This window comes from Pseudarthrobacter sp. SORGH_AS 212 (assembly GCF_030818145.1).
GTDB lineage: Bacteria > Actinomycetota > Actinomycetes > Actinomycetales > Micrococcaceae > Arthrobacter.
This window is the reverse complement of the sequence record NZ_JAUTAA010000001.1, coordinates 748,114-804,139: the sequence shown is the minus strand read 5'-3', so window position 1 is coordinate 804,139 and position 56,026 is coordinate 748,114. Positions and strand designations below refer to the sequence as shown.

General features: G+C 67.3%; 55 protein-coding genes (2 of these 55 running past the window's edge). 29 read left to right on the top strand and 26 right to left on the bottom strand.

From position 1 onward, the window contains the following. Positions 1-163: the 3' end of an SDR family oxidoreductase gene (locus QE394_RS03555; protein WP_349033730.1), read on the top strand. The gene continues 515 nt to the left of window position 1, outside the view; 163 of the gene's 678 nt are visible here — the last part of the coding sequence; the start codon falls outside the window, past its left edge; its stop codon occupies positions 161-163. 407 nt (positions 164-570) lie between these two features. Then, positions 571-1,413 (top strand): alpha/beta fold hydrolase, encoded by an 843-nt coding sequence (locus tag QE394_RS03550; protein WP_349033729.1) that lies wholly within the window; start codon positions 571-573, stop codon positions 1,411-1,413. 122 nt (positions 1,414-1,535) lie between these two features. Here the strand turns inward: QE394_RS03550 and QE394_RS03545 are convergent, their stop codons facing one another. Together QE394_RS03545 and QE394_RS03540 are read right to left on the bottom strand one after the other, a co-directional pair. Further along, positions 1,536-2,339 carry an alpha/beta fold hydrolase gene (locus QE394_RS03545; protein WP_349033728.1) on the bottom strand — a complete coding sequence of 268 codons (804 nt, stop codon included), beginning with the start codon at positions 2,337-2,339 and terminating at the stop codon, positions 1,536-1,538. A gap of 87 nt (positions 2,340-2,426) precedes the next feature. Next, complete coding sequence (locus QE394_RS03540; protein WP_349033727.1) at positions 2,427-3,152, bottom strand: hemerythrin domain-containing protein; 726 nt, start codon at positions 3,150-3,152, stop codon at positions 2,427-2,429. 217 nt (positions 3,153-3,369) lie between these two features. On the opposite strand from QE394_RS03540, the gene QE394_RS03535 reads away from it, so the two are divergent. Further along, positions 3,370-4,224, top strand: coding sequence for a hypothetical protein (locus QE394_RS03535; protein ID WP_349033726.1), 855 nt, complete (start codon positions 3,370-3,372; stop codon positions 4,222-4,224). Between the two features lie 35 nt (positions 4,225-4,259). Here QE394_RS03535 and QE394_RS03530 read toward each other — a convergent pair whose 3' ends face one another. Then, positions 4,260-5,849: an alkaline phosphatase D family protein gene (locus tag QE394_RS03530; protein ID WP_349033725.1), complete on the bottom strand. Its 1,590-nt coding sequence runs from the start codon at positions 5,847-5,849 to the stop codon at positions 4,260-4,262. 87 nt (positions 5,850-5,936) lie between these two features. Further along, the gene (locus QE394_RS03525; protein ID WP_349033724.1) at positions 5,937-7,235 is read right to left on the bottom strand and encodes a GAF domain-containing protein; all 1,299 of its coding nucleotides are present in this window, start codon (positions 7,233-7,235) and stop codon (positions 5,937-5,939) included. Positions 7,236-7,399: 164 nt separating this feature from the next. Here QE394_RS03525 and QE394_RS03520 point away from each other — a divergent pair, with 164 nt between their 5' ends. The 4 genes from QE394_RS03520 to QE394_RS03505 all read left to right on the top strand — a co-directional run bounded on the left by QE394_RS03520 (position 7,400) and on the right by QE394_RS03505 (position 11,967). Beyond that, positions 7,400-9,190 (top strand): NAD(P)/FAD-dependent oxidoreductase, encoded by a 1,791-nt coding sequence (locus QE394_RS03520; protein WP_349033723.1) that lies wholly within the window; start codon positions 7,400-7,402, stop codon positions 9,188-9,190. Between the two features lie 40 nt (positions 9,191-9,230). After that, positions 9,231-10,286, top strand: coding sequence for a 2,3-butanediol dehydrogenase (locus QE394_RS03515; protein ID WP_349033722.1), 1,056 nt, complete (start codon positions 9,231-9,233; stop codon positions 10,284-10,286). Positions 10,287-10,386: 100 nt separating this feature from the next. Next, a complete protein-coding gene (locus tag QE394_RS03510; RefSeq protein ID WP_349033721.1) occupies positions 10,387-11,091 on the top strand; it encodes a hypothetical protein in 705 nt (234 codons plus the stop codon). 132 nt (positions 11,092-11,223) lie between these two features. Next, positions 11,224-11,967, top strand: a complete 744-nt coding sequence (locus QE394_RS03505; protein WP_349033720.1) for a hypothetical protein — start codon at positions 11,224-11,226, stop codon at positions 11,965-11,967. Here the strand turns inward: QE394_RS03505 and QE394_RS03500 are convergent. Next, complete coding sequence (locus tag QE394_RS03500) at positions 11,964-13,190, bottom strand: NAD(P)/FAD-dependent oxidoreductase (protein WP_349033719.1); 1,227 nt, start codon at positions 13,188-13,190, stop codon at positions 11,964-11,966. The two genes, QE394_RS03505 and QE394_RS03500, sit on opposite strands and share 4 nt — an antisense overlap. A gap of 51 nt (positions 13,191-13,241) precedes the next feature. After that, positions 13,242-13,652 (bottom strand): TfoX/Sxy family protein, encoded by a 411-nt coding sequence (locus tag QE394_RS03495; RefSeq protein WP_349035367.1) that lies wholly within the window; start codon positions 13,650-13,652, stop codon positions 13,242-13,244. Between the two features lie 253 nt (positions 13,653-13,905). Between QE394_RS03495 and QE394_RS03490 the strand changes: the two genes are divergently transcribed. The 5 genes from QE394_RS03490 to QE394_RS03470 all read left to right on the top strand — a co-directional run bounded on the left by QE394_RS03490 (position 13,906) and on the right by QE394_RS03470 (position 16,741). Next, a complete protein-coding gene (locus QE394_RS03490) occupies positions 13,906-14,373 on the top strand; it encodes a hypothetical protein (protein WP_349033718.1) in 468 nt (155 codons plus the stop codon). After that, complete coding sequence (locus QE394_RS03485) at positions 14,370-15,599, top strand: Nramp family divalent metal transporter (RefSeq protein WP_261620073.1); 1,230 nt, start codon at positions 14,370-14,372, stop codon at positions 15,597-15,599. Before QE394_RS03490 ends, QE394_RS03485 begins: the two co-directional genes overlap by 4 nt. After that, positions 15,596-16,000, top strand: a complete 405-nt coding sequence (locus QE394_RS03480) for a hypothetical protein (protein ID WP_091718804.1) — start codon at positions 15,596-15,598, stop codon at positions 15,998-16,000. Before QE394_RS03485 ends, QE394_RS03480 begins: the two co-directional genes overlap by 4 nt. Continuing rightward, positions 15,987-16,337 carry a PRC-barrel domain containing protein gene (locus tag QE394_RS03475; RefSeq protein WP_261620074.1) on the top strand — a complete coding sequence of 117 codons (351 nt, stop codon included), beginning with the start codon at positions 15,987-15,989 and terminating at the stop codon, positions 16,335-16,337. The genes QE394_RS03480 and QE394_RS03475 overlap by 14 nt, the downstream gene beginning before the upstream one ends. A 200-nt stretch (positions 16,338-16,537) precedes the next feature. Further along, positions 16,538-16,741: a cold-shock protein gene (locus tag QE394_RS03470; protein WP_009372930.1), complete on the top strand. Its 204-nt coding sequence runs from the start codon at positions 16,538-16,540 to the stop codon at positions 16,739-16,741. A 123-nt stretch (positions 16,742-16,864) separates the two neighbouring features. On the opposite strand, the gene QE394_RS03465 is transcribed toward QE394_RS03470, so the two are convergent. Continuing rightward, complete coding sequence (locus tag QE394_RS03465) at positions 16,865-18,667, bottom strand: SARP family transcriptional regulator (RefSeq protein WP_349033717.1); 1,803 nt, start codon at positions 18,665-18,667, stop codon at positions 16,865-16,867. 116 nt (positions 18,668-18,783) lie between these two features. Here QE394_RS03465 and QE394_RS03460 point away from each other — a divergent pair, with 116 nt between their 5' ends. Continuing rightward, complete coding sequence (locus QE394_RS03460; protein WP_349033716.1) at positions 18,784-18,945, top strand: hypothetical protein; 162 nt, start codon at positions 18,784-18,786, stop codon at positions 18,943-18,945. A 104-nt stretch (positions 18,946-19,049) separates the two neighbouring features. Here the strand turns inward: QE394_RS03460 and QE394_RS03455 are convergent, their stop codons facing one another. Both QE394_RS03455 and QE394_RS03450 read right to left on the bottom strand, forming a co-directional pair. Then, positions 19,050-19,535 carry a hypothetical protein gene (locus tag QE394_RS03455; RefSeq protein ID WP_349033715.1) on the bottom strand — a complete coding sequence of 162 codons (486 nt, stop codon included), beginning with the start codon at positions 19,533-19,535 and terminating at the stop codon, positions 19,050-19,052. Positions 19,536-19,540: 5 nt separating this feature from the next. Next, a complete protein-coding gene (locus QE394_RS03450) occupies positions 19,541-20,275 on the bottom strand; it encodes an FCD domain-containing protein (RefSeq protein WP_082497439.1) in 735 nt (244 codons plus the stop codon). Between the two features lie 190 nt (positions 20,276-20,465). Here QE394_RS03450 and QE394_RS03445 point away from each other — a divergent pair, with 190 nt between their 5' ends. The 3 genes from QE394_RS03445 to QE394_RS03435 all read left to right on the top strand — a co-directional run bounded on the left by QE394_RS03445 (position 20,466) and on the right by QE394_RS03435 (position 23,420). Further along, positions 20,466-21,011 carry a gluconokinase gene (locus QE394_RS03445; RefSeq protein ID WP_349033714.1) on the top strand — a complete coding sequence of 182 codons (546 nt, stop codon included), beginning with the start codon at positions 20,466-20,468 and terminating at the stop codon, positions 21,009-21,011. Between the two features lie 51 nt (positions 21,012-21,062). Next, entirely contained in the window at positions 21,063-22,466 is a 1,404-nt protein-coding gene (locus QE394_RS03440) for a GntP family permease (protein ID WP_261620081.1), read from the top strand. Between the two features lie 132 nt (positions 22,467-22,598). Further along, complete coding sequence (locus tag QE394_RS03435; RefSeq protein WP_349033713.1) at positions 22,599-23,420, top strand: SDR family NAD(P)-dependent oxidoreductase; 822 nt, start codon at positions 22,599-22,601, stop codon at positions 23,418-23,420. A 16-nt stretch (positions 23,421-23,436) separates the two neighbouring features. Here QE394_RS03435 and QE394_RS03430 read toward each other — a convergent pair whose 3' ends face one another. Beyond that, positions 23,437-24,843, bottom strand: coding sequence for a PLP-dependent aminotransferase family protein (locus QE394_RS03430; RefSeq protein ID WP_349033712.1), 1,407 nt, complete (start codon positions 24,841-24,843; stop codon positions 23,437-23,439). Between QE394_RS03430 and QE394_RS03425 the strand changes: the two genes are divergently transcribed. Together QE394_RS03425 and QE394_RS03420 are read left to right on the top strand one after the other, a co-directional pair. Beyond that, positions 24,842-25,795, top strand: coding sequence for a DMT family transporter (locus tag QE394_RS03425; protein ID WP_349033711.1), 954 nt, complete (start codon positions 24,842-24,844; stop codon positions 25,793-25,795). The two genes, QE394_RS03430 and QE394_RS03425, sit on opposite strands and share 2 nt — an antisense overlap. Before the next feature lie 31 nt (positions 25,796-25,826). Further along, positions 25,827-26,465 carry an FMN-binding negative transcriptional regulator gene (locus tag QE394_RS03420; RefSeq protein ID WP_349033710.1) on the top strand — a complete coding sequence of 213 codons (639 nt, stop codon included), beginning with the start codon at positions 25,827-25,829 and terminating at the stop codon, positions 26,463-26,465. Here QE394_RS03420 and rlmC read toward each other — a convergent pair. Next, on the bottom strand, positions 26,462-27,589 hold the full coding sequence (rlmC, locus tag QE394_RS03415) for a 23S rRNA (uracil(747)-C(5))-methyltransferase RlmC (protein WP_349033709.1): 1,128 nt from the start codon (positions 27,587-27,589) through the stop codon (positions 26,462-26,464). The genes QE394_RS03420 and rlmC overlap by 4 nt on opposite strands. A 397-nt stretch (positions 27,590-27,986) precedes the next feature. Between rlmC and QE394_RS03410 the strand changes: the two genes are divergently transcribed. Together QE394_RS03410 and QE394_RS03405 are read left to right on the top strand one after the other, a co-directional pair. Continuing rightward, positions 27,987-29,423 carry an amino acid permease gene (locus QE394_RS03410; protein WP_349035366.1) on the top strand — a complete coding sequence of 479 codons (1,437 nt, stop codon included), beginning with the start codon at positions 27,987-27,989 and terminating at the stop codon, positions 29,421-29,423. A gap of 187 nt (positions 29,424-29,610) precedes the next feature. After that, positions 29,611-30,390 carry an IclR family transcriptional regulator C-terminal domain-containing protein gene (locus tag QE394_RS03405; protein ID WP_349033708.1) on the top strand — a complete coding sequence of 260 codons (780 nt, stop codon included), beginning with the start codon at positions 29,611-29,613 and terminating at the stop codon, positions 30,388-30,390. Here the strand turns inward: QE394_RS03405 and QE394_RS03400 are convergent. After that, complete coding sequence (locus QE394_RS03400; RefSeq protein ID WP_349033707.1) at positions 30,387-31,154, bottom strand: IclR family transcriptional regulator; 768 nt, start codon at positions 31,152-31,154, stop codon at positions 30,387-30,389. The two genes, QE394_RS03405 and QE394_RS03400, sit on opposite strands and share 4 nt — an antisense overlap. A gap of 90 nt (positions 31,155-31,244) precedes the next feature. On the opposite strand from QE394_RS03400, the gene mmuM reads away from it, so the two are divergent. After that, entirely contained in the window at positions 31,245-32,189 is a 945-nt protein-coding gene (gene mmuM / locus QE394_RS03395) for a homocysteine S-methyltransferase (protein WP_056082394.1), read from the top strand. Between the two features lie 77 nt (positions 32,190-32,266). Here mmuM and QE394_RS03390 read toward each other — a convergent pair whose 3' ends face one another. Then, positions 32,267-32,818, bottom strand: a complete 552-nt coding sequence (locus QE394_RS03390) for a dihydrofolate reductase family protein (protein WP_349033706.1) — start codon at positions 32,816-32,818, stop codon at positions 32,267-32,269. 236 nt (positions 32,819-33,054) lie between these two features. Here QE394_RS03390 and QE394_RS03385 point away from each other — a divergent pair, with 236 nt between their 5' ends. After that, positions 33,055-33,618 carry a hypothetical protein gene (locus QE394_RS03385; RefSeq protein WP_235501544.1) on the top strand — a complete coding sequence of 188 codons (564 nt, stop codon included), beginning with the start codon at positions 33,055-33,057 and terminating at the stop codon, positions 33,616-33,618. A gap of 39 nt (positions 33,619-33,657) precedes the next feature. Here QE394_RS03385 and QE394_RS03380 read toward each other — a convergent pair whose 3' ends face one another. Together QE394_RS03380 and QE394_RS03375 are read right to left on the bottom strand one after the other, a co-directional pair. Further along, positions 33,658-35,850 carry an EAL domain-containing protein gene (locus QE394_RS03380; protein WP_056082158.1) on the bottom strand — a complete coding sequence of 731 codons (2,193 nt, stop codon included), beginning with the start codon at positions 35,848-35,850 and terminating at the stop codon, positions 33,658-33,660. A gap of 155 nt (positions 35,851-36,005) precedes the next feature. After that, positions 36,006-36,275, bottom strand: coding sequence for a GlsB/YeaQ/YmgE family stress response membrane protein (locus QE394_RS03375; protein WP_056082154.1), 270 nt, complete (start codon positions 36,273-36,275; stop codon positions 36,006-36,008). A gap of 220 nt (positions 36,276-36,495) precedes the next feature. On the opposite strand from QE394_RS03375, the gene QE394_RS03370 reads away from it, so the two are divergent. Further along, positions 36,496-37,362 (top strand): HAD family hydrolase, encoded by an 867-nt coding sequence (locus QE394_RS03370; protein WP_056082151.1) that lies wholly within the window; start codon positions 36,496-36,498, stop codon positions 37,360-37,362. Positions 37,363-37,390: 28 nt separating this feature from the next. On the opposite strand, the gene QE394_RS03365 is transcribed toward QE394_RS03370, so the two are convergent. Continuing rightward, on the bottom strand, positions 37,391-38,788 hold the full coding sequence (locus tag QE394_RS03365; protein WP_349033705.1) for a UDP-glucose/GDP-mannose dehydrogenase family protein: 1,398 nt from the start codon (positions 38,786-38,788) through the stop codon (positions 37,391-37,393). Next, positions 38,785-39,942 carry a glycosyltransferase family 1 protein gene (locus QE394_RS03360; protein WP_349033704.1) on the bottom strand — a complete coding sequence of 386 codons (1,158 nt, stop codon included), beginning with the start codon at positions 39,940-39,942 and terminating at the stop codon, positions 38,785-38,787. Before QE394_RS03360 ends, QE394_RS03365 begins: the two co-directional genes overlap by 4 nt. A 267-nt stretch (positions 39,943-40,209) precedes the next feature. On the opposite strand from QE394_RS03360, the gene QE394_RS03355 reads away from it, so the two are divergent. Then, positions 40,210-40,686 carry a PRC-barrel domain-containing protein gene (locus tag QE394_RS03355; protein ID WP_349033703.1) on the top strand — a complete coding sequence of 159 codons (477 nt, stop codon included), beginning with the start codon at positions 40,210-40,212 and terminating at the stop codon, positions 40,684-40,686. A 195-nt stretch (positions 40,687-40,881) separates the two neighbouring features. Then, the gene (locus QE394_RS03350) at positions 40,882-42,195 is read left to right on the top strand and encodes a DUF6350 family protein (RefSeq protein WP_349035365.1); all 1,314 of its coding nucleotides are present in this window, start codon (positions 40,882-40,884) and stop codon (positions 42,193-42,195) included. A 49-nt stretch (positions 42,196-42,244) separates the two neighbouring features. On the opposite strand, the gene QE394_RS03345 is transcribed toward QE394_RS03350, so the two are convergent. Further along, positions 42,245-42,676: a hypothetical protein gene (locus QE394_RS03345; protein ID WP_349033702.1), complete on the bottom strand. Its 432-nt coding sequence runs from the start codon at positions 42,674-42,676 to the stop codon at positions 42,245-42,247. 39 nt (positions 42,677-42,715) lie between these two features. Here QE394_RS03345 and purN point away from each other — a divergent pair, with 39 nt between their 5' ends. After that, on the top strand, positions 42,716-43,282 hold the full coding sequence (gene purN, locus QE394_RS03340) for a phosphoribosylglycinamide formyltransferase (RefSeq protein ID WP_349033701.1): 567 nt from the start codon (positions 42,716-42,718) through the stop codon (positions 43,280-43,282). Between the two features lie 472 nt (positions 43,283-43,754). Beyond that, positions 43,755-44,366: a hypothetical protein gene (locus QE394_RS03335; protein WP_349033700.1), complete on the top strand. Its 612-nt coding sequence runs from the start codon at positions 43,755-43,757 to the stop codon at positions 44,364-44,366. Between the two features lie 44 nt (positions 44,367-44,410). On the opposite strand, the gene QE394_RS03330 is transcribed toward QE394_RS03335, so the two are convergent. Both QE394_RS03330 and QE394_RS03325 read right to left on the bottom strand, forming a co-directional pair. After that, the gene (locus tag QE394_RS03330; protein WP_349033699.1) at positions 44,411-45,577 is read right to left on the bottom strand and encodes an exodeoxyribonuclease VII large subunit; all 1,167 of its coding nucleotides are present in this window, start codon (positions 45,575-45,577) and stop codon (positions 44,411-44,413) included. 475 nt (positions 45,578-46,052) lie between these two features. Beyond that, positions 46,053-47,405, bottom strand: a complete 1,353-nt coding sequence (locus QE394_RS03325) for an MFS transporter (RefSeq protein ID WP_056082135.1) — start codon at positions 47,403-47,405, stop codon at positions 46,053-46,055. A gap of 141 nt (positions 47,406-47,546) precedes the next feature. On the opposite strand from QE394_RS03325, the gene purH reads away from it, so the two are divergent. Then, a complete protein-coding gene (purH, locus tag QE394_RS03320) occupies positions 47,547-49,232 on the top strand; it encodes a bifunctional phosphoribosylaminoimidazolecarboxamide formyltransferase/IMP cyclohydrolase (protein WP_056082132.1) in 1,686 nt (561 codons plus the stop codon). A gap of 134 nt (positions 49,233-49,366) precedes the next feature. Here the strand turns inward: purH and QE394_RS03315 are convergent, their stop codons facing one another. Beyond that, entirely contained in the window at positions 49,367-49,540 is a 174-nt protein-coding gene (locus QE394_RS03315; RefSeq protein WP_200937854.1) for a hypothetical protein, read from the bottom strand. Next, positions 49,524-50,489, bottom strand: a complete 966-nt coding sequence (locus QE394_RS03310) for a hypothetical protein (RefSeq protein ID WP_261621159.1) — start codon at positions 50,487-50,489, stop codon at positions 49,524-49,526. Before QE394_RS03310 ends, QE394_RS03315 begins: the two co-directional genes overlap by 17 nt. A gap of 333 nt (positions 50,490-50,822) precedes the next feature. On the opposite strand from QE394_RS03310, the gene QE394_RS03305 reads away from it, so the two are divergent. Beyond that, a complete protein-coding gene (locus QE394_RS03305) occupies positions 50,823-53,042 on the top strand; it encodes an NADP-dependent isocitrate dehydrogenase (RefSeq protein WP_261621158.1) in 2,220 nt (739 codons plus the stop codon). A 140-nt stretch (positions 53,043-53,182) separates the two neighbouring features. Here QE394_RS03305 and QE394_RS03300 read toward each other — a convergent pair whose 3' ends face one another. The 4 genes from QE394_RS03300 to QE394_RS03285 form a co-directional block, all read right to left on the bottom strand. Beyond that, positions 53,183-53,665 (bottom strand): hypothetical protein, encoded by a 483-nt coding sequence (locus QE394_RS03300; protein ID WP_349033698.1) that lies wholly within the window; start codon positions 53,663-53,665, stop codon positions 53,183-53,185. Next, positions 53,662-54,852 (bottom strand): serine/threonine-protein kinase, encoded by a 1,191-nt coding sequence (locus QE394_RS03295; protein ID WP_349033697.1) that lies wholly within the window; start codon positions 54,850-54,852, stop codon positions 53,662-53,664. The genes QE394_RS03300 and QE394_RS03295 overlap by 4 nt, the downstream gene beginning before the upstream one ends. 300 nt (positions 54,853-55,152) lie before the next feature. After that, on the bottom strand, positions 55,153-55,614 hold the full coding sequence (locus QE394_RS03290; protein ID WP_349033696.1) for a hypothetical protein: 462 nt from the start codon (positions 55,612-55,614) through the stop codon (positions 55,153-55,155). Continuing rightward, positions 55,514-56,026, bottom strand: partial view of a hypothetical protein gene (locus tag QE394_RS03285; protein ID WP_349033695.1) — the 3' end only. 570 nt of this gene lie beyond the right edge of the window; the window shows 513 of its 1,083 coding nt (coding positions 571-1,083); its start codon lies off the right edge, out of view — the gene reads right to left on this strand; it ends in the stop codon at positions 55,514-55,516. Before QE394_RS03285 ends, QE394_RS03290 begins: the two co-directional genes overlap by 101 nt.

Below are 56,026 nucleotides of genomic sequence, written 5' to 3'. Positions count from 1 at the left end.
GCTGAACGACCCCGGCCGCGCCGCAACCCCGGTCAAGCTGCCCGCACTCGGCGCCCTGGTGGACCCGGACGACGTCGCCGCCCTGGCCGCATTCCTGCTGGGCCCGCACGGGAAGTCCATCACGGGCCAGAACTACGTGATCTGCGGCGGCGCCTCCCTCTGAACGGACGCGGTGGTTGAGCCTGTCGAAACCCGCCCTGTCTGTTGGTTGAGCTTGTCAAAACCCGCCCAAATCGCTGGAACAGTGCGGGGACGCTGTAGCGGCGGTCCAGCGTCTCCGCACTGTTCCGGCGTCCCGGAAGCCAGGGGCGGGTTACCTGCACGTTTGTGCAACTGCCCCTGGGCGGGCGTCCACGTGTGAGCGCGACGGAAAGTACCTACCCACCAGTAACAACACTCTGCCGGGCCTCTCTCGGGGAGATGACAGCACACCAGCGGGTAAGCCGCACATTCGTGCAGTTTTGCTGCCTCCGGGCCGTGGCGCTGCCAGCATGGAAACCGGCCCGGCGCCTGATGACCCCCAACACCAGGCGCCGGGCTTCCCGAAGACAGACGAACAAAGAGGTTTCCATGTCCTTCCTATCCCGGGCCTTGTCCGTTGCCGCAGCAGCGCTCCTTGCCACATCCCTGATGGCGGTTCCCGCCCAGGCCGTCGAACTCTCCCCGCCGGGCGCCAATGACTGGTCCTGCAAACCGTCGGCGGAGCACCCCTACCCGGTCATCCTGGTGCCGGGCACGTTCGAAAGCATGGCGAAGAACTGGTCCACCATGTCGCCGTACCTCAAGAGCCAGGGGTACTGCGTGTTCGCCCTCAACTACGGCGCCACCAACGGCGTGTACGCCACCGCTCCCGTGGCCGAGTCCGCCAAGCAGCTTGCCCCATTCGTGGATTCCGTCCGCGCCGCCACCGGCGCCAAGCGGGTGGACCTGGTGGGCCACAGCCAGGGCGGCATGATGCCCCGGTACTACATGGGCTTGCTGGGCGGCGCCAAGTATGTCCACCACCTGGTGGGTATCGCGCCGTCCAACCACGGCACCAAGGGCCTGATCGTCCCGCCGCCGGACATGCTGCCCACGCCGGACTACACCCTTGCCGGGTGTGCTGCCTGCGCGGACCAGCAGGCCGGTTCCGCTTTCATCCAGCAGCTCTATTCGATCGGCGACACCGTGGCCGGCCCGTCGTACACCGTCATCTCCACGAAGTACGACGAGGTGGTGATCCCCTATAACAGCCAGTACCTGAACGGGAGCGCGCGCCAGGTCACCAATCTCACCATCCAGGACAAGTGCCCGGCCGACGTCTTCGAGCACGACCAGACGCCCAACGATCCCGTGGTGCATCAGTGGGTGGGCAACGCCCTGGGCCGCGCGTCCGGTCCCGCGGACCCCGCGTTCCAGCCGGTCTGCCTCTAGGCGCGGCGACGCAGGTCAAGGACGTACGACGGCGGGTGGCCGGCTGCGTGGGCCGGTCACCCGCCGTCGTTCTCCCGCACCCATTTAGGGAAGCGGACAGTGCCGTCTAGGCGACGCCCTGGTCAGGAAGCCCGGGACTCCAGGGCCCCATGCTGCCCGGCGGGGCGGCCCTCCGCCACAGCCCAGTGCCGGTGCAGGGACTCCGCCAGCCGCTCCGGCTCGATCCGGTGCGGCGGGTCGAAGTGGTGGCGCCGGGGAAACACTTCGAGGTGGAAGTCCGGGAAGAAGACCCGGGCCAGCCGGGCGGCCACGTCGCCCTGGTCATCGGGATGGCTGAGCCCGCCCACGGCGTAGTAGACGGGTTTGCTGAACGCAGCGAGCCGCGACCGGTCCAGGTCGTAGTCCCTGAACGTGCGCAGGAAGGCACGGATCCCGGCGGGCCGCTTGGCCATCCACGGCGGCGGGGGACCGGCCTCCGCAGGCGGCAGGACGACGTCGGGCCTCACCTGGAGCCGAATGAACCCGGCCATGAAATCGTCCGGTGGAAGCGCCTCGAGTTCGTCGTACCGCCGGCGGTGCTCCGTGTAGGAGTGGCTCCAGTCCCAGCTTCCCGCCCACGCCGGCTCCAGCACGGAAAGGCTCTGCAGCCGTCCGGGATGTTTCCCAGCGAATGCCAGCGCCACCGCACCGCCGCCCGAATAGCCCACCAGGTGGAAGGTCTGCCAGCCCCGGGCATCGGCCTCACGCAGGACGCCGTCCACCTCTGTGTCCAGGGTCCATCCGGCGGGTGGCTGGTCCTCCCGGTACAGCTCAAGTTCCTTGGCAACGGCACTTACGTCCGGTCCCAGCGCTTCGATCAGGCGGGCATAGGCCAGGTCCGCGGGGAGCACTGCGCCGGGCAACAGGATGACCCGAATCGGTTCCATGGAAGAACTGTACGCCCGCACCGGACCCGCGCAATGGGGCTATCCAGCCGGAACCTCAACCCCTGCGGCCCCGCGCTGAACCATCGGCTACAGGGTCTCGGGGATGGGGCGCCCCGGGAAGAGCGTGGCGTACTGCTTCCGGTACATCCGGCGGCCCACCAGCTTGTACGCGAGCCGGACCGGCGCCGGGATTTCCCGGAACAGCTCAACCCTGTCCGCCGGTGGGTTTGTGGCCAGCACCATGCCGAGGTAGGAGACCATGAACTTCTTGTCGAATTTGTCGATCCCGTGCTGTCCTACCGCCGCGGCTTCCTTCTCGGTCATCACCCGGTCCACCACCGGCATGACCTCGGTGACCTCGCGGCGCAGGTGTACGTCCAGCACCGCTTTCAGGTCCTCATACAGCGCGGCGAGTTCCGAGGCGTCCTGCTGGTCCGCCGTCCCCATCCAGCGCAGCCGCACCGGCTCAATCCGTTCCAGCCGTTGGGTGACCTGCCGGTGGTGCTCCAGCATCTGCGCGATATGCAGGACACAGCCGGGGGCGCGCTGCTCCAGCGGCGGGTACATGAGGAGGTCCTCGCCCTCGTGGTGCACGTGGAGGACCATGTCGAAGTTTCCCAGCACTTCCCCCACGTACGCGGCACGCCCAGTATCGCCCGCCGTCACGGAGCGGACCAGGCCGGGCGCCTCCGCATAGGCCCACAGGAAGAAGCGGTGGATGCGCCGCATGGCCGCGGTCCCGGTACACAGGACCGGCCCGGGCGGCAGGGGAGCGGCGGTCTCACCGGGCTGCATGGTGAAGAAGTCGGTCACGGGAGGGCCCCTACTCGTCGCGAGACCAGGCCTCTCCCCGCGAGCATCGTATCCCCGCACCGGGCCCTGAACAATGGCTTGCGGAATGATGCGAGGCGGCGTGCGCGGCAGCAAAGCAGGACGTACGACGGCGGGACGCGCCGCCGTCGTCGTTCCCGCCTAAGTGAGGGGCCGCTTCCCCTACCCAGCCTGCCTGCGCGGGCGCAAGATAGCCCCTATGACAAAGAAGCTGACAGGTGTGTTCCTGGTCCTCCTGGGGCTGTTTGCCACGGGAACGGCGGCGGTGGCGGCACCTCCGCCATCAGGAAGTACTGACCCGGTGGGCAACGACGTGTCCTGGCCACAGTGCGGCAAGACCCTTCCCTCCGGGCCGGCGTTCGCGATCGTCGGGGTGACCGGCGGGCTGGCCAACAACACGAATCCCTGCCTGGCCGAGCAACTCGCGTGGGCGGGCAAATCCTCAACCGGGGGATCCAGCCAGCCCAAGGTTGCCTTGTACGTGAACACCGCCAACCCCGGACACGAGGGCTCCTGGTGGCCATCGTCCAACACCTACGCCAACGTCAGCGTCTCCAACCCGTACGGAACCTGCGGTTCCGGCGGGGCAGCAGCAGGGCCGGTGGACCTTCCTTGCTCCTATATGTACGGCTACGCCAAGGCATACGACGATGCCACCATCCGGGGCGTCACCGACCCCGGCACCTATTTCTGGTGGCTGGATGTGGAGACCGGCAACAGCTGGCAGGCAGGCACCCAGGATGCGACCGCCCTGAACCGCGCCACGCTCGAAGGCATGGCCACCTACTTCAAGGGCATCACCGCCGGCAGGAAGGGCCCCGACGGCAAACCGGCCGGCGTCGGCATCTACTCCACCGGCAGCCAGTGGGGAACCATCGCCGGGACGGTGCCGCCGGGCAGCCCGCTGGCCAGCCTGCCCAGCTGGCTCGCAGGTGCCAAGACCCTGCGGGGCGCGAAATCGAACTGCTCGCTGCCCGGCCTGACCTCCGGAAGTTCCGTCGCGGTGACCCAGTACGTAGCGGCCGGACTCGACTATGACTATGCCTGCAGGTAGGCCGCGCTGATGCCCCGCGGCCTACCCGCGGAAGGTCAGCCCCGCGCCTGAAGCCCCGGCACGCCGTCGCGGATCTCGAAGGAGGCCTTCGTCGAAACCGGTGCGCCCGGCGTCGTGACGTGGTCCAGGACCCTGAAGTCCGCGGTCATCGAGTCCTTGGTGATGCGGGTGTTCACGTAGCCGCGGTTGTCGTTGTAGAACTTCAGGTGCGGGTTCCAGGCCATGGTGGGATCGGCGGTGGAGCCGGTGCCGTTGCCCGTGGAGGTGATGGACGTGCACACCAGCTCGGAGCCCACCACCGGGGAGGCCGGGTCCTTGTAGTCCACCTTGAGGTCGTTGGCCCAGTTGCGGTGCACATCGCCGGTGAGGACCACGGCGTTGCGGACGTTCGCGTCCACCCAGCCCTGGGTGATGCGGCGCCGGGAGGACACATAGCCGTCCCAGCCGTCCATGGATACATCGTCCACGTCCAGGGCCTGGGCCCTGTCGCGCTCGGCGAAGAAGACCTGCTGGCCCAGGACGTCCCACCGCTGGGTGGAGTTCGTGAAGCCGTCCAGCAGCCACTTCTCCTGCTCGGCGCCGGTGATGGTGCGGTCCTCCGCCAGGCGCCCGGCCACGTTCTTCTTCCATCCGTCGCCGGCCAGCTGGTCATCGCGGTACTGGCGGGTGTCCATCATGTGGAAGTTGGCCAGCTGTCCCCACTGGATCCTGCGGTAGATCTTCATGTCCGGCCCGGCCGGCAACGAGGACGGGCGCAGCGGCATGTTCTCGTAGTACGCCTGGAACGCGGCCGCGCGGCGCTGCCGGAAGTGCTCGGTGGTGTCGTTGAGCTGGCCCGCGTCGCTGTTCTCCGGCACCTCGTCGGCCCAGTTGTTATCCACTTCGTGGTCATCCCAGACCACTGCCCACGGTGCGATGGCGTGCGCGGCCTGCAGGTCGGCGTCGGCCTTGTACTGCGCGTGGCGCTGCCGGTACGTCTCCAGCGCGACGGTCTCGGGACCTTCATGATCGCGCGGGTTGCCGCCGCCGATCACGTAGCTGCCCTTCTTGTACTCGTAGAGGTAATCGCCCAGGTGCAGCACCAGGTCCGGGTGGTCCTCGGCGAGCCGCTTATAAGCGGTGAAGTAGCCGTGCTCGTACTGCGCGCAGCTGGCGAACGCCATGGCCAGCGCGGCGGGCGTCTCATGCAGCGCGGGGGCGGTGAGGGTGCGGCCCACCGGGCTCAGGTGCCTGCCGGTACGGAACCGGTAGAAGTATTCGCGGCCAGCTTTCAGGCCGCGCAGCTCCACGTGCACCGAGTGCGCGGTTTCAATCCGGGCGTGCTCGACGCCGCGGGCTACTACCCGGCGCATGCCTTCGTCCTCCGCCACTTCCCACTGCACCGCAACGTTGCGGGCGGGCATGCCGCCCAGGCCGTCCTCGGCCACGGAGTTCAGCGCAAGGCGGGTCCAGAGGACGAAGCCGTCCGGCCACGGCTCGCCCGATGCGATGCCGAGCAGGAACGGGTTGGTGCGGAGGCCGGCGTCGTCAGCGGTGGAAACCGCGACGGCGGCACCCGGCAGGGCGGCAACGATGCCTGCGCCCAGGCCGGCGGAGATCAGGGTTCTGCGGGAAATATTGTCCATGCCCTCGAAACTAGGGAGGCCGGTTGGACAGGTTCCGTGGGGGATGTGAATGGCGGGTTAACTGCGTGACAAGATCAGTCGACCTGCCTACTGAACGGGCGAGCCGGTGGCCGCAAGGAAGGCCAGGTACCCTGGATCGCCACGTCCCACGATCCTGCCCAGCGCCTCGACAGCCAACGGATCAGATGCCCCCATGTCCGTGGAAAGCCAACGCACCAGCAAGGAGGCATCCCCGCTGGCCCGCACGGCCGATCCCACGGCGAGGTCCAGCTGGTCCCGCAGCAGCTGCACGGCCAGGGTGCCGGACCGGCTGAGCAGGGGAGCGGTGTACGCCTCCAGCGCTTCGGCCACCCGGCCACCACGCAGCAGCCGCAGCACCCGCCCCGAGTCGGAGCGCCCGGCCAGGCCTGACGCCAGCCGGTAGGGGTTGGATTCCACGGCGCCGCCCAGCAGCGACCGGACCCGGAACATTTCTGTCCGGACAGCCTGCGGGGTGCCGGCGTCCCCGTGCAGTTCGTAGGCCAGTTCCTCCGCGGACCAGCCCTGCGACCGGGAGTCCAGCAGCGCAAGGATTTCGGCCCGGCGGAGGGTGAGGGAGGTTCGGCTCCCATCGTCGAACACCGCCACAGCTTTGTCACCGAGCAGTTCAAGGGATGCCACGACGGCGGCCGGCCGGGCATCAGGAGGCGCTGACCGCCGGGCCGCGCGGACGGGAGCCGACGCACCCGGCGAGGCCCCGCCGTCGGGGGTTCCCAAAAGCGATTCCGCCACCCGGACCGCGCACCGCACCATCCGCAGCGTGTCCGCACTGATCGTGTCCAGGGGGCCGGAGACATCCAGGACGCCCAGCAGCTCACCGGTGGCAGGGTCCGTGATGGGAGCGGCCGTGCAGGCCCACTCGTGGTGGGTGCGCACCAGGTGCTCGGCGGAAAACAGCTGCACGGCGCCGCCGGTCACCAGTGCCTCGCTGATGGCATTTGTGCCGATACCGGCCTCCGACCAGTCCGCTCCCTCCAGGAACTCCAGGTGGTCGGCGCGCCGCAGGACCGCAGGGCTGCCCACCCGCCACAGAATCTCACCGCCGGCGTCGGTGAGGACCAGCAGATGGCGCCCGTCCCGCGAGTCGTCCGCCAGGAGCTCGTGCAGCGCCGGCATCACCCGCTGCAGCCGGTGCGCGCGCCGCAGTTCCAGCACCTCGGACACATCGTGCAGGTGCCGCGGGCTGTGCTGGTCCGGGCTGATGCCCAGCGCCATGGACCGGTGCCAGGAGTCCACCAGGCTGGCAGGGATTTCGGGGCGCGGCACACCGGAGATGACCAGCTCATGCGCGCGCCGCAGCGTCCGCGCATACCGTGCCGGGTCCGAAAACCTCTGACCGTAGTCCACCGTGTCCTCCTCGCCGCCGGCGTCCTTGCCAGTCCGGTAGGCGTGTAACGCACCTGTTACCCCCGCCGCGTTCCACTAGTGATGCAGCTCACGCCCGCCTCAGCATATCGCAGGCACCCCGGCGGGACGGGGCGGCCAGAGTGCACCAACACAAAGGAGTGGAGATGACCGAAACACCCACCGCTGCCGCCAAGGCCTGGCTCGCCGGCCTGGATGAGGCGCTGCAGCGGCGCGACGTGGACGCAGCGCTTGGGCTCTTCGAGGATGACAGCTACTGGCGGGACTTCGTGGCATTCACCTGGAACCTCAAAACCCTCGAGGGAAAGGCGGACATCCGGCGAATGCTGGAGTCCACACTGGACCGCGTGCAGCCCACTAACTGGGCGCTCGCCGAGGACGCCACCGGCGACGCGGACACCGCGGAGGCCTGGATCACGTTCGAAACCGGTGACGCCCGCGGCTACGGCCACCTCCGGCTCCGGAACGGCAAATGCTGGACGCTGCTGACCACCATGCAGGAGCTGAAGGGCTTCGAGGAAAAGAAGGGTCCGCGGCGTGAGCAGGGCGTGGCCCACGAAATTGTCCGCGGCCGGCGGTCCTGGAAGGAACTCAAGGAAGAACAGGAAGCCCGGCTCGGCTACGAGGAGCAGCCCTACTGCGTGATCATCGGCGGCGGCCAGGGCGGGATCGGCCTCGCCGCCAGGCTGAAGCGCCTGGGCGTGCCCACCATCATCATCGAAAAGAACCAGAACCCGGGCGACTCCTGGCGGAACCGCTACAAGTCCCTGCACCTGCACGACCCCGTCTGGTACGACCACCTGCCCTACCTGAAGTTCCCGGACGACTGGCCCGTCTTCGCCGCCAAGGACAAGATCGGCGACTGGCTGGAGCACTACACCCGCATCATGGAGCTCAACTACTGGTCCGGCACCGAGTGCGTGGGGGCAGCGTACGACGACGGCACGCAGGAATGGAAGGTCAGCGTCCTTCGCAACGGCGAACCAGTAACGCTCCGGCCGAAGCAGCTGATCTTTGCCTTGGGCGTCTCCGGCTACCCGAACATCCCGACCTTCGACGGCGCCGAAAGTTTCCTGGGCGAGCAGCGCCACTCCTCCCAGCACCCCGGAGGCGGGGACTGGACGGGCAAGAAAGCCGTGGTGATCGGCTCCAACAACTCCGCCCACGACATCTGCGCCGACCTGTGGGAGCACGGCGCCGACGTCACCATGGTGCAGCGGTCCTCCACCCACATCGCCCGCAGCGAGTCCCTGATGGACCTGGCCCTGGGAGACCTGTACTCGGAGCGGGCGCTCGCGGCAGGGGTGACAACCGAGAAGGCCGACCTGCTCTTTGCCTCGCTGCCCATGCGGATCCTGCCGGAGGCGCAGGTGCCGGTTTACCAGGAAATGGCATCCCGGGATGCGGAGTTCTACTCGCAGCTGGAGGCCGCCGGGTTCGACCTGGACTTCGGCGTGGACGGGTCCGGCCTGTTCGTGAAGTACCTGCGGCGCGGTTCCGGCTACTACATCGACGTCGGCGCCTCCCAGCTGATCATCGACGGCCGGGTGAAGCTGAAAACCGGGCAGGTCACCAAGATCACCGGCAACGCGGTGGTGATGGACGACGGCACCGAGCTGGAAGCCGACCTGATTGTCTACGCCACGGGCTACGGCTCCATGAACGGCTGGCTGGCGGACCTGGTCTCGCCCGAAATCGCGGACCAGGTAGGAAAATGCTGGGGATACGGCTCAGACACGCCAAAAGACCCTGGTCCGTGGGAGGGGGAGCTGCGCAATATGTGGAAGCCAACCAACGTGCCGCAGCTCTGGATCCACGGCGGCAACCTGCACCAGAGCCGGCACTACTCCGCCTACCTGGCGCTGCAGCTGAAGGCCCGCATGGAAGGACTGGACACGCCCGTCTACGAACTGCAGCCCAGCCACCACACCCGCTGAGCCGTCGGTTGAACCCGCCGAAATCCATGAAAGGACCATCATGAAGGCAGCACGTTTCCACGCCCGCAAGGACATCCGCATCGAGGACGTCCCGGAGCCGGAACTCCGGGCAGGGGCGGTGAAGATCGACGTCGCGTGGTGCGGCATCTGCGGCACCGACCTGCACGAGTACCTGGAAGGGCCCATCTTCTGCCCGGCACCGGGCCACCCGCACCCGCTGTCCCACGAGGAATCCCCGGTGACCCTGGGGCACGAATTCTCCGGGACTGTCTCCGACGTCGGCGAAGGCGTGGAGGGGCTGGCAGTGGGTGACAACGTCGTCGTCGAACCCTATTTCGTGGACGGTGACTGCGACATGTGCCGGGCGGGCAGCTACCACCTGTGCCGGCAGATGGGCTTCATCGGGCTGTCCGGCGGCGGTGGCGGGCTGAGCGAGAAAATCGTGGTGGACCAGCGGTGGGTGCACCCCATCGGCGACATTCCGCTGGACGAGGCGGCGCTGATCGAGCCGCTGTCCGTGGCCCACCACGCCGTGGCGCGCAGCGGCGTAAAGGAAGGCGATGTTGCGCTGGTGGGCGGGTCCGGTCCCATCGGCCTGCTGACGGCGGCCGTCCTCAAAGGCATGGGCGTCACCACGATCATCAGCGAACTCACCCAGGCCCGCAAGGAGAAGGCCACTTCCAGCGGGGTAGCAGACCATGTGCTGGACCCCAGCAAGAAGGACGTGCCAGCCCGGGTGCGGGAGCTCACCGGGGGGACCGGGGCTGACGTCGCATTCGAATGCGCGGGCGTGAACGCGGTGCTGGACACCATGCTCGACGCCGTCCGGCCCGGCGCGGTGGTGGTCAATGTGTCCATCTGGGGCGCGCCCGCCACCATCGATATGCAGAAGCTGGTGCTCAAGGAGATCGACCTCCGCGGCACCATCGCCTACGTCCGGGACCACCCGGCCGTCATCAAAATGGTGCAGGAAGGCAAGGTGGACCTCAAGCCGTTCATCACTGGCCGGATCGCGCTGGAGGACCTGGTGGAACAGGGCTTCGACACCCTCATCAACCACAAGGACACGGCGGTAAAGGTGCTGGTGCACCCTTAGTAGAGTATGCCGCCGGACTTTAGTCCCTGTTGTGGAGTAACCCTCCGGCGTAGCTTGAATGTGGGTCCCGCACCCGCGGGCCCACATTCAAGGGGGCATCATGAGCAGGCCCAGGCATCCGGTTCTTGGCATTCTGGGGCTCAGCGGCCTGCTGGTGCTCACAGGCTGCTTCGGCCCTCCCGCCCCGACGCCCACGGGCAGTTCCGCCGCCCCCGCCCCCACCGCGAGTGCTTCCGGCACCACAGGTCCAAGCACGACGGCGACGCCCACCACTGCGCCCGCCACAACTGCGCCGGCCGGCACCGCGGCCGCGCCCACCACCGGCGCCGCCGCGCCGCCGTCGTCCGCCCCTGCCAGCCCTCCTGCGACGGAGGAACCGCAACCCACCGGGCTGCCGGAACAAACGGGACCGCTGACGGTGTACTACATCGGCGCCGGATACGGCGGTCCCGGCCCCACGACTGGGTGCGGTGACAGCGTGGTTCCCATCACCACGGCACCTGTCCGGTTCACGGATCAGGTGCGGCCGAGCATCGAGGCATTGCTCGCCAACAAGAACTACACGCTCGGCGAATCGGGTTACGTGAATGCCCTGTACCAGTCGAACCTGACGTATGTGGCCGGTGAACTGACCGGCAGCACCATCACCATCTGGCTGACCGGGCAGTTCATGCTGGGCGGCGTGTGCGACATCCCCCGCGCCAAGGCCCAGCTGGAATACACGGCAATGGCCGCCTCCGGGGCTACCAGCGCGCAGGTGTTCGTCAACGGCCGCCCCCTCGACGAGGTGTTGAGCCTGAAGTAGGCGGCCTGGGGGTTTCGACAGGCTCAACCACCGTGCGCCGGGGCTTTGTGCCCTACCTGCCGTTCGCGTCCGCAGCCTAGCCTGAAGGCAGCAGCGGCACCCTGCCGCCTGCCAGCACCCGGGAGGCCCACGGTGAAATCGGCCAACGCGAGCATCATCGCCGGCATCGTCCTGATGATGCTCGGTGTCCTGCTGATGCTGGACCGGGTTGGCGTCCTCGAAAGCGGTGCGATCGTTGCGCCGCTGGTGTTCGCCGCCGCCGGTGCCCTGTTCCTGTCGGTCTTCGTCCGACGCCGGGAACACTGGTGGGCGGCCATCCCCGGTTCCGTCTTCCTTGGCCTCGCCGCGGTGATCACCTCCGCCGAGCTGACGGGCAGCGGCGCGTCCGCGGGTTTCCTGTTCCTCTTCATGGGTGCCGGCTTCGCCGCCGTCTACGCCCGCGTCCCGGCCAACTGGTGGGCCATCATCCCGGCAGGCGTGATGCTGACACTGGCCGTGATTGTGGCCCTGCCGCCGGCGTTCCAGGGCACGCTAATTGCCGCTGTGCTGTTCCTGGGCCTGGCGGCCACCTTCGGCGTGCTGGCCCTGGTTCCGGTCCGCCCCGCCGATGGCACCGGCACGGGCACTTCAGGGGGTGGCCACCTCAGATGGCCGCTGATCCCGGCGGGGGTCCTCGCGGTACTCGGCGTGATCATGGCCATCCGGTCTTCGGAGCTCCTGATCCCTCTGGACTTTGCCGTTCCTGCCGTGATGATCGCGGCCGGGACTGCGCTGGTGGTGTACGCGTTCCTGGCCCGGACCGGCAAGCACAGCAAGGTCCGCGGCCCCGGCCAGCCGCCAAGCGGGCTGACCGGGCCGCGAGGCAAACCCGGCTAGTTGGAACGCGACGCCAGGTGTTCCGCCACGTATTCGGCGTCCGGGCCCACGCCGGGCAGGGTCGCCGAGATGTGCTTGGTCAGCCAGGGGAGGCCGACGGCGTACAGGCCCGGATGCTCCGCCACGCCGCGCAGGTGGCGGGGGTAGTTCCACTCATCCAGGATGGCAAGGGACGGGTCCAGGATGCTGAAATCCAACCCATAGCCGGTGCACCAGACCACTGACGTGATGCCCTCCGCCGCCAGGTCCAGCCGGGCGCCGCACTCGGACGGCAGCCAATCATCCGGATCCGGGATTTCGGGTGGCGGGGCGTCGATGCCGGCAGCTTTGATGTACGCGTCTGACAGGCGGCCCAGCCGCTGGCCGAACCCGGCCTCCACCAGCGTGAGGCGCTCGGCGAGGTCGTCCGTGAAGACGGGACCGCCGTCGTGCATCCCCTCGAAGCGGCCGTGCAGGCGGACGCCCCTGCGGCCCAGGGAGCGCAGGCGGATGCTGCGGCCGCCGCCGTTGCCGGACAGCAGCGGATTGCACATGAACCGGCCGGCGGGGGACGGGAGCTGGTCCACCTGCAGGGCGTTGATGCCGTACTCCGGCCCGTGCACGTTCACCTGCATGATCCAGTGGAAGACGTCCTTGCCGCGGTACCGCCGGGGCGCCTCCGGGCAGGACGAGACGGACAGGTGCACCGTGCGGCCGGCGTCCAGCAGGTCCTCGGTGATCTGCCCGCCGGACTGCCCGGTCCCCACCACCAGCACCGCACCGTCCGGCAGCTGGGCGGAATTGCGGTAGTCGTGGCTGTGCAGCTGCAGCACGTCCGCGGAGATTCCGACGGCGGCTGGCGGGATCCGCGGCCGCTGAAACGCGCCGCTGGCCAGGACGACGTTGCGGGCAGCCCACGCGCCACGGTCTGTTTCCACCGTGAACCCGCCATCCGCGGGGGAGATCCGGGTGACAGCGGTATCCAGCTCCACCGGCGCCGCGATGTCCTCCGCGTAGCCCCGGAACCAGCCGATGGTGGCGTCCCGCGGCTGGAACCCGTCCGGCTCGGACCCGGAATAGGCCTTGCCGGGCAGGTCAAGGGAGAAGTTGGGGGTGTTCAGGTAGAAGGAATCCCACCGGTCCTGCCATGCCCCGCCCAGCGCCGGCCGCCGCTCCAGCAGCCGGTGCTCCCACCCCGTGCTGGCTGAGCCAGTAGCTGGTGGCCAGGCCGGCCTGCCCGGCACCCACTATGACTGTGTTGGTTTCCTGCCGGGAGGCTGCGGGGGAGGACATGGCTACTTCGCGGCTGCCCGCGGGGTGCCTGATCGTGGCGCCCTGGCCTTCGGCTCCTTTGGCTGCTTGGGCGGCAGCGTGGCGATGTAGGCCAGGGCTTTTTCGGCCCAGGCCCTGGCGCGGGTGTCGTCGCCGTCGCCCTCTTCGTTCCAGACCTCCGGCAGGCCGGTGTACCCGCCCATCGGCCGTTCTGCGGGGCCAAACGGTACGGTCCGCTCGGAGGATTCCAGGATGGCCCGGTCCGCGTCGGAGAGTTTCACGCCGATGGTGGATCCGAACAGGCCCGCGAACATGTTGCCGTTGATGAACGCGCCCAGGTTGCCGAACATCGGCTTCACCACCACCTCGGGACGGTCCGGCACCACACGCCGGAACCGTTCCTTGTCCTGCTCGGACGCCTTGGGCATGTCCATGGATGTCATCTCCCGGGGAAGTGGACTGGATCTGGATGCAGGATATGCCTATTCGCTGTTGCGGTCGAGGGTCCGCCGGCGGTCGCCGGACCTGGCCGCGGCCGGTTGCCGGGTTTGCCCACGCCCGCAGAAAATCCGCCCCTGAACAGGTCAAATAATTAGCGGCGGTGCTATACCTAACCTAGGGCAACTAATTTTGATGCGGTCCGGGGAGCTGCGGGAACCCGGGATGTGCCGGGGTTGGGAGGCAAGGGTGCCGGATACGCCAGCCACCTCGCCGCGCCGGTTCCTGACCCTCGGCCTCGCCGCTTTCGCCATCTGCTTCCTTGCAGGCTGCAGCGGTGGCATCAGTGAATCTGTTTCCACCGCCGCGAAGGACAGTTCGTCCGCCGTGGCCACCGCCCGCCTGGCCCTCAAACAGGACATGGACGGCAAGCTGACCCGCGCCGCCACCGCCACCACACTGGATGACGCCCAAAAGGAGGTTGAAACCAGCCGCAGCACCGTGCAGAAACTCTCGCCCGCCACCCCGGCGGACCGCGATACCCAGCGGCAGGCACTCGACGTCCTGGACCGGTGTGCGGCCGGCTTCTTCACGGCACGCGCCGCCGTATCCGCGGACGACGGCGGGGCGGCGCCTTCCACGGCAGACGGTGACCGGGCGCTCGCCGCCGCGCAGGACGCCCTGGAGCAGCTCAGCCATAAGGTGGGGTCACGGTGAAGCGGCTGCTCGGCGTCGCGCTCGGCGTCCTCACCGCCATAGGCGGCTTCGTGGACATTGGGGACCTGGTGACCAACGCCGTGGTGGGCTCGCGCTTTGGCTTGTCCCTGGTGTGGGTGGTGGGCGTTGGGGTGCTGGGGATCTGCCTGTTCGCCAATATGTCCGGGCGTGTGGCGGCGGCGTCCGGCCGGGCAACCTTCGAGGTGATCCGTGAGCGGCTGGGGCCGCGGGCCGGGCTCGCCAACCTGTCGGCGTCGTTCCTGATCAACCTCATGACCGTCACGGCTGAGATCGGCGGCGTGGCCCTGGCGCTGCAACTGGCCAGCAGCGTGCACTACCTGCTCTGGATTCCGGTGGCGGCCGTGGCCGTATGGCTGGTGATCTGGCGGGTGAAGTTCTCCATCATGGAAAACGTCACCGGCCTGCTGGGGCTGACCCTGATCGTGTTTGCGGTGGCGCTGTTCCTGCTCAAGCCGGACTGGGGTGTCCTCGCCGGGCAGGCCCTGGCGCCGGCCGTGCCGGCGGAAGAAACCGCGCCCACGTACTGGTACTTCGCCATCGCCCTGTTCGGCGCGGCCATGACCCCCTATGAGGTGTTCTTCTTTTCCTCCGGCGCTGTGGAGGAAGGGTGGACGGTGAAGGACCTGGTCCAGTCCCGGATCAATGTCCTGGTTGGCTTCCCGCTCGGCGGCCTGCTGTCCGTGGCCATCGCCGGGTGCGCCGCCGTAGTCCTGCTTCCGGCCGGTATCTCCGTCACCTCGCTGTCCCAGGTGATCCTTCCCGTGGCCGAAGGCGCCGGAAAGCTCGGACTGGCTTTCGTCCTGGTGGGCGTGGTGGCCGCGACCTTCGGCGCCGCGCTGGAGACCACGCTCTCCAGCGGCTACACCCTGGCCCAGTTCTTCGGCTGGTCCTGGGGCAAGTTCCGAAGGCCGGCCCAGGCAGCCCGATTCCACCTGGCCATGATCATCTGCATGCTGGTGGGCATTGGCGTGCTGGCCACCGGGGTGGATCCGGTGCTGGTGACGGAATATTCCGTGGTGTTTTCAGCCATCGCACTGCCGCTGACGTACCTGCCCATCCTCATCGTCTCCAACGATCCGCAGTACATGGGTAAACACGTCAACGGGCGAGCCGTGAATGTTCTTGCCATGGTTTACCTGGTGATCATCCTGGTGGCCTCCGTGGCTGCCATACCCCTGATGATCGTGACGGGAGCAGGAGCATGACATCCCCGGGCCTGGTCCCGTTGCCGCCCGTGCCGGGCCGGATCCTGGACGCGCAGCTGCACCTTTTGGACCGGCAGGTGCTGGATCACGACGGCGTCCCGGTCACCACCGTGGACGACCTCGAGCTGAGCGGGCCGGACATCGGCGCGGAGATTCCGCAGGGCACCCCGGCGCCGGTGCTCGACGCCCTGCTGACCGGGCCGGTGCTGGGCACCCGCATCTTCGGCGGCAGGCCGCCGCAGTCCCGGCTGATCCGGATCCCCTGGAAGGATGTGGCGGACGTCGGCGTGGTGGTGCGGCTCGGCGTCGGCGGCGAGGGGCTGGACGCCAGCTGGGTGGAGCGGTGGGTGCGTGACAGGATCATCGCCCGCATCCCGGGAGGCCGCCATGATCCTCGGTGACCTGCTGGGCATACCGGTCCTGGACTCCGACGGCGGCCGGTTGGGGAAGGCAGCCGATGTCCGCTTCGTGCTGGACGGCGCCCCGCACCAGCTGATGTCCGAGGCGCGGATGCTGGGGATCGTGGTCAGCCCGCACAGCGCGGCGTCCTTCCTGGGCTACGAGCGGACCAACCTCACGCAACCCTGGCCGCTGGCGTACCTGCTGCAGTGGCGGCACCGGGGCTCCTTCCTGGTGCTGTGGGAAGACATCGCGCTGATAAGGAAGGACGCTGTGCGGCTCCGGCCCGGTTTCACCCGCTACAGCCCTGCGCTGGAGGACCTTGACCAGCGGCATTAGGGAGGTTGCCGCTGCCGTGGTTAGGCTGCGCCGGAAACTCCTGTAGTGTGGTACATGTTGTTGTGTTTATGCAGTTGGTAGTTCAGGCAGTACGCACGGTCGAAAGTCCGTGTTCTTCTGAAGTAGCGGTTTTTGAACACCCCACGCCGGAGGGCCCGAAAGTCGGGACGTTCCCTCCACCTTCACGAAGGACAAAAATAATGGCTACTGGTACCGTCAAATGGTTTAACGCTGAAAAGGGCTTCGGCTTCATCTCCCCGGACGACTCCTCACAGGACGTTTTCGCGCACTACTCCGCGATCAACTCCAACGGCTTCCGCTCCCTCGAAGAGAACCAGAAGGTTTCCTTCGACACCGAGCAGGGCCCCAAGGGTCCTCAGGCTACCAACATCCAGGCTCTCTAATTTCCTAGAGTTCCGGGACCGTTAGGTTTCATAAAGCAGGGCTTGCCTTCGGGCAAGCCCTGCTTTTGCTTAACCTGGGTGTGCCACCTCAGCTTCCGGCGTCCCGGTCAGCAACGGCCGGCATCAGCCCGGGTGCCGCTCCGCCAGGAACCCCGTCAGGGCAGGGTTGTCGATTTCCCTGGCCAGCCAGGGGACGGCCTCCGCGGCGGTTTCGTCCCCGAGCAGGGCACGGTGGGACTGGCCGCGCACCACGAACTCCCGCATCCCGCTGCGGCTGGCCAACTCGCCCAGCCGGTCCACGAAGCCGGCGGCGCGGGGTGACCGGATGGCGATGGCGACTTCCGCGGCCGTGTCCAGCAGCCGGGCCGAATACCAGAGGTACCAGGGTTTTGGCTCCAAGCCGCGGTCGATCCAGTGTTCAGCAGCTGCGAGGTCGCCGTGCCGGGCGAACAGGCGTGCTTCGGCCCCGGCCGCCAGGGCCATGTAACAGTGGTCGCCAGCCAGTTCCGCCATTACCCAGGCCCGGTCGATAAATGCGGCCGCTTGCTCCATCTCCCCGGCGGCAAGGTACGTTTCGCCGCGGACCCCCGCGACGAACGGCTCGAACGCCGTCCAGTGCTCCTCCGCGATCCAGGCCAGCGCCCGGTCCAGGACAGCCCCCGCAAGGTCCAGTTCGCCGCGAAGCAGGTGCACCCGTCCCAAGAGGGCTGCGCTGAAAGCCTGCTGCCGCCGATTGCCCACCGCTTCGGCAAGCTTCCCGGACTCCTTAAGGGCCGCTTCAGCTGCACCGTACCGTGCAGTATCTGAAGCCAGCATGCCCTGGATGGCCAGGATCCGGGCCTGTTCATCGGGAAAACCGTCCGCCGCCTGCATGGCCTTGTCCAGCCAGCCGGCGGCCCGGTCCGGCACACCCCGCTGCACGGACAGGTAGCCCAGCTCGCGGTACGCCGCAGCGGCGGTCCGGGAGGCGCCGTCGGGCCCTTCCGCCTGGAGCGCCCGGTGCAGGAGGTCAGCCACCTCGGCGCCCCGGCCGCCCGCCTGGTGGATCAGCGCCCCAGACAGCGTCACCAGCGACTCGGCCACCAAATGGCTGTTGCCCGTATGCTGCGCAAGACTGACCGCAAGCCGCAGCTGCTCCAGCCCACGGTCCACGGATCCGGCCCATAGCGACGCCCCGCCGGCATCCAGGTAGGACCGTACGGTTGCCGCAGTGGCCGGGGTGCCGGGATCGGGCTCCGGATCCGCGTCGAACAGCGCACGGCGGACCTCCGCCGGCAGCGGCAGTCCGAGCTCCTGCCGGTACAGGTTGCCGCAGTGGACGGCGTGCGCACGGGCCTTGCGGTACTCGCCCGCGGCAATGAGCGCCTTCACCAGGACGGCGTTGCAGTCCGCATGGAAGGGATCCCGCTCCAGGGCCAGGGTTGCCAGTTCCGCAGCCTCGCCCGCGGCGCCCGATGCCAGCGCCGCCAATGCAGCCTCGTACAGCAGCGACTGGACCACGTTGTCCAGGCGGTAGCGCTGGTCCGCCAGCCAGGAATCGAACACCGGGGAATCCGCGAAGGCCAGGCCCTCCAGCAACTGCCCGGTGAAGCGGCGCGGGTCCGTGCCCGGACCGGTGGCCGGGTCCATCGCGTCCAGTGCATCGCAGCGCCACGGCGGCAGCAGGTCCAGCCGCAGGGGATCGCCCGCCACGGTCACGCCGTCAAGGGCCCGCCGCAGCTCCGACAGGTTCCAGCGCAACGCCCCCAGCGGGTCCGCCGCATCCGGAAACAGCAGGGCAGCAGTGCGGGACCGGCCGGTGCCATCGGCCTGCAGCGCAAGGTAGGCCAGCAACGCCCAGGCCTTGCGGCCCCGGGGTTGCGGGGGAGTGGTGCCGGGGGACTCGATCGCGGGCGGACCGAGGAGCCGAATCCAGTTCTCGGCCATAGGGCTCATAGTACGCCGCGGGGTTGGCGGCGTCAGCGGCCGTCACACGGTTGCTCACACGCCTGCCGAACACACTGAAATCGCCCCATCCGCACACTCACCAGAAAGCACCAACCATGGAACTGCTCGGCCTCCTGCTTCTCGTTCTTTGGATTCTCATCGCAACCATCTGCACCATCCTGGCTGACGGCCGTGGACACACCCCGGACATCCGCTCCGGATCGCCATGGTCGGCAGGAAACCTCCCCAGCGAGCCCTACGCATCACTGCGCATGTAGGCCACGCTCACGTCATCAGGGCTCACACCAGTAGGGCCCACCTCCAGGACGTACGACGGCGGGACCCGGCACGGTTGCCGGGCCCCGCCGTCGCTGGTCCGGAGTCAGGGAACGCGGAGTTGAATGGGCGATGCCCTCATCGGCCCGCCGCACTGCTCCGAGCCGCCCACCCGTGTCCACGTCAGCTCGACGTTCTGCGAGGCCAGCACCGTTCCGTCTACCGTCAGGGCACTGACCGTGGCGTTCCGGGGAGCGCGCATGTCCACGTTGACCTCCCAAACCGCATTGTCGGCTTTCGTGGCGAAGTACGGCGCAGAGGTGACAGGGGCGGGTGCCTCCGTGTCGGGCGAAAACGTGGGCTCGATGGTGCGCGACGGGGCCGGGGCGCCCAATTCCGGTGCAAGCCGGGAGCACGTGTATTCGTCGCACAGCCGAACCTCGCCGACGCCGGCAACGTTCCCCTCAAGGGCCACGGTCACGGTATTGCTGTAGCCAATGGTGGAGCATGAATACGTCATGCAGCCGGTCAGGGGGAGTACCCCCGCCATGGCCGCAGCGAGTGTTCCCAGGATCCCCCAACCCGTTTTCATGGGTCTCAACGTAGCCCCATGGCCTCGCGGACCTCATCGAGGATGTGGTGCATGGCGCGCTCAGCGGTAGCGGTATCGCCGCCCGCCACGGCAGCTGCCACATCCTCATGCGCCTGCAGGGCCTCGTTGCGGGGCTTGAACGGCATGAGCCCCTGCTGGGTGCGGCTGGTCAGGACCTCCGCCACCATGCCTTCGAGTGCCCGGAACATTTCGTTGCCGCAGCTGCGCAGCAGGAGCTGGTGGAATTCGATGTCCACCGCCAGGAAATTCTGCAGGTCGCCGGCCTCACCCAGCCGCCGGAGGTCGCCGGCAAGGGCCAGGAGTTGGGCGCGTTCGTCGGCACTGGCCCGCCGCGCTGCGCCGGCGGCGGCTATGGGCTCGACGGCGATGCGCAGCTCCGTCAGGCTGCTGTACTGGACCTCGCGGCGGTCCGAGGCGAGTCGCCACCGCACCAGCTTGGGATCGAAGACATTCCAGTGCTGACGCTCCTGCACCACGATCCCCACCCGGCGCCGCGAGTACACCAGGTTCATGGACTCGAGCACCTTCATGGTGTCCCGGGCAACCGTCCGCGAAATCCTGTACTCCTGCTGCAGCCCTTCCAGGGTGAGCCGGCTGCCCGGCGGAAGCTTGGCGGACGCTATGGCTATGCCCACCGCCTCGAGGACGCGCTCATGCATTGCTACGGATGTCCCGCCGTCGTGCGCGTCATCCGTCTCTTCAACTGTCGCCGTTGACATTCCTGCCGCCTCTCTCCGCGCCGCAGCGCACCTCCAGAATAGCGGTGAAACGCGCAAAGGTATGACTTGTGACACTGAAAGATAGTATTTATAGCTCTGAAAGGTGATACCTTATGGCGTAGCCCACGCCAACTGGGCACCGCAGGGAGCTTCTTCGAAAGCCAACGACGTCTTCTCCGGAGGTACAAACATGCAGTATCCACCCACGCACCTCGTGGTGATGGGCGTTGCCGGGTCCGGCAAATCCACCCTCGCCGCAGCCCTTTCCCGCACGCTGGGATGGGCCTGCGCCGAGGCGGACGAGTTCCACCCGGCCGCCAACATCGCCAAGATGAGCCAGGGCATTCCCCTCCAGGACGACGACCGCTGGCCCTGGCTTGGCGAGATCCGGGACTGGATGACCGGCAAGTCCCGGGACGGCCTGAGCACCGTCCTCACCTGCTCGGCCCTGAAGCAGAGCTACCGCCGGCTCCTGTCCCAAGCCGGGGGCCGCGTGGTCTTCCTGCACCTCGACGGCGGAGCAGACCTGATCGGCCAGCGCATGCAGGGCCGCGAAGGCCACTTCATGCCGCCGACCTTGCTGCCCAGCCAGCTGGCCACGCTGGAGCCCCTGAGCCAGGACGAGCTCGACGCCGGCAGCCTCCGCCTCGACATCTCGCGCTCACCGGAGGAGCTGGTCGCCGCCGTCGTCCAAGCCCTTGGCCTCGACGCGGACCAGGCGCCCCGCGCTTCCTAAGCACCCCCGCAAAAAAATCCCCCACCAGAAGTACTGTTTCAAAGGAGAACCATGACCATCGAAGGATGGACCCAAACGCTGGGAGCAGGCCCCCTGCTGCTCATCGCCGCAGCAGCGATCCTCGTCCTGCTGTTCCTGATCATCAAGCTGCGCGTGCACGCCCTGATCGCCCTGATCCTCGTCAGCCTGGCCACGGCGTTTGCCACCGGCATCCCCGCCAACCAGGTGGTTCCCGTCCTGGTCAACGGCTTTGGCACCACTCTGGGAACGGTAGCGCTTCTCGTGGGTCTCGGCGCCATGCTGGGACGCATCGTCGAAACCAGCGGCGGCGCCAAGGTCCTGGCCGACTACCTGATCGGCATCTTCGGCGAAAAGCGCGCCCCCTTCGCGCTGGGCCTCGCCTCCCTGATCTTCGGCTTCCCCATCTTCTTCGACGCCGGCCTCGTGGTCATGCTGCCTGTGGTCTTCGCTGTGGCCCACCGCCTGGGCGGCGGCGTACTCCGCTACGGCCTGCCTGCCGCCGGTGCGTTCTCCGTGATGCACATCTTCCTGCCGCCGCACCCGGGCCCGGTTTCCGCTGCCGCGTTCTTCGAAGCCAACATCGGCCTGGTGACCATCGCCGGCCTGATCGTCGCCATCCCCACCTGGTACGTCACCACCTACCTCTACGGCCTGTACACCGGCAAGAAGCTGGTCCTGCCGGTGCCGGAAATCCTGGGCCACGCCTCCGCCGAAGCAGAGTCCCACCCGCCGCGCTTCCGCACCATTATCGGCCTGCTGCTCCTGCCGCTGGTCCTGATCTTCGTCAACACCGGCCTGAACACCCTGGCCTCCTCCGGCGTACTGGCCGAGGGCACCAAGGACCAGCAGTGGTTCCAGGTCCTGCGCACCCTCGGTGAAACCCCGGTGGCCCTGTTGATCGCCGTGCTCGTGGCCCTGTTCGTCCTCGGCGCCCGCCGCGGCAAGGACGCCGGTGCGCTGGAGAAGCTGCTGGAGTCCTCGCTCGGGCCCGTATGCTCCGTCATCCTGATCACCGGTGCCGGCGGTATGTTCGGCGGCGTGCTGCGCACCTCCGGCATTGGCAAGGCCCTGGCCGATGTCCTGGGCGGCCTGGGCATCCCGCTCATCCTGGCCGGCTTCCTGATCTCCGCCATTCTCCGCATCGCGCAGGGTTCCGCCACCGTGGCACTCACCACCACAGCAGGCCTGATCGCTCCGGCCGTGGCAGCCGGCGGGCTGAACGGCATGCAGGTGGCCGCCATGGTCATCGCCGTGGCCGCCGGCTCAGTGGTGGTCTCGCACGTGAACGACTCCGGCTTCTGGCTGGTGGGCCGCTTCTTCGGCATGGACGTCAAAACCACGCTGAAGACCTGGACCGTGATGGAAACCTTGATCGGTGTCATGGGCTTCGCCATCGCCGCGGCCATCTTCCTGGTGGCCGGGCTGGCGGGTTAGCGAACGCCCAACTTTCGCGGCGGCGGGGCGGCTGGTGGGAACACCGGCCGTCCCGCCGTCGTTGTTCCTCCTATGTGCGCCCGTTCGATCCGCAAAGGACAGGGCGCCGCCGCTCCGAGCAAAGGACACCCCTTGACCCAACGCACCATTGTGATTACCGGCGCCAGCGACGGCATCGGCGCAGCAGCCGCCCGGACCCTGGCGAAGGGAGGCGACCGGGTGGTGGTCGTGGGGCGTTCCGCCGAGAAGACCCGTGCGCTGGCCAAGGAGATCAACGCCGACTACTTTGTTGCCGACTTCGCCGACCTCGCACAGGTCCGCACCCTCGCGGCGCAGCTGAAGTCCGACTACCCGCGCATCGACGTCCTGGCCAACAACGCCGGCGGCATCATGGGCAAGCGCACCCTGACCGTGGACGGCAACGAAGCCACGTTCCAGATCAACCACCTGGCACCGTTCCTGCTCACCACACTGCTGCTGGACACCCTGGCGGCCAGCAACGCCAAGGTCATCAATACCTCCAGCGCCGCCAACGGCTTCGGCAAGCTGGACCTCTTCGACCTCACCTCCGAGCACAGCTACTCCGTCAACCGCGCTTACGGCACCGGCAAGCTCGCCAACATCCTCTTCACGTCCGAGCTGCACCGCCGCTTCCACGAGCGCGGAATTACGACGGCGGCCTTCCACCCGGGCGTGGTGCGCACCAACTTCGCGGCGGAGTCGGCAAGTCCGATGCGGCACGCGTACAAGACCATCCTGAACCGGTTCATGCTCACCCCGGACCAGGGCGCCGACACCATGCTGTGGCTCATCAACGGCACCGCCGGCACCGACTGGATCTCCGGCGCCTACTACGCCAAGCGTGCGCTGGCCAAGGCCAACAAGCAGGCCTACGACGCCGTCCTGGCCCGCGAGCTGTGGGACAAGAGCGAGGAACTGGTCAAGCCCGCCTAAACACCGTTTCGGCGGCTCAGTGTTGCCGCGCCAGGGCCTCGCCGATCACTTTGGCACCTTGGGGATACGCCGCCGGGTTCGGGCCGGAGTAGTTGAGCCGGACGAACGGGCCGGCGGGCTCCGCCGGGAACCAATCCGTTCCGGCGGCGATGATGACGCCGTTGTCCTCGCAGTCGCGGGTGAGCCGGGGCAGGTCCGTGCCGTCGGGCATCCGCAGCCACAGGTTCAGCCCGCCCTTGGGCAGCAGCTCAATGTGGGCGTCCGGCACGTGCTCGCGGATGCTGGTCACCAGCAGGTCCCGGCGGGACTGCAGCTGCTGGCGCAGGCTCCGCAGGTGGGTCTGCCAGCCCGGCTGCGTCACCACATCCAGGGCCGCGGCCTGCAGCAGCCCGCTGACGTACATCGACTCCGCCGCCCGGTGCGCCAGGATCCGCTCCCGGGCCGGGCCCCGCGCAACAACCGCGGCAATCCGCACCGACGTGGACACGCTCTTGGTCAGCGACCGGACGTAGATGACATGCCCGGAATCGTCCTGCGTCGCCAGCGGCACCGGTGTTGAGGTGATGCCGAAGTCATGGGCCCAGTCATCCTCGATGACGAACGCCCCGTGTGCGCGCACCACCTCCAGGACTTCGCCGCCCCGCGCGGGTGCCCACTGTGCACCGCTGGGGTTGGCGTAGTTGGGCTGCGCGTAGAACGCCCGCGCCCCGGTCTCCTCGAATGCCCTGGCCAGTCCCACCGGGTCCGGCCCGTCCGGTCCGCTGGGTACCGGCACCACCCGCACGCCCGTCTGGGCGGCAGCCAGGATGGCACCCCAATACGTGGGCGACTCCATCAGCAGCGGCTGCCCGGCCCCCACCAGCGCCCGGAAGATCGAGCTCAGACCGCTCTGGCTTCCCGGCAGCACGATCACGTCGCTCGGCGTTGGGGGAGTGATGCCCACCGGCGTCGCCGCCCCGAGCTCCTGGGCAAACCACTGCTGGAGCTCCGGCATCCCGGCGGCCGGCGGGCGGGACAACGCGGCGTCACCGCGGGCTGCCCGGGCCAGCGCAGCACGCACCAGGCGTTCCGGCAGCAGCTCACGGTCCGGGTAGCCCGAGTGGAACCAGATGGCGTCGTTGGGAGCCGTGCGCATGGTGGACGACGACGGCAGCGCGGCCGACGGCGAGCCCAGCGCCGCGGTCTGCCAGCCGTAGTCCGCGGGACGCGCCGTCCGGACTGCCCGCACGAAGGTTCCCACGCCGGGACGGCTTTCGATCAGCCCCTGCGCCGTCAACGCCTGCAACGCCTTCTGCACCGTCACCGGGCTGGCCTGGTACTCCGCCACCAGCGAGCGCGTGGACGGGAGTTTCGCGCCGGGCGCGGCGGCGGTGATCCACGTCCTGAGTGCCAAGACGATGCGCGAACTGCTATCGTTGCTCATGAGAGAACATAGTAGCGCTACTGTCCTGCCGGAGCCAGTGATACTGCCAGTCCGGCACAACGGGACCGCCCCGGCCGGGACGTCCAACGGCATCTGGTGGGGACTCCTTGGGGTCGCGGCCTTCTCTTTCACTGTGCCGTTGACCCGGATGGCTGTGGCGGGGCTGTCCCCGCTGTTCATCGGTTCCGGCCGTGCCGTCGTCGCCGGAGTCCTCGCAGCCGCAGCCCTGGCACTCACCCGGCAGCGGCTTCCGCAACCACGCACCTGGGCGAGGCTGGCGGTGGTGGCCGGGGGCGTCGTCGTCGGCTTCCCGTTGCTGACGTCCTACGCGCTCACCGCCGTTCCGGCCGGGCACGGTGCCGTGGTGATCGCCCTCCTCCCGGCCGCCACGGCTACGGCCGCCATCCTGCGGACCCGGGAGCGTCCCCGGGCAGCCTTCTGGGCAGTCATGGCGCTCGGGTCGCTGGCCGCCCTCGCCTTCGCGTTCCTGCAATCGGGCGGGATCGGCCACCTGCACTGGGCGGACCTCCTGCTGCTCGGCGCCGTGGTGTGCGCCGCCGTGGGGTATGCCGAGGGTGGCCTGCTGGCCCGCGAACTGGGCTCCTGGCAGACCATCGCCTGGGCGCTGGTCCTCGCATTCCCGCCCATGCTGGCACTCGCCGTGTTCGACCTCGCCCGCCAGCCGCCGTCGGCCACGCCCGCCCAGTGGGCAGCGTTCGCTTACCTTGCGGTGGTCAGCATGTTCCTCGGCTTCTTCGCCTGGTACCGCGGCCTGGCCATCGGCCCCATGGCGCAGGTCAGCCAGATCCAGCTCCTCCAGCCCGTGCTGAGCATCTGCTGGGCGGCGCTCCTGCTGGGCGAAGCCATTACCTGGACCACCGTGATCGGCGGCCTGGCCGTCATCCTCTGCGCCGGCGCCGCCGTCCGCGTCCGGCTCAAGCCCAAAGCCTGACCTGCCTCCTACAACCCGAAAGGACATCCCCATGTACATTCCCGCCCACTTCGCCGCCGGCCCCGACGCCGTCCGGCACCTGCTCGCCACCCCCGGAGCGGGCAACCTCATCACCATGACCGACGGCGGGCTGCTGGCTACGCTGCTGCCCTTTGTCTACGAGCCGAACGTGGGTGAGCACGGTGCCCTGCACGCGCACGTCGCCCGGAACAACCCGCAGGCCTCCGCGGCTGTTGCCGGTGAGGCGCTGGCGATCATCCAGGGCCCCGACGCCTACATTTCGCCGTCCTGGTACGCGTCCAAAGCCGAGCACGGGCGGGTGGTGCCCACCTGGAACTACAGCACCGCGCACGTGTACGGCCAGCTGGTTGTCCATGACGACGCCGGCTGGCTGGCACGGCACGTCCGCCGCCTGACGGACCGGCACGAGGGGGAACGTGAGCATCCGTGGAGCGTCGGGGACGCCCCTGAAAAGTTCATCGCCGCGCAGCTGCGCGCCATCGTGGGCATCGAGCTGCTGATCACCCGGATCGAGGCGAAGGAGAAACTGAGCCAGAACCGGTCCGCCGCCGACGCCGCCGGTGTGGTGGCCGGGCTGCGGTCCAGCGGGCAGGAAGCCAGCGCGGCCGCCGTCGAACGCGTCCTGGCCCAGCGAACTCCGGAAAGCTAGGCGGCCCGCTCCAGCAGGACCATCACTTCGTAGTGCGTGGTCTGCGGGAACATGTCCAGGACCCGGGCCCGCCGTGCCGTGAACGAGGGGAGGGCGGCCAGGTCACGGGCCAGGGACTGGGCATTGCAGCTGGAGTAGACCACGTGCCGGACGTCGGAGGATTCCAGCCAGCCGCACAGCTCCTTGCCGATGCCCCGGCGCGGAGGGTTTACGATGACCAGCTCCGGCGCTTGCGGGGCGGCAAGAGCGAAGGCGGTGGCGTCCCCGGCCTCGAACTCCATGCCCTGCAGCCCTGCTTCGTCGCTGCTGAGCCGGGCCGAGACGATGGCCTCGCTGCTGGTTTCGATGCCGGTCACCGTGCGGGACGGATCGGCCACGTGCAGGGCGAACCCGCCCACGCCGCAGTACAGGTCCCACACTGACGCCGGCGCCAGGTCGCTGACCCATTCGCGCCCCTGCCGGTACAGCGCCGCGGCCATCGCGCTGTTGGTCTGGAAGAAGCTCTGCGGGCGCAGGTGCAGGTTGATGTCGTTCACCCGCATGTTCAGCGTGGACTGCTCCGTCAGCAGAATCTCCCGGTCGCCCTCCAGCACCGCCTTGTGCTCGGGGTGCAGGTTGATGGACACCACCTTCACCTGCGGCAGGGCGTCCAGCAGCTCCGGAAGGTGCTTCCGGATGCGCGGCACCAGCTGCTCCGAACGGAGGACCAGGCGCAGCATGATCTCGCCGTCCGGGGACTCGGTGACGATCAGGTGCTTGAGTTCGCCGCTCCGGTTGGGCACGTCATAGGGCGTCAGGCGGTTGCTGCGGATGAAGGCGGCCACCACGGGAAAGACTGCGCGGAGCCCAGGGGAGCAGACGCCGCATTTGCGCAGGTCGATGCCGTGGCCGTCGGCGTCCAGGATGCCGATGGTGGGGTTCTGGGCCGTCCCGCTGACCACCATTTTGGCCTTGTTGCGGAACGCTGATTCCTGGCTGGCCACGGGCTCCAGCCACTCCAGCGAGGCGTGGCCGGAGAGGAGCGTCTGGCAGTGGGCCTGCTTGCCGGCCAGCTGCTCGCCGTAGGGCGTGCCCATGAGGGTGCAGGAGCGGCAGCGGGCGGCATCAAAGTAGGAACAGCGCATGGCCCTCCAATTTTACCTGCTGCCTTTGGGGGCGCCCGACGCCGGCACCTGGGGGAGCGCCGGCGTCGTCCGTTCCGTGGGTGGGCGCCCACGCCCGTCCCGGGGCACGTTGGGGCCCCGGCCGGGTGGCTGAACCTGTGCTGCCCGGCGCGTCCGGGTCAATGTGCCCCGCGGCGGTGCGTGCCGGCTGCCAGTCCGGTCCGCAACTGTAACAGCGTGCAATATAAGCAAGCTGCCATGCCTTTAATGACCCTAAATTCGGCAAGCATGCTACTTTCGGCTCTGTCGGCGTTCACTTCTTCGGTTCCCCCGTGTTCGTGTGAAGCGCACCTGCGAGGCACGTAAAACCCTGGCCGCCGCCACTATCTGCACCGATCACCCGCACCTGGAGAAACCCGTGGAACCCTCATTGCCTACGCTCGACACCAGGCCGGACCCGGCGCAGCCGGTCACCTCCGGACTCCGCCGCTCCATGGGGCCACGGCACCTGGTGATGATCGCCATGGGCGGCGTCATCGGCTCGGGCCTGTTCCTCAGCTCCGGCTACACCATCTCCCAGGCAGGCCCGCTGGGCGCGGTGATCGCCTACCTCACAGGGGCGTTCGTGGTGTATCTGGTGATGGCCTGCCTCGGCGAACTGGCCATCGCCTACCCCGTGTCCGGGGCGTTCCATATCTACGCGGCCCGCTCCATCGGACCCGCCACCGGCTTTGCCACCGCCTGGCTGTACTGGCTCTGCTGGGCCGTGGCCATCGGCTCCGAATTCACGGCGTCCGGCCTGCTCATGCAGCGGTGGTTCCCGGACGTGGAGGTGTGGGTCTGGTGCCTGGTGTTCGCGGCCATCCTCTTTGGCTTCAACGCGGTGTCCGCCCGGTTCTTCGGCGAGTCCGAGTTCTGGTTTGCCATCATCAAGGTAGCAGCCATAATCGGACTCATCGTCCTGGGCGGCGCGGCCCTGTTCGGCTTCCGTCCGCTCGGCGGCGGCGGGGACGGGCACCCGTTCCTGTTCGAAAACTTCGCCACCGAGTCCGGCCTGTTCCCCAACGGCTTCACCGGTGTCCTGGTCACCGTGCTTGCCGTCTTCTACGCCTTCTCCGGCTCCGAGCTGATCGGCGTTGCCGCCGGCGAAACCAAGGACCCGGCCACGGCCATCCCCAAGGCCATGCGCACCACGGTCATCCGCCTGCTCATCTTCTTCGTCGGCGCCATTGCCGTCATCGCGGCCACCATCCCGTACACCGAGGTGGGGCTCGATGAGAGCCCGTTCGTCACCGTCTTCTCCGCCATCGGCATCCCGTTCGCGGCCGACATCATGAACTTCGTCATCATCACCGCCCTCCTGTCGGCCGGCAACAGCGGCCTGTTCTCCTGCGCCCGCATGCTTTACTCGCTCGCCGATGAAGGCCATGCACCGCGTGCCCTCAAGAAGCTGACCCGCCGCGGCATCCCCCTGGCTGCGCTCTCCCTAAGCATGGTGGGTGGCCTGGCATCCCTGATCAGCAGCGTGGTGGCACCGGAGACGGTCTACCTGGTCCTCGTGTCTGTGGCCGGCTTCGCGGTGGTGGGCGTCTGGATGTCCATCACGGCCTCGCACTTCTTCCACCGCCGCGCCTTCATCCGGGGCGGCGGTGATACCTCCGCCCTCGCCTACAGGGCACCGCTGTTCCCGCTGGTCCCCATCCTGGCGTTCACCCTGTGCGTCGTTTCGCTGATCGGCATCGCACTGGATCCCGCCCAGGCACCCGCCCTGTACTTCGGTGTTCCGTTCGTGGCCGGCTGCTACCTCTACTTCCACCTTCGGCACGGCCGCAAACCGGTTCCGGCACGGCGCTAAGCCGGGCACGGACGACGACGGCTGTACGGCAGGGGCGCCCGGCACCTTGGCTGCCGCGCGCCGTCGTCGTTCGCGGCCCGGGTGCCATGGCCGCCTGCGGTGACCATGCGGGGGACCCGGCCGGGTGTCGCGCCGCAAGGGCCGTGGAAGAATGGGGCGCGTGACCGGCGGGAGGGGCAGGGAAAGCGTGGATTCATCCGCTGAGGCGTCGTCAATGGCGCAGGGGCTCCGGATTGTCCGGCTGGTGGTGGACCGGGAGAAATCCGGGCGGCCACTCCTGGGTGTATCCCAGCTCGCCGCTGCGTTGTCGATGGACCAGAGCAGGGTTTCGCGGCTGGCCCAGGAACTCTGCGGCCTCGGACTGCTCGAACGCCCGGAGCGCGGGCCGTTCCGCGCCGGGCCGGAATACTTCAGCCTGGCCGCGGCACTCAATACCGGCTGGGTGCTGGCCGCCCGGACGGAGCTGGAATCCCTGGTTTCCGCGCTGGGCCTGCGTGCCAGGCTCTCTGTCCGTGACGGCTACCGTGCCATCCTGCTCCGGAACTCCAGCAACGACTCCGTACCCGGCAGCTTCGTCCACCCCGGCATGGTCAGTCCGGTGTGGTGCACGGGTGCCGGCCGCGCCCTGCTGTGGGACCTGGACCGGCCGGCCCTCGAGAGGCTGCTGCAGGACGTGAACTTCATTGGCATCGGCGGTCCGGGCGCGGCGCACACCATCGACGATGTCTGGGAGCTCATGGTCCGGGACCGCCCTGCAGGGGCGGTTGCCGCCGTCGAGGAATTCGAGCATGACGTTGTTGAGCTGGCCGTGCCCGTGCGGGACGGGTCAGGAGAAGTGCGGGCCTCGCTGAGTGTGCTCGGCGGTCCCGGCCTGGTGGAGCGGCGTGACGCGGCGGACGCCCTGGCCGCCGCCGCGGAAAGGCTCGGAGCGGCGGGAGGGCCCGGCGCTGCGGTCGTGCCCCACTAGTCCCGCGGCCGGTACCCCAATCCCGCTTCGAGCCGCAGCCCCTGCTGGAGCAGCGCTGCGGCGCAGGCCTCCCGGCGGGGTTCCAGCCGGTCCCTGATCCCCACGATCTGCAGGGCTGCCACCACCTCGCCATTAAAATCGCGCACGGGGACGGCCAGGGAGTACAGCCCCGGTTCTGCCTCCTGGTCCACTATTGAATAGCCCCGCCGGCGCGCCGCTTCCAGCCGGGCCAGGAAGTCTTCCACGCTGCGCGGAGTGTTGGGCCCGTGCCGGACAAAGTCGACGGCCGCGAAAACGGTGCGGATCTCCGCTTCGGAGGCCTCCCATAGCATTGCCTGCCCGGCGTCGCTGCAGTACGCGGGGTAGGGCCGGCCCAGCCAGGAGCCCACCAGGTTGCTGCTGGCCGGAACACTTTCGCCGATCGTCACGGTGCTGCTTCCGTGCAGGATGCCCAGGAAGCAGGCTTCATCAGTTTCGCCGGCCAGGGTGTCCAGGGCAGTGGCACCGTCGGATTCCAGCCGGCGGGCCGTCAGTTGCTGGGCGTCGGTGAAGACCTCCCAGTCCAGCGCATACGTGCGGTGGACGGTGCGGGCCAGGAAGCCCTCCTGCTCCGCACTGCGCAGGTACCGTGAGACCTGGCTGCGGTCCTTGCCCAGGCCTGCGGCGATCTCAGCCACGGTCCCGCCCGGATGTTCGGCCGCGTGGCGGGATCCCACAGCCAGCAGGGCCATGATTCCGCGGCCCATGCTGGAGGATCTCGACATGGCTCCGAGTGTAGTTGGGCTGCAGTGCCGTCGCGGTCCCGGGAACGTAATACCCGGCATCGGCATATCTGGATGCGTATAGTGACCAACATGCCTGCCATCCCCACGCTGTCCGCCCTGCTCGACGCCGGGGAATCCCTGACCTCCGACGGCGCACTGGCCACGGAACTCGAGGTGCGCGGCTGCAACCTGGACGATCCGCTGTGGTCGGCCAAGGTCCTGCTGGAACAGCCGGGCCTGATCCGGGACGTGCACCGGGACTACTTCGCGGCTGGCGCAAGGATCGCCACCACCGCGAGCTACCAGGCAACACCGCAGGGATTCGCCGGCCGCGGAATGACGGAGCAGGAGGCGCTGGACCTCGTGGCCCTGTCCGTCCAGCTGGCGGGCGAGGCGCGGCGTGACCATCTGGCTCACCACCCCGAGGCCGGGCCCCTGTTCATCGCTGGATCCGTGGGACCCTACGGTGCCTACCTTGCCGACGGCTCGGAGTACCGCGGCGACTACGCCCTGACGCCCGCCGAATTCCGGACCTTCCACCGTCCCCGCCTCGAAGCCCTGGCCGATGCCGGCGCGGACGTCCTGGCCTGCGAAACCCTGCCCTCCTTTGCCGAAGCACAGGCCCTTGCGGAACTGACGCGTGACCTCGGCGTCGAATCCTGGTTCTCCTTCTCCCTCCGCGACGCCGGGCACATCAGCGATGGCACGCCCCTGGCCGCCGTCGCGGAACTGCTTAACGCGGAGTCCCACGTGGCCGCCGTCGGGGTCAACTGCGTGCCGCTGGCGCTGGTTGCCCCGGCGCTCACTTCCCTCCGCGGCGGCACCGGCAAACCGCTCGTGGCCTATCCGAATTCGGGGGAGACCTACGACCCGGGCACCAAAACCTGGGACGCAGCACCCGCAGCCGCCACGGCCCCCGCAGCGCTTGCCGACGGCGTCCCCGCCTGGCAGGCCCTCGGCGCCCGGATCATCGGCGGCTGCTGCAGGACAACGCCTACTGACATCTCCGCCGTCGCGGGGCACATCCACCGCTAAGTCCGGGGCGAATGCCCGCCGTCCCCGGCGTGTCCGGGTCAATGTGCCCCGGCATGGGGCCCATTGGCGCAGGCAGCCTAGTCTCCGCGGAGCCCGTAGGTGCTGAGCACGTTGCCCTTGCTGGTGCGTTTCTCATCCAGCAAGACCAGCCGGGTGAGGGGATCGCCGTCTTCGAACAGCCGCCTGCCGCTGCCCGCCACCACGGGGTGGGTCATGAGCTGCAGCGAATCCAGCAGCCCTGCGAACAGCAGTTGCCGCGTCACGGAGATGTTGCCGCACACGGCAATCTCACCGCCGTCGGTCTCCTTGAGCTTCGCCACGAACTCCTCCAGCGGTGCGTCCATCAGCCGGGAGTTCTGCCACTCCAGCGGCTCGCTCAGCGTCCTGGACGCCACATACTTCTCCACCGGGTTGATGAACGCGGCGAAGTCCTGGTCCGCTGACGCGTTGGGCCAGTAGGACGCCCACTCCTCGTAGCTCTTCCGGCCCAGCACCACCGTGTCCACAGAGTTCATCATGGTGGTGAGCCCCTCGCCGAGCTCAGCGTCGAAGCTGTCGAACTGGAACTTGAACGGATCCGAAACCACTCCGTCAATGGAGTGGAACAGTCCGGCCGTAACTTTGCGCATGCGGGTCCTCCCGGGTTCGTTGGGTCAAGGAACAACCTATGCGCCGGGCGGTTCCGGCGGAAGACCAAATGCCGCCAGGGCACGTCGGATTGCCGCCAAAAACGGGGACGACGGCGGCACTCCAGTTACGTTCATCACTCGCCGTGGCGTCTTGCCGGGATTCGGCCGAAACGGGCCCCATACTTAGGGTGATGCGGCCACTTTCCGCAGCCCCGGCCAGGCAAGGAGGAAGTGCATTGGAAACCCTGAAGAAGATTGTACGGAACCAGTACTTTCCCGCCGGAGCTGTCCTCGCGGCGGTCATCTGCTTCTGGCTGGTGGGGATCCTTGGCGGGCTGTCCCTCCTGCACAACAATCAGCCGCCGCTGACCACCCTCACCTGGATGCTCTTCGTATACACCGCCGCGGTGCTCACACCGCTGGCGGGCCTGCTGGCCGCCGTGGACCTTATCCGCCGCTGGCGCCGCAACCGCGCCGCAATGGCAAACCCCGCTGATGCGTTCGTCCCGGCTGAAAACGCTGTCGACGAGTACGGCGTCATCGAGTACGCCCTTGACGAGGAATCAGCCGGGCAGGCCCGGGTCGAGCGGACTGCCACTCAGGCCGTTGCCGTGGAATCCAGCGCCGCGGAACCGGCTGCCGGGTCATCCGCCCAGGACCCTGCACCGTACGACCACGCCCAGTCCACCGCACCCGAAGCGCGCGGGCAGCAGGGCCCGGCCGCTCCGCCGCGGCCCCCAGGCCAACCCCTCGGCTCGGGAAAGAAGCCCAGGCAGCCCGGCGGCAGGCAGGCCGCCTAGCAGCCGGACGGCCCGGCGTTGTACTTGCGCAGCCGCGAGCTAGCGTTGGTGCAGCGCGCCGAGCACCTCTTCGGCCTGGCGCAGCGCGTCCCCAAGACGCGCGGCCGGCTCCGGCAGCGAGAACAGGTAGCCCTGCAGCGCATCGCAGTCGAGCGCCGTAAGGTAGTCCGCCTGTGAAGCCGTCTCGATTCCCTCCGCGGTGACGGTCAGCCCCAGGCTGTGCGCCATGTTGATCATGGAGCTGAGGATGGGCAGGCGTTCGCTGCCGGTCCGCACCATGGACACAAAGGTCTTGTCGATCTTCACGGCGTCCACCGGCAGGTCCTGCAACCGCCCCAACGAGGAATAGCCGGTGCCGAAGTCGTCCAGGGCAACCCGGGCGCCCGCATCCCGCAGCGTGCTGAGCTGCCTGATCAGGTCGCAGTCGGCATGGAAGAACACGCTTTCGGTGACTTCCAGCACCAGCTGGCGGGCGGCCACGCCGCTGGCCTCCGCGAGACCCAGCACCTTCGCGGCAAAGTCGTGTTCCTGCAGCTGCACGCCTGACACGTTCACCGCCAGCGACCTCGCCGGGTCCCCGCCCAGCCAGTCCGCCAGCTGCGCCATGGCCTGGGCCATCACCTCCAGGCCGATGTCCCTGATCAGCCCCGTGCGTTCGGCCAGGGGAATGAAGTCCGACGGCGGCACCCGCCCGGCGCCGCGGTCCCACCGGGCGAGGGCCTCGAACTGGACCACCTGCCCGCTGCGGTGCGACACGATGGGCTGGAAATCCACTGAGATCTCCCCGCCCTGCAGGGCGAACTGCAGTCCGCGTTCCATGTCGGTCCGTTGCACCAGGGCAGCCATCATGTCCGGATGGAACCGCAGGAAGCGGTTCTTCCCGGCGGCCTTCGCCGCGTACATGGCGATGTCCGCCTGGCGCAGCAGCTCGGACGGGCCAACCTCGTCCCGCCCCCGCGATGCCACTCCGAGGCTCAGGCTGGGGCGAAGCGCGCGGCCGCTGATGGTGACGGGGACGTGCAGGCAGCGGACAATGCACGCCGCGATTTCATCCACGTTGGGGCAGGCCGTCAGGAGCACCACGAACTCGTCGCCGCCCAGCCGTGCCACCACGTCCGCGGCCGGAACGCAGCCGCGCAGCCTGCGGGAGACCTCGATCAGCATGTCATCCCCGGCCTGGTGGCCGAGGAGGTCATTGACCTCCTTGAAATCGTCCAGGTCCAGAAGCAGCACATCAACGGACTTGAGCCGGGGTTCCTGCAGAGACCCGGCCAGGGCGTCGTTGAACACGGCCCTGTTGGCCAGGCCGGTCAGCGGGTCCTGGAAGGCCATGACGCGCAGCTTTTCCGCCTGCTCCGCCAGGTCAAGCATGGCCTGGTGCGCTTGTTCCTGGGCCTTGCGGCGGGGAGTGACATCCCGGAAGCTCCACACCCGGCCCACAACATCCTCGCCCACCTTGTGGGGGCGCGAATAGCGTTCGAAAGTGCGGCCGTCCTTGAAGTCCAGAACGTCGTAGCTCTCGGCGGTGGTGTTGCCCTGGACTTCCATGAGCCTGGCCAGGAACGCGCCGGGGTCGGTGAGCTGGCCGGTAATGCGCTGCATTACCGGGTCCCCGCTTTCACCTTCCATGAGTTTGCGGGGAATGTCCCACATGGTGAGGAACTGGTCGTTGTAGCCGGCCACGGTGCCGTTGGAGCCCATCACCAGGATGCCGTCCGCCGTGGACTCCAGGGTAGACGCCAGCAGGGACATCGCATCGCGAAGGTCCGCATTCGTGGCCTGCCGGTGCGAAGTACCCCGGACCGAGAGGAGGACCTGCGCCCCGGCCGGGACGCCGCCGTCGGGCGTGGTGTCCGTGGCATCGGCGGCGCCGGCCGCTGCGTTCCCGGGCAGCTGCCCGGGCCCGGCGGGAAAGAGGGACCCGGCCACTTCCGCGGAGAAGCTGGTGCCGTCGGCATGGACCCAGGCCACCTCCCGCGGGTGCGCGGTGGACCGGGCCAGGATCTGGCGGAAGAGCCTGTCCACCTCGGGGTGGGAGCGGTCAGCCAGGAGCGTCCGGTAATCCAGGCCGGTGAGGAACCTGCGGTCCAGTCCAAAGAGCTTTGTTGCTGCCCCGTTGGCCAGGGTGATGGTGCCATCTGCCGCGAGGGCCAGGAAGGCATCCGGGCTGGCGTCAAGCATCGCCTCGAACGTCCGGACTGCCATCGTGCTTTCGTGGCCGGATTCAGCCATACCACCACCCCCCTCGCACATCATAAGGTGCGAACTGCCGGTAATGGGGGCTAGGTTCACTACGGAATGGGCACGAATACCGGTACAGAACCGGAACGCAGAAACGCCGCCCCGCTGCCGGGACGGCGTCTCTGCGCTTGTGGATGGAGGGGCTGCTAGGCCCGGTGCCCGCTGCGGTTCATGACTGCGCCGTAGATCAGCAGCACCACGATGGATCCGAGGATGGCAAGCAGCCAGGTGCGGATATCGAAGAACTCGGCCAGGCCGCCGCCGAAGATCAGCGACCCGATCCAACCGCCGAGGATTGCGCCGACTACGCCGAGGACCATGGTCACCAGCCAGCCTCCGCCCTGACGGCCCGGCAGGATCGCCTTTGCAATGGCGCCCGCAATCAGGCCCAAGATGAGAAATCCGAGAATGCCCATGCTGTCACTCCTTATTAGTAAGTTGTGCCGTGCCCCCATCTCCGGTTCCCTAATTCAATCAGCGTGCTTACTTCGCTGCAAGGCTTTCAATATCACAGGATGACTATCAGTTTTTCCGGCAAACACCCGCCTGACCAGCCCTCTTGGCCTGGCGGGGCGCCATATTACGGGCCTTCGATAGGATGAATTGTCCCGGTTAGCACTTCCCTAGGAGCCCGGCATGGCCAGCCAGCAAACAGACCGTCCGCGCGCCATCTTCCTCGACATTGACGGAACATATGCGGACCACGGCCTGGCCCCGGCAGCCCACGTCGAGGCGGTGCAGGAAGTGCGCCGCCGCGGCCACCTGGTGTTCGTGTGCACCGGGCGTCCGCTGTCCATGGTGCCGGCCCACATCCTGGAGGCAGGGTTCGACGGCGTGATCACCGGCGCGGGTGCCCGGGTGGAAATGAACGGGGAGGTACTCAAGGACACCCGGTTCGAACCCGGCGTGGCGGCCCTTATCGTGGACACCCTGGACGCCAACGACGTCGCCTACATCCTGGAGGCTCCCGAAGCCTTGCGCGGCCGCACCGGAGTGGGTGAGCGGCTCCGGCGGGTCCTCACTCCCGTCTTTGCCGGCCGTTCCCGGCACGACGGCGTCCTCAGTACCGACGTGGATCCCGTGGACGACATCCTGGGGCCGGTCCAGTACAGCGACGACCTTCGCGGGGCGTCCTTCGCCAAGATTTCCTGCTTCGATTCCCCGGTACCGCTGACCCGCCTCATGGGTGGCCTCGGCCCGCAGGTGGGGCTCATCCCCAGTTCCCTGTCCGCCCTCGGCGACTCAGCCGGGGAGATCTTCATGGCCGGAACCCACAAGGCCGTGGGTATCCGGGTGGTGGAGGAACGCCTGGGCCTGCACCGGGAGGACATCGTGGCCATCGGCGACAGCGCGAACGACATCGAGATGCTCGAGTATGCCGGGGTGGGCATCGCGGTGGAGGACGGACATCCAGGCGTGCTGGCCGTCGCCGACCGGCTCACACCCGGCCCGGCCGGCAACGGCGTGGCGCTCGCCTTCGCCGGCCTGGGCCTCCTGGACTGACTGGCCTCCTGGACTGAACGCCGTCCGGTCAGCGGCGGGCTGCGGTTGCGACTTCGGCAGCAGCCCCACCCGCATCACTGGATGAAGCCGGGCACGTGCCAAGGCCGCGCACCACCCAGCCTTCCGCCTGCCATGCCGCGGCGTCCAGTGCGTTGCGCGCATCCAGCAGCACCCGCCGCCGTACCAGGCTGCCTGCAACGGCCGGGGACAGCCGGCGGTACTCATCCCACTCGGTGAGGAGCAGCACCAGTTCTGCTTCTTCCAGGGCCCGGGTTGCGTTGGCCTCGAACCGCAGCCGGGGGTAACGACGCCACGCGTTGTTCACGGCCTTGGGGTCCGTGACGGTCATATGAGCTCCGGCCGCTGCGAGGCGGTCTGCCACGTCCAGGGCGGGGGAGTCGCGGATATCGTCCGTGTCCGGTTTGAAGGAGGCGCCCAGCACGGTGATGGTCCGGCCGGCCACGGTACCGCCGCACAGGTCCGCCGCCAGGTCCACCGTGCGCTGCCGCTGGCCAAGATTGACCAAGTCCACCAGCTGCATCCAGTCCGCCACGGCATCCACGCCGTGGCTTGTGGCCTGTGCCCGGAAACTGCGGATGTCCTTGGGCAGGCAGCCGCCGCCGAAGCCCAGCCCGGCATGCAGGTAACGGCTGCCAATCCGCGGATCCAGCCCCATTGCCTCGCTGAGTTCCGCCACGTCCGCGCCGGACGCATCGCACAGCTCCGACACCGCGTTGATGAAGCTGATCTTGGTGGCCAGGTACGCGTTGGACGCGGACTTGATGAGTTCTGCCGTGGCGCAACTGCAGACCTGCCGGGGAATGCCTGCGCGCAGCAGCGGCTCGTAGACCGCATCCAGGGCTGCCGCCACCCCCACGGGCGCGCCGGTGGACCGGTTGAACGCCGCGGCTTTCCCGCCGTCCACGCCGTACACCAGGCGGTCCGGCACCAGCGAGTCCTTGACGGCTGTGCCCTGGCGGAGGAACTCCGGGTTCCAGCCCAGCAGGACATCGGGACGACGCCCCAGCACCCCGCGCAGCATGTCCACGGTGCCCACCGGCACCGTGGATTTACCCACGACGACGGCGCCCGCGGCCAGGTGCGGCAGCAGGGCCCGGGTGGCGGAGACCAGGTAGGAGAGGTCGGCGGCATCGGAGGCCTTGTCCTGCGGGGTGCCCACGCACAGGAAGTGCACCTGGGCGCCGGCGGCATCCGCGATGTCGGTGGAGAACCGGAGCCGTCCGGTGGCGCTGCCGTCCTGCAGCAGCTCGTCAAGGCCCGGTTCGTGGAAGGGGGCTGCACCGCGGGCCAGCTGTTCCACTTTCGCGTGGTCCACGTCGATGCCAACAACTGAGTGGCCCATCGAGGCAAGGGTGGCCGCGTGCACGGCGCCCAGGTAGCCGCAGCCGATCACCGAAATTTTCATAGAGCTGCTCCCTTGGCTTTGTACGAACCGGACAAAACCGGCTGTTCTGCGATGACATCGGTGTAGTGGCAGATCAGTTCCGAGCACAGGGCCGGCCACGTGCGGGCCTGTACCGAGGCGTGAGCCGCGGCGGCGAACGCCCGGCGCTTGGCGTCGTCGCCCATCAGGTCCAGGACGTGGCCGCGCATGGCGGACAGGTCACCGGGCTCGTAGAGCCAGCCGGTCCGGGAGTTCTCCACCAGGTCCAGCGGTCCGCCGCGTCCCGTGGCCACCACCGGCACCCTCGATGCCATGGCTTCCTGGATGGTCTGGCAGAAGGTTTCGAACTCGCCCGGATGGACGAAGAGGTCAAAGGACGCCACCGCGCGGGCCAGGTCATCGCCGCCCAGAAACCCGGTAAAGACGGCTCCCGGGAGGGTTTCCTGCAGGGCCGCCCGCTGCGGTCCGTCACCTACGATCACCAGGGTGGTGTCAGGCATTCCGGCCAGGGCTGCGAGGTCCTCCACCTGTTTTTCCACGGCCAGCCTGCCCACGTAGCCGATGATCCGGTGGCCCGCCGGGGCCACAGATGCCCGCCACCCGTCGTCGCGCTTGTCCGGCGAGAACCTGGCCGTGTCCACCCCGCGGCGCCACATCCGCACCCGGGGAATGCCGCGTCCGCGCAACTGGTTCAGCGCGAACGTGGAAGGCACCAGGGTCCTGGAAGCAAGCAGGTGGATATTCTCCACGCGGTTCCAGGCCCAGTTCTCCAGGAAGGGGACGCCGTACCGGGCCGCGTAGCCGGGAACCTCTGTCTGGTAAACCGCGACGGCGGGGATGCCAAGCTGGGCGGCCGCCTGGGCTGCCCGCCAGCCGAGGACGAACGGCGAGGCCAGGTGGACGACGTCCGGTGCGTAGTCGGCAAGGATTCGCTTGACCCGGTACACACCGCCCATCGCCACCCGGACATTCGCGTACCCCGCAAGCGGGACCGCCGGAAGCCGGTGGATCTCGGCGCCCTTGACATGGTCCTCCGCACCGCCGTCGTGCGCTGACGGCGCAATGACCAGGACATCGTCGCCCCGCTCCTGCAGATAGTCCAGCACCCGCAGGATGGAGTGCGTGACCCCGTTCATCAGCGGCAGGAATGATTCAGCAACAATTGCGATCCTCACCCCTCCACGGTGGGTGCCGGCCCTGACGCGGCGGGGATGAAGGCATGGCCCGGAGGGAAAGGTTCGGTGAACAGCGGGGAGCATCAACGCGGGTCTTGGCAAAAATTATAAGTAGACTTCCCATTTGATGCTAAGCATGCTTACTGTAGTGCGGTGGCCAGCGGTGCGCCTCAAGCAGACGGGGCTGGAGCCGGAGGCAGGGGAAACCCCGTGCCGGGTCCTCTGCCGCTGGCCCAACCCAGCGCAACGATTATCCAAGGAGAAGCCATGCTCAACCGGGACAACATTGAGGCCGTGCTCCACAAAGGCGGCAACGTCATCGGAGCCGACGGCGACAAGATCGGCTCGATTGGCCAGCTGTACGCAGACGACGACACGGGTGAGCCCACCTGGGTTACCGTCAAGACGGGCCTCTTCGGCACCTCGCAGTCCTTCATCCCCGTAGAGGGTGCGCGTACCCAGGACGACGACCTGGTGGTGCCTTACACCAAGGACCACGTCAAGGACGCTCCGCGTGTCGACGTCGACGGCCACCTCACGCCCGAGGAAGAGGACCGGCTCTACACGCACTACGACCGTGGCGCCAGGACGTACTCCGACTCGCAGGATGATGTGCAGGCTGACGTCGACCTGCAGGGCGACGCCGACCTCAACGCGGGCACACCCACTGCGGGAATCGACGGTGCAGACCGCGACCCCGCAAGCCGGTCCCGCCTGAGGAAGTACGGGCAGGACGGCGCGTAACCACTGGACGCAGACGACGCCGGGCGCCTTCAGGGCGCCCGGCGTTTGAGCGCCCGTTGCGTGTGCTTGCCGCTCCGATGTGCCAGTGGTCCGGCGCATAGGGGCGTGCCGTCACCGCCGGCCCCGGCATAACGAAGCCCCTGATGGCCTGTCGCGTCCGGGCGGCAGGTGCCCGGCGTGACACCATGGATCACGATGAAACTGCGCGCTGACCAGACCGGAGACCGTGGCCTTCCCATGCCCTTGTGGCTGCAGGGAGCTATAGAAACAGCCCAGGCGGCGATCATTTCCGCGCTGGCCGTGCTGGTTCCCATCATTGCCGTCTGGGCAACGGCCGGCTTCCAGGACGACGGGTTTGAGACGCTGGCCCGGCTTGCCGGCCAGTCGTGGCTGCTGGTGCACGGTGTTCCGCTGGAACTGGCAGCTGCCGGATCCACCGCCGCATCCCACACCGGCTCAGGCCTGCTGACGCTGGTTCCCCTCGGCCTGACACTGATCCCGTTCCTGCTCGCCTGGCGGGCCGGCCGACGCCTGGCCCGGGCCTCCTACACGGACCAGCTGTGGCAGGCACTGCTGGGATCATGGGTGGTCTACTCGGCGTTCGGTGTGGCCGCCGGTTTCGTCTGCCGCACCCCGGACGTCGGCATCAACCTCGGTTACGCCATGGTGGTGCCGCTGATTCCATTCGCCCTGGGCATGGTCATCGGCGCCCGCCGCGAAGCCGGATCGTGGAGCCGGCTGATCGGTGTGGACGCCGTCGACTGGATCTCGCGGACCAGCCAGCATTCACGGTGGGCAGGGTCCTACCTCGCCTCGGTGGTGAAGGCCGGGTTTGTGGCTGTTGCCGCTGCCCTGGCACTGGCCGCCGTACTGCTGGCCGTGGACCTGTTCGTCCACTGGAACCTGGTGCTGGCCGTCTATGAAGCGCTCGACGCCGGTGCCGCCGGCGGTGCGGCCCTCACCGTCGCCCAGCTCGGCTACCTTCCCAACCTGGTGGTCTTCGCCCTCGCCTGGGCCTCGGGTTCCGGCTTCGCTATGGGAGTCGGTTCCCAAGTGGGCCCGCTGGGGACCGCCGTTGGGCCCCTGCCATCCATCCCGGTTCTGGCCGCCATTCCTGCCGGGGCCCTGGACTACGCCTTCGTGGCCCTCCTGATTCCGGTCATCGCGGGCGTGCTGGCCGGATGGTGGTTCCTCCGGGAAGGCGAGAACCACTTTGACGAGTGGCTCTCCATCAAGGTCCACGCCCGCTGGTTCACTGCTACGGTGTCCACCCTGGTCCTGGGAGTATTGGCCGGGGCCGCGGCGGGACTGCTGGCCATGGGGCTGGCCTGGCTAGCCCGGGGCTCGGCCGGCATCGGTCGGCTGACCGACATCGGACCGGACCCTCTGTGGATGGGTGTCTGGTTGGCCGCGGAGGTGGGTGCCGGCGTCGTGATCGGTTACGCTGCCGGGCCGTGGCTGGAACGTGAACGGGCCGTGGCGGATGACGACGCGGAACTGGTCCACTAGCTTCGAAGGCCGGGACCCTTAGGTCCTTAACCTGTCAGCAAAGGCGCTGCTACGGCGCCTGGCGGGGGAGTGATCCCTCCAGCTGCACCTGGCACGTCCGTTGTGCCTGGTCTGTGAGCGCCCGGTTCACGCAGGCCTGGTACTCCGCTGCCTGGTTGAAGAACAGTGCCGAGGCCAGGGTCAGCAGCACCATGCCGGCGGTCACCATCAGGCCGCAGATGGTAGCGAACAGAATCAGCCGGGACTCTTTTGAACGGAACCACCTGATCAACAGGACGATGCCGAGGGCCAATGCGGCAGCTGTCAGGATTCCCGTCAGCCAGAGATAGCGGACATCCAGCTGGTAGACGAAGAATGACCCCAGCACGGACACGATGAACATCCGGAACAGAGTGTGGGTCTTGGCCCTTGAGGCTTTTGCAGCCTCGCTGAGCGGCGGTTTTGTCCGCTGGGGCCCGGCCGGTTCCGGTGTGGAGTTCATGTTTTCCAGCCTACGCGAGCCTGCCCATAAGCTAGACGCATGCGCATCGTAGTCCTCGTTTCCGGTACCGGCTCCAACCTCCAGGCTGTCATTGACGCGGTCAAAGCGGGGGAGCTGGACGTGGACATCGCCGCCGTCGGAGCGGACCGGCCCGGCACCTACGGCGTGGAGCGTTCGGCCGCAGCCGGGATACCCACCTTCGTGGTGGACTTCAAGGAGTACCCGGACCGGGTCCAGTGGAACGCCGCATTGACCAGGGAGGTGGCCGCATTCCAGCCGGACGTGGTGGTGTCCTCCGGCTTCATGCGGATCGTCAGCCCGGAATTCATCGACGCTTTCGGCGGCAAGTACCTCAACACCCACCCGGCCCTGCTTCCGGCGTTCCCCGGTGCCCACGGTGTCCGTGACGCGATGGCCTACGGGGTCAAGGTCACCGGCTGCACGGTGCACTGGGCTGACGCCGGCGTGGACACCGGACCCATCATCGCCCAGGAGGCGGTGGCCATCGAGGACGCCGACACCGAGGAGACCCTGCACGAGCGCATCAAGGTGGTGGAGCGCCGGCTGCTGGTGTCCACCCTGGCCAGCCTCGCCGCTGCCTCCTAACCCTTCCCAACTAACTGGCAGTTGTTGTCGTTTTGGGCCTTCAGAACGACAACAACTGCCAGTCAGTTGGCAGTAGGCGCCTTAGCCTGTGGATAACCCGATCCGTTGGTGAAGGTTTTGCGATTATGTTGCCGTGAAGACCCCTCGCCCGCTGCCAACGCCACTTGCCTATCTGCCATTCACTTTCCAGGACGCGGTCGACGCCGGCGTGAGCCTCAGGCGGTTGCGTCATGTCGCGCTGAACTCGCCCAGCCGCGGTATCCGGGTTCCGAACGATGACATGCTTCCCGGTCCGGGCACAAGTCCTGGACCCGAAGTCGTCGTGCCGTACGCGAGAATCACAACATTTTCGGCTGCGTCCCACGCAACGGCGTTTGCCTTTTGGCGGTTTCCTGGGTTTCTGCCCGGGGAAAGCTCCCTGATACACATTTCCAGGCCTGACACGATGGCGATTCCACGCCGTAGGGGCGTTGTGGGTCACGTAGGGCAGTTCTTCGAGGACGAGATCGTTTGCGTTGACGGGTTACTGGTGACGAGCAGGTCCCGAACATGGCTGGACAATGCCCGGCGGATGAGCGTTGACGAGATCACGGTTGTGGCAGACCACCTCATCCGCGTACCTCGGCCGGTCTTTGAGGCCAGAACGGATCCGTACTACACCCTTGAGGATCTGGCCGAGATGCTGGACCGGCACAAGGGCACACCGGGCATCCGGAAAGCCCGCTTGGCGTTGGACCAGGCTCGGGTGGGTGCTGACTCTGCGCCGGAGACGCGGCTGAGGCTGGCACTGGAGTGCGCAGGGCTTCCTGTGCCGCAGTTGAACGTGCCCACGGAACTGCGTTCCGCCGTCGTACGCCAACCTGACCTGAGCTACCCGGAACAGAAAGTGGCCGTGGAATACGACGGGGACGTGCATTCGACTTCGGAACAGATCGTCCGTGATATCTCTCGAGAGGAGGATTTTATCCGTGGAGGCTGGGTTCTCGTCCGGGTCTCCAAGCGTCACATGACAAACGGCGCTGGGGCAGCCGTCTCGAAGGTGCGGAGAGCACTGATCGGCCAAGGCTGGTCACCCGGCTCGTGAGTCGAGTTTCCTACTGAAGCCTCATGGCTGGTCCCGTTGGGAGTCTAAAGAGGCGTATGGTGTCGAAGCCGCCGGAGCTTACGAACGGTCCGGACTCTCTTCATCGCGAAGCGCCACGAATCCACGTCTCTCGGTGGCTTCTTCATAGGTGATGTGGATGCCAGCCCGGCGGAATTCCTTGCCCGCCGCTGCCAAACAAGCAGCCAAACGCCGGTAGCGATGATTGTCAGGCGGTAGAGCCAACCTTGCAGCGAATCTGGACTCAGTTGAAGATTAGCCAGGAGTTGGTTATTGAATACCACCATCGCAGTGACCGCCATGAGAACCGCTACCGAGGCTGTGCGTGAAATGAACTTGACCCGCATCTCGGCCGTGTCCAGCAGGTCTTGTGTGTGGACTTTGAATGCATTGTGCTGTCGGGAATTGGCTTCCGATACCCGTTGTTGCACAGTCTCATAGTTGGCCTGAAGAACTCCAATGCGGGCCTCAAAGGAGGCCAGCTTGGCTTCCTCAGCAGCCTGGTCTTCCGCCTGGATCCTTCGCTCAGCCGTGTGACGCATCGCCCTTGTCTGCTGCCGGCGATGGAAGGCTAATTCGTTTGCGATCGCCTCTGCCGCGGCCGTGGGTGTCGTGAATGACAATGAGGCAGCCCGGTCAGCCACGGAAACATCTGCGTCATGCCCCACGGCCGTGGCGACGGGTACGGAGGACCTCTGAATGGCAAGCCCGAGGTCTGCTCGTTGGTAGCCCCGTAGCCACCTCCAGTGACCGCCACCCCGAACCAGCAGCACCAGATCCAGGTCCAGTTCCTCTGCTTCCCGGAGATGTGCCTGAAAATCCTCCATCTTGGCGTCGACACTCCACGAAAGGGTTCTGTAGAAGACCTCGGGTGAGGAGCCACCACTATGGGAGAGCCGACGCTCCAGATCTCCAACTCCTTGCGCGTTGGCAGGTCCAACGACCATGACGCGTTCCGGTTTGCAGTCAATGTTCTTGAACGCGTTCTCCGGATTGTCGTGTACGAACGTCCTGGCAAGGCGACTTCCGGGAACGCCGGCGGCCCGGAGCGAGGCGATCGCCCTATTATCTTCAAGATAGAGTGCGCCGCGGCGGACGAAGCCAGGTTCAATCGCTGTGACCCTCATGCCGACCGTTCCTTCGGCGTTAAGCCATAGTGAGCCTTTTAACGTCAATACCATGCCGCTGGTCATGGCCTTATCTAACGATGAGTTTCGTGTGCATAGCTGCGCGTCGATTTTGGGAACCATGTCTCCCCAGACAACGCATGGGAGGAGCTCCACTCCTTTCGGGGACACCGATACTAGATCAAAATTCCACCTCAGGCCGATCTTCCGTGGTGCCATGCACTCACCGCGGACTGTGATTTCGGTTTGTCGAACGCGGCTTCCAACCCAGCTGCGGACTGCACTGACTGAACTTCGAGACGAAGTCGTAGCCTCTGGTTGTTGGTTAAAATACACACGGCCTCCCCATCCGATACCCGAAACGCTTTTCCGCCCTTCGTTGTGGAGCCTAGCCGCGACCTCAGACACGGGCGAGTCAACTTTCCAGGGCCGCCATTCAACTGGCTCGCAGTTGTTGTCGTTATCCGGCCTCAAAACGACAACAACTGCGAGTCAGTTGGGTGGGTGAGGCTGGGGGTGAGGGTAAGGGCCGGCTGCGGGGTCAGTCGAGGCGGCGCTGGCGGGTTTCGGGGGAGAAGAAGGCCATCCACAGCACTGCCAGCAGCACCAGGCCGCCGGCCAGGGCGAAGGACGTAGCCAGGCCCAGCTCAGGCCAGAAGTAGTTGGCGAAAATCAGCGGACCGAAACCGGCGCCCAGACGCGAGAACGTGGATGCCCAGCCAAAGCCGGTGCCGCGCAGCTCAGTGGGGTAAAGTTCCGACACGTAGGCGTACAGCACCGGGATGGCCACCTGCACCACGAACCCGAACACCAGCAGCCAGAACACCGCTGCAGACGGGATGTCCACCACGAACGCCACGATCACCAGGGTCAGTGCGGACAGCGGACCGGTGATCGCCAGGATCCATTTGCGGCCCACGCGTTCCACCAGCAAGGCGGCAACGATGACGCCCAGGAGTCCGACGGCGGCCATTGACGCCGTGGTGACGAACGCCTTGTATTCGGCGAAGCCTGCGCCAATGAGGATCCGTGGCATCCACGTCAGTGACAGGTAGTAGACCAGCAGGATGCTGAAGAACAGGGCCCACGCGGCGGTGGTGATCTTCCAGTTGAACTGCCACACCGACCGCAGCTGGGTCCAGGCGCTGCCGGCGGAGAGCCGGGGTACGTCCTTCGCATCCGGCAGGCTGTAGGCCCGGGCTTCGGCGCCCGTGGCTGCCACCAGCCCGTCGATGACCTTCGCAGCCTCGTCCCGCCGGCCCTTGCGGATAAGGAACAGCGGTGACTCCGGCACGCTTCGCCGGACCCAGAACACCAGCAGCGCAGGCAGGACCATGACCAGCATGGTCAGCCGCCAGTCACCGTAGAGAGCCACCAGGCCAGCGGAAACGAAACCCGCCAGGGCAGCGCCCACCGGCCACCAGCCATCCATGGCGGTGAGTACTTTGCCGCGCTGCTTCCGGGGAGTGAACTCACCCACCAGTGCATAGTCCACCGGAATGCAGCCGCCCAGGCCAAAGCCGGCCAGGAACCTGAAGACACAAAACCAGATGAAGTCCGGGGCGAAGGCGCCGGCCACGGTGAAGACGGCGAACAGCAGCAGCGTAGCGGTGAACGCCTTCTTCCGGCCGATGGTGTCCGCGATGGTGCCCCAGATGAAGGCCCCCAAAGCCATGCCAATCAGGTTCGACGTCCCCACCCACGCCACCTCGCCGGGGGACAGTGCCCAATGCTTCGACAGCAGGGGAATCAGAATGCCGTTGAGCGTCACATCCCACGCGTCAAACATGAATCCGAGGCCGCCGATCAGGAAGATCCGCCCCTGGACTTTCCATCGCCAGGGCAGTTCCTGGACCACCTGTTCGCCGCTGGGCACAGTGGTGTAAGTGTTCATTGCCGCCTCCTTCTGAAACTTTAGCCCCGCCCACCGGCGTTCACACTCCGGCGGACACTCGGGGCAACGTGCGCTACGCGATAAACTGGCCCTATCCCCACCAACCGCGGCACTGAACCGCGAGATAAGACGGAGACATTTGTGAGCTTCACGCAGCATGAGCGCGTATCCATTGACCGTGTACCCATCCGCCGGGCCCTGATCTCGGTTTACGACAAGACCGGCCTGGAGGAGCTCGCCACAGGCCTGCACGCAGCGGGTGTGAAGCTGGTCTCCACCGGTTCCACCGCGAAGAAGATCGCTGCTGCGGGCATCCCCGTGCAGGAGGTTGAGGAAGTCACCGGTTCCCCGGAAATGCTGGACGGCCGCGTCAAGACGCTGCACCCCCGCGTCCACGGCGGCATCCTGGCAGACCGCCGCGTCCCCGCCCACATGGAGACGCTCGAAAGCATGGATATCGAGGCCTTCGACCTGGTGGTGGTGAACCTCTACCCGTTCGTAGAAACCGTCAAGTCCGGTGCCGCGCAGGACGACGTTGTCGAGCAGATCGACATCGGAGGCCCCGCCATGGTGCGCTCGGCCGCGAAGAACCATGCCGCCGTCGCCATCGTGGTTGACCCGTCCTTCTACGGCCAGGTGGTGGCTGCTGCCGCCGCCGGCGGTTTCGACCTGAAGACCCGCCGCCGCCTCGCCGCCAAGGCGTTCGCGCACACGGCGTCCTACGACAACGCCGTGGCCACCTGGACTGCCAGCCAGTTCCTTGATGAAGACGGCGACGGCATCATCGACTGGCCTGCCTACGCCGGAATGTCCCTGGAACGCTCCGAGGTGCTGCGTTACGGCGAGAACCCGCACCAGCAGGCTGCGCTCTACGTGGACAAGGCTGCCCCGGTGGGCATCGCCCAGGCCGACCAGCTGCACGGCAAGGCCATGAGCTACAACAACTTTGTTGACGCCGACGCCGCCCTGCGCGCCGCCTTCGATTTCAGCGAGCCGGCCGTGGCCATCATCAAGCACGCCAACCCGTGCGGCGTTGCCGTCGGTTCGGCAGACGCCGCGGACCCCATCGCCGACGCCCACGCCAAGGCCCACGCCTGCGACCCCGTGTCCGCGTTCGGCGGCGTCATCGCAGCCAACCGCCCGGTCACGGCGGCCATGGCCAACACCGTGAAGGACATCTTCACCGAGGTTGTCATCGCGCCCGGGTTCGAGGCCGAGGCCGTGGAGATCCTCTCCAAGAAGAAGAACATCCGGCTGCTCGCCCTGCCCGAGGGCTACGGCCGCTACCCTACGGAGTTCCGCCAGGTTTCCGGCGGCATGCTGGTCCAGGTCAGCGACAAGGTGGACGCCGACGGCGACAACCCCGCCAACTGGACGCTCGCCGCGGGCGAAGCCGCCGATGAGAAGACCCTCGCGGACCTCGCCTTCGCCTGGACCGCCTGCCGTGCAGCAAAGTCCAACGCCATCCTCCTCGCGGACAACGGCGCAGCAGTCGGCATCGGCATGGGCCAGGTCAACCGCCTCGACTCCTGCAAGCTGGCCGTGGAACGCGCCAACACGCTGGGCCTGCAGGTGGATTCCGACGTCGACGGCGCCGGCGGCGCCTCCAACGCCACGGGTGCCGGCGCACCCCGGCGTGCCCAGGGCGCGGTGGCAGCTTCGGATGCCTTCTTCCCGTTCGCTGACGGCCTGCAGATCCTGATCGATGCCGGGGTCCGCGCCGTTGTCCAGCCGGGCGGATCCGTCCGCGACGAGGAAGTCATCGCTGCGGCCAACGCCGCCGGAATCTCCATGTACTTCACCGGAGCGCGCCACTTCTTCCACTGAGCCGATTGATCGGCTGCTCCGTAGATGCCGGTTTGAGACACCAAAAAGGCATCTACGGAGCAATGGATGGACTTTAATTGACGACGGCGCCCGTCCCCTTCGCAGGGGGCAGGCGCCGTCGTTATTTTGTTGGCCTAGTCCTCGTCGGCCGGGTGCTGCTCTTCAGGTTTTGGCCGCAGCACAAGCTCCCGGGGCTTGGCCTCCGCCATCCGTTCATCGGTCCAGTACTCGAGGATTTCCTCGTGCGTCTGGGTTACCTCGATGTGGGCCACGCCGTCATCGGGCTCTTCGCTAGGACCGTGACGCAACGCGGTAGGTCTTTTCAATCGAGTCACCCCAGTACGGGCCGTACATGACCTTGGAGCCGCTGTAGCCGTAGCTGTTGATCGAGTTCTGCAGTCCATCCGGGCCGGAGCCGATGAACCACGGGCCGCCGGAGGAACCGCTGGTCATGTCGCATGGGATGCCCTGGGTGGTGAAAGCCGGGTTGACGGTGTCGTTTGTGGCAGTGCCCGCACAGCTCTTCAGGGTCTCGCCGTTGTACTGCTTGTCTGCAGGGTAGCCGTAAGACGTGTAGGACAGTCCGCGGTCCTCGTTGAACGCCACTCCGGAGCCGCCCACCACGTCGGTCAGCAGGTCCCCGTCGAGGCGGTCCATCACGGCGAACGCCGTGTCGTAGGAGATGTCGCCGGAGGCGGTCCATTCGCTGGTGGTGTAGAGGTCGGTGGCGGTCCACTTTCCATAGGGCGCTTGGCCGTTCTCGTAGGCGGGAACGAAGACGAAGTTCGTGGCCTCCTGGCCCGGACCGCCAAAGACGCAGTGGCCGGCTGTAGATACGGTGCTCTTGTTCCTGGACGTCACGGCGTTGCCGGAGCAGACGTAGTTGGCGCCGCCCATGGTGAAGAAAACCTTGCCAATGTGGGTCACGGAACCGGTTGTTGCTGCCTTGGCCTTGCTGGCGCCAACTTTGGTGTTCTTTCCTTTGGCCACTGTTGCGGGATTGGAACGGGGGCTCGTTGCCAGGGCTTTCCCGGCCAGGACATCACCGGGGCGGGCACCCTCCATCCGGTCCGCGGTCCAGTAGTCCGCGGCACCAGTGCTGTTAACGGCAAGGCGGGCGACGGAGGGGAGCAGGGCGTCTTCGGAGGGCGATGGGGAGGCCGGCGCGGCGGAGGCGCCGCCGGCTGTGGTCAGAGCCAGAACGGCTGCGGCGGAGAAGCTCAGGATGCCGGAAGCCAGGGACCGGGTGCGTGTCATTGTTGTCCTGTCTGAACGGAAAATGCCCCGGGGGAGAGGGCGCGGATCGACTTCAAGAATTTATCGCGCGCGTCACATATAAGTAAACAGGAGTGACTTACCCTGCAGCGGAAAGGGGGCTGTGGAGCCGCAGGTCAGGAGCAGGACGCGGGGCGGGGTGGGGCACCTGGGCGGGCGCCGCCGTCGTACGCTTCTCCATCGCTGTAATCCTGCTCACGGCGGGGTCATCCAGCGTTCCCGGTAGGGTTCAAACCCGTGTCCTCGGGTAAGTTGTACTTGGTGAAATAGACAAAGGTTTCACAACCAAGCCGACCTTCAGGGAGACGCCCGCGCATGTCCAAGATTATCTACACCCACACCGACGAAGCGCCGATGCTGGCTACCTATTCGTTCCTGCCGATCATCGAGGCGTTTGCTTCGACTGCAGGTGTGGAGGTGGAGACCCGCGACATCTCGCTCGCCGGCCGCATCATCGCTGTGTTCGGCGATTACCTCACTCCGGAGCAGCAGACCGGTGACGCCCTTGCTGAACTGGGTGAACTGGCGAAGACGCCGGAAGCCAACATCATCAAGCTGCCTAACATCAGCGCCTCCATTCCGCAGCTGAAGGCCGCCATCGCTGAGCTGCAGGGCCAGGGCTACGCACTGCCGGACTACCCGGACAACCCCTCCTCGGATGAAGAGACGGCCGTCCGCTCGCGCTACGACAAGATCAAGGGCTCGGCAGTGAACCCGGTCCTCCGCGAAGGCAACTCGGACCGCCGCGCGCCGCTGTCCGTTAAGAACTACGCCCGCCAGAACCCGCACTCCATGGGTGCCTGGACCGCTGACTCCAAGACCAACGTGGCCACCATGGGCCAGAACGACTTCCGCTCCAACGAGAAGTCCGTTGTCATCGAATCGGACGGCACCATCGCCATCCAGCTGGTCCGTGAAGACGGCTCGGTGAAGGTCCTCAAGAAGGCTTTCCCGGTCCTGGCCGGCGAGGTCATCGACGGAACTGTCATGCGTGCCGCGGCCCTGGACGAGTTCCTGAAGGCCCAGGTTGCCCGCGCCAAGGAAGAGGGCGTGCTGTTCTCCGCACACCTCAAGGCCACCATGATGAAGGTTTCGGACCCCATCATCTTCGGCCACGTGGTCAAGGCTTACTTCTCCGAGCTGTTCGACACCTACGGAAAGCAGCTGGCCGCCGCCGGCCTGAGCCCCAACAACGGCCTCGCTGCCATCGTCAGCGGTCTCGAGGACCTGCCGGCGGATGTCCGCGACGGCGTCCAGAACCTCATTAAGAAGGGCCTCGAAGACGGCCCGGCACTGGCCATGGTGGATTCGGACAAGGGCATCACCACCCTGAACGTCCCCTCCGACGTCATCGTGGACGCGTCCATGCCTGCAATGATCCGCAGCTCCGGCCACATGTGGGGCCCGGACGGCAAGGAAGCCGACACCCTGGCCGTCCTGCCGGACAGCTCCTACGCCGGCATCTACCAGGTGGTCCTTGACGACTGCCGCGCCAACGGAGCCTACGACCCCACCACCATGGGCACCGTTCCCAACGTGGGCCTCATGGCACAGGCAGCCGAAGAATACGGCAGCCACGACAAGACCTTTGAGATCCAGGAAGCCGGCACCGTCCAGGTTGTGGATGGATCCGGCAACGTCCTGCTCGAGCACGAAGTGTCCGTCGGAGATATCTGGCGCGCCTGCCAGACCAAGGACGCCCCCATCCGCGACTGGGTCAAACTGGCCGTCACCCGTGCCCGCGCCTCCCAGACGCCGGCCGTGTTCTGGCTGGACGAGGAGCGCGCCCACGACGCCAACCTCATCGCCAAGGTCAACGAGTACCTGACCGACCACGACACCGAGGGCCTGGATCTCCAGATCCTGTCGCCCGTCAAGGCCACCGCGTTCACCCTGGACCGGATCCGCAAGGGCGAAGACACCATCTCCGTCACCGGCAACGTCCTCCGCGACTACCTCACGGACCTCTTCCCCATCCTGGAACTGGGCACCAGCGCCAAGATGCTCTCCGTGGTGCCGCTGATGAACGGCGGCGGACTCTTCGAGACCGGTGCCGGCGGATCCGCGCCCAAGCACGTCCAGCAGCTGCTGAAGGAAAACCACCTTCGCTGGGACAGCCTGGGCGAATTCCTGGCCCTGGCCGTCAGCTTCGAGCACCTGGCCACCACCACCGGCAACGCCCGCGCCCAGGTCCTGGCGGACACGCTGGACCGCGCCACCGGCACGTTCCTGCTGGAGAACAAGTCCCCGAGCCGCCGCGCCGGCGAACTGGACAACCGCGGCAGCCACTACTTCCTGGCCCGCTACTGGGCCGAGGAACTGGCCAAGCAGACGGACGACGCCGACCTTGCCGCCGCATTCAGCGCCGTCGCCAAGGAGCTCTCCTCCCAGGAGGAGGCCATCGTTGGTGAGTTGGCTGCGGTCCAGGGCTCGCCCGTGGACGTCGGAGGCTACTACCACCCCGAGGACGCCAAGGCCTCTGCAGTCATGCGGCCGTCCGCCACCCTGAACAAGGTCATCGCCAGCCTGAGCTAGCGGCAGGCTGCTGCGGCAGTTTCACCAAAGAGGCGGTGCCCCGGATCTGTTCCGGGGCACCGCCTCTTTCTTGTGCCGTCTGCAAGGTGGAGATCAGCGCCCACGTCCCTTCCGACGTCGTACGCTGCATCGGTGGGCCTTTATCCGCTGTCTTTGCCCTTGCCCTGGTTGTCTTTCTTGCCTTTGTCCTCGCCGGAGGGCTGCACCGTGGACGGCGCGGGGGCTTCCTGGGCGGGCGGGGTTTGCGCGGCTGCTTGTTCGGCCGCCTGGCGGGCTTCCTCTTCGGCGCGGGCTTTGGCCTGTTCGGTCTTGGCCATGGCGTCGGTCAGGTCGGCCCGGACGGCGGCGGCAATGGTGGTGATGCTGCGGCGGCGTTCGTCCGAGATGCCGCCCCTCGACTGAGCGTCTTCGAGTTCGGATTCGAGGCCTTCCAACGCCCTGAGTGCGGTGGCGGGATCGTTCTGCGACGTCGCCTGCGTTACCTCAAGCACCCGTGCCTGCAACTGCCTGGCGGCATCGCGCTGGAGCCCCGTTTCGCCGGTCCCGCAGCCGGCGAGCAATCCGGCCGCCAGCAGCGTCGCGGACCAGCGGACGGTCAGCGCCCCGTGCTGCCCAAGCGTCACGGTTCAACGCTCTTCTGCAATTCCTTCAGGTGATCGCCGAGTTCCCCGGTGACCGTTGGATACGGCACGACGTCGGCGGGAGACTGCGTGGAGAGGGTCAGGATCACCGCGGCAACCACAGCCGCTACCACTATGAGCGTAAGGACCACCGCGATCCAGAAGCGCATGGTGCGGGCCCTCGGATGGAGGTCCCTGTCCTCAGGTTTGTTAATCCGGGGCGATGCAGCCGCTTCCCGCAGCTCGTCCACGGACTCTTCCGCGGTGATCGACGGCGGGTGGAACGGCATGGCCGGCAGCACCCTAGTGCTTTCGGGTGCGAGTTCGCCGGGTGTGGAAGCGGGTGAAATGAGGGCTTGGCGCAGGACGGTCTCGATGTCCGCGGCGGACGGGCGTTCCAACGGTTCGATGGCAGTCATCGAGCGGAGGAGCTGTGCCCACTCTGCGGGGAGGTCCTCTGGGATTTCAGGCGCCCGGTGCAGCCTGGCCACCGCGGACTCCACGGCGCCGCCGGGGTACTCGACGGTTCCCTTGATGCATTCAATCAGCACGAGGCCGAACGAATAGATGTCCGTGGCGGCGGAGAGCGGCTGGCCAAGTGCCTGTTCCGGGCTGAGGTACGCGGCAGTGCCCACCATGGTTCCGGTGGCGGTGAGACGGGTGGAGTCCGCGATCCGCGCAATACCGAAGTCGGTGAGCTTGGGGCGCAGGGGTTCGCCGGGCCGGATCTGGACCAGCAGGATATTGGCAGGTTTGATGTCTCGGTGGATTACGCCCAGCCCGTGGACGTAGGCCAGGGCGTCAGCGATTCCGGCGCCGATGACGGCCAGTTCTTCCAGCGGGACACGGCTGTGGCGGATGCGGCCGCGGAGGTCATGGCCTTCCACGAGTTCCATGGTGAGGAACGGACGTGGCTCGTCCGGGATCCGGGTATCGATGCCGGCGTCGAAAAGCGTGACGAGGCCGGGATGGTTCAACGTGGCCAGCAGCTGGATTTCCGCTTCCTGGCGTTTCAGTTCTTCGGTGTCCGGGGCCTGCGGTGCGAAGAGCTTAAGGGCCACATCACGGCCCAGGTTTTCGTCCCGGGCGCTGTACACCGAAGACATTCCCCCGCGGCCGATGACCTCATTCAACCGGTAGCGACCGCCGACAATCTCGTTCGTGGTGGAGCTGGGCGATTCCGCCACCATGTCCCGTCCCTCCCGGTGCGATGCGGCACTGTCGTACTCAAATCATACCGGTGGAGGGGAGGCCCGGCGATTGACCTTGGGTTTCGCGGCGCACACGCCGAGGGTCCGGCGGCGGAACTCCAGCATCCGCCGCCGAACCATCGGCCACAAGGACATGCGTGCTGATGACATGTTTGCGTGCTTTTCCGGTTCTGTGTCCTGGTCCTCCTTCCCCGCGGCTCGTGGAGTGCTGCCGCTTCAGGCGCGATTCACGGACGCTTCCCCACTTCGTTCAGGGGGAATGCAACGCAGGAGTGTGTATTAGGAAGTCCTGCGCTTGCGAAGCACAAGGATCCCGGCGGCCAGGAGCAACAGGGCCAGCGGGACGAGGGAGCCGTCCAGGCCGGTGTTGGCCAGTGCGGTCGCACCGCCCTGGGCAGGAGCGCTTCGCGGTGTGGTGTCGGCGGCGATGACCCCACTGACTGCTGTTGAACCGGCGGGTGCTACGGAGATGCCGTTGGTTCCGGCCGTGCCTGCGCCCGGGGTGCCGATGTCGGTTCCGTTACCGGCCCCTGCGCCGTTGCCGTTGCCGGGGTTTTCAGTCCCCGGGGTGTCGGTGCCCGGTGCGCCTGTTCCGGGATCCACGGTGCCAACGCCGCCGGTGTCGCCGTCGCCCGGGCTTTCAGTGCCGGGTGTACCGGTGCCGGGGTTTTCGGTGCCCGGGGTCTCCGTGCCGATGCCGCCGATGCCAAGGTCTACTCCCAGGTCGATGCCGGCATCCACTCCGCCGTTGTTTCCGGTGCTTGCCGAGGCCGAGGTCAATGGCTGCGTCGATGGCTGTGTCGAGTCCGCCGTCGCCGGTGGTGCCGTTGGAGCCGGTGACCCCGCCGAGGTCCACGACTGCATCGGCGTCCACCGCAACATCGGTGTTGGTGCCGTCCGTGGTTCCGATGTTGCCAAGGCCGAGGCCGACGTTTACTTCGGCGTCGACGACGGCGGTGAGGCCGTCGTTGGTGCCTTCGTTGGAGCCGGTGACCCCGCCCAGGTCCACGACCGCATCGGCATCTACGACAACGTCAGCGTTGGTGCCGTCGGTTCCGGCGTCGCCGAGACCGAGGTCAATGGCTGCGTCGACAACGGCGGCGGTGCCGATATTGGTGCCGGTGACCCCGCCCAGGTCCACGACTGCATCCGC

What these genes read in the sequence shown, in the direction of transcription:
- QE394_RS03470 (WP_009372930.1), top strand. Translation starts at nt 16,538, where the DNA reads ATGGCTACTGGTACCGTCAAATGGTTTAACGCTGAAAAGGGCTTCGGC.
- QE394_RS03330 (WP_349033699.1), bottom strand. Translation starts at nt 45,577, where the DNA reads ATGACCAGCGGCATGGTATTGACGTTAAAAGGCTCACTATGGCTTAAC.
- QE394_RS03450 (WP_082497439.1), bottom strand. Translation starts at nt 20,275, where the DNA reads ATGTCAACGGCGACAGTTGAAGAGACGGATGACGCGCACGACGGCGGG.
- purN (WP_349033701.1), top strand. Translation starts at nt 42,716, where the DNA reads ATGCGCATCGTAGTCCTCGTTTCCGGTACCGGCTCCAACCTCCAGGCT.
- QE394_RS03510 (WP_349033721.1), top strand. Translation starts at nt 10,387, where the DNA reads ATGAGCAGGCCCAGGCATCCGGTTCTTGGCATTCTGGGGCTCAGCGGC.
- QE394_RS03390 (WP_349033706.1), bottom strand. Translation starts at nt 32,818, where the DNA reads ATGCGCAAAGTTACGGCCGGACTGTTCCACTCCATTGACGGAGTGGTT.
- QE394_RS03350 (WP_349035365.1), top strand. Translation starts at nt 40,882, where the DNA reads ATGAAACTGCGCGCTGACCAGACCGGAGACCGTGGCCTTCCCATGCCC.
- QE394_RS03530 (WP_349033725.1), bottom strand. Translation starts at nt 5,849, where the DNA reads ATGGACAATATTTCCCGCAGAACCCTGATCTCCGCCGGCCTGGGCGCA.
- QE394_RS03305 (WP_261621158.1), top strand. Translation starts at nt 50,823, where the DNA reads ATGTCCAAGATTATCTACACCCACACCGACGAAGCGCCGATGCTGGCT.
- QE394_RS03545 (WP_349033728.1), bottom strand. Translation starts at nt 2,339, where the DNA reads ATGGAACCGATTCGGGTCATCCTGTTGCCCGGCGCAGTGCTCCCCGCG.
- rlmC (WP_349033709.1), bottom strand. Translation starts at nt 27,589, where the DNA reads ATGCGCTGTTCCTACTTTGATGCCGCCCGCTGCCGCTCCTGCACCCTC.
- QE394_RS03365 (WP_349033705.1), bottom strand. Translation starts at nt 38,788, where the DNA reads ATGAAAATTTCGGTGATCGGCTGCGGCTACCTGGGCGCCGTGCACGCG.
- QE394_RS03400 (WP_349033707.1), bottom strand. Translation starts at nt 31,154, where the DNA reads ATGTCGAGATCCTCCAGCATGGGCCGCGGAATCATGGCCCTGCTGGCT.
- QE394_RS03375 (WP_056082154.1), bottom strand. Translation starts at nt 36,275, where the DNA reads ATGGGCATTCTCGGATTTCTCATCTTGGGCCTGATTGCGGGCGCCATT.
- mmuM (WP_056082394.1), top strand. Translation starts at nt 31,245, where the DNA reads ATGCCTGCCATCCCCACGCTGTCCGCCCTGCTCGACGCCGGGGAATCC.
- QE394_RS03520 (WP_349033723.1), top strand. Translation starts at nt 7,400, where the DNA reads ATGACCGAAACACCCACCGCTGCCGCCAAGGCCTGGCTCGCCGGCCTG.
- QE394_RS03535 (WP_349033726.1), top strand. Translation starts at nt 3,370, where the DNA reads ATGACAAAGAAGCTGACAGGTGTGTTCCTGGTCCTCCTGGGGCTGTTT.
- QE394_RS03515 (WP_349033722.1), top strand. Translation starts at nt 9,231, where the DNA reads ATGAAGGCAGCACGTTTCCACGCCCGCAAGGACATCCGCATCGAGGAC.
- QE394_RS03325 (WP_056082135.1), bottom strand. Translation starts at nt 47,405, where the DNA reads ATGAACACTTACACCACTGTGCCCAGCGGCGAACAGGTGGTCCAGGAA.
- QE394_RS03345 (WP_349033702.1), bottom strand. Translation starts at nt 42,676, where the DNA reads ATGAACTCCACACCGGAACCGGCCGGGCCCCAGCGGACAAAACCGCCG.
- QE394_RS03550 (WP_349033729.1), top strand. Translation starts at nt 571, where the DNA reads ATGTCCTTCCTATCCCGGGCCTTGTCCGTTGCCGCAGCAGCGCTCCTT.
- QE394_RS03460 (WP_349033716.1), top strand. Translation starts at nt 18,784, where the DNA reads ATGGAACTGCTCGGCCTCCTGCTTCTCGTTCTTTGGATTCTCATCGCA.
- QE394_RS03380 (WP_056082158.1), bottom strand. Translation starts at nt 35,850, where the DNA reads ATGGCTGAATCCGGCCACGAAAGCACGATGGCAGTCCGGACGTTCGAG.
- QE394_RS03465 (WP_349033717.1), bottom strand. Translation starts at nt 18,667, where the DNA reads ATGGCCGAGAACTGGATTCGGCTCCTCGGTCCGCCCGCGATCGAGTCC.
- QE394_RS03370 (WP_056082151.1), top strand. Translation starts at nt 36,496, where the DNA reads ATGGCCAGCCAGCAAACAGACCGTCCGCGCGCCATCTTCCTCGACATT.
- QE394_RS03310 (WP_261621159.1), bottom strand. Translation starts at nt 50,489, where the DNA reads ATGACACGCACCCGGTCCCTGGCTTCCGGCATCCTGAGCTTCTCCGCC.
- QE394_RS03475 (WP_261620074.1), top strand. Translation starts at nt 15,987, where the DNA reads ATGATCCTCGGTGACCTGCTGGGCATACCGGTCCTGGACTCCGACGGC.
- QE394_RS03440 (WP_261620081.1), top strand. Translation starts at nt 21,063, where the DNA reads ATGACCATCGAAGGATGGACCCAAACGCTGGGAGCAGGCCCCCTGCTG.
- QE394_RS03420 (WP_349033710.1), top strand. Translation starts at nt 25,827, where the DNA reads ATGTACATTCCCGCCCACTTCGCCGCCGGCCCCGACGCCGTCCGGCAC.
- QE394_RS03295 (WP_349033697.1), bottom strand. Translation starts at nt 54,852, where the DNA reads ATGGTGGCGGAATCGCCCAGCTCCACCACGAACGAGATTGTCGGCGGT.
- QE394_RS03455 (WP_349033715.1), bottom strand. Translation starts at nt 19,535, where the DNA reads ATGAAAACGGGTTGGGGGATCCTGGGAACACTCGCTGCGGCCATGGCG.
- QE394_RS03425 (WP_349033711.1), top strand. Translation starts at nt 24,842, where the DNA reads ATGAGAGAACATAGTAGCGCTACTGTCCTGCCGGAGCCAGTGATACTG.
- QE394_RS03355 (WP_349033703.1), top strand. Translation starts at nt 40,210, where the DNA reads ATGCTCAACCGGGACAACATTGAGGCCGTGCTCCACAAAGGCGGCAAC.
- QE394_RS03445 (WP_349033714.1), top strand. Translation starts at nt 20,466, where the DNA reads ATGCAGTATCCACCCACGCACCTCGTGGTGATGGGCGTTGCCGGGTCC.
- QE394_RS03480 (WP_091718804.1), top strand. Translation starts at nt 15,596, where the DNA reads ATGACATCCCCGGGCCTGGTCCCGTTGCCGCCCGTGCCGGGCCGGATC.
- QE394_RS03430 (WP_349033712.1), bottom strand. Translation starts at nt 24,843, where the DNA reads ATGAGCAACGATAGCAGTTCGCGCATCGTCTTGGCACTCAGGACGTGG.
- QE394_RS03495 (WP_349035367.1), bottom strand. Translation starts at nt 13,652, where the DNA reads ATGGACATGCCCAAGGCGTCCGAGCAGGACAAGGAACGGTTCCGGCGT.